Here is a 55,925-nt window from a genome sequence, read left to right on the forward strand (position 1 = left end):
GCTTCTTGTAAGTCACGGTCTAGACCTGCAAAGATTTCAGTCTCGATACCTGACTTAAGATCTTTGATATACAGGGCACTTTGCATCTCTTTGCCATTCTCGATGCGCTTTACAAACGCAAGCGATTTACCGTCTGGGCTTGGCGTTGGACGAATAGCACCACCTGAGCCGCGGATCACGGTTTCTTCTTCACCGGTTGCTAAATCCCAAGAGCGGATCTCAAAGACTGACTCAAGTGCGTTTTTGTTGTATTGCCAGCGTACGCCTGCCGTTGCGTCAACTGAGTAATAGATTTTTTTACCGTCTTTTGAGAAAGCCGGTTCTGCAACGTTCTTCTGTGACTTAGCACCATGTAGACGCTCTCGTACAATTACGCCTTTACCACCAGAAATGTGGTACATACGAATTGAACCACCAGGAATTGTACGGCCAGTTACTTGACCTTGCTTAACCGCAAGGTATTGACCATCTGGCGACCAAGCTGGGTTGTGAAGTAGGTTGTGAGATTCGGTCGATACTTTACGCATGTTCTCGCCGTTCACATCCATAACCCATAGGTTCTCAGCACCTTCTCGGTCAGAGATAAACGCAATTTTAGACCCATCTGGAGAGAATTTCGGTTGGAAGTTCCATGCTCTGTCATTGGTAATTGCTGTTGCTTTACCACCTGAGATAGGCATCACATAGATGTCGCCTAACATATCGAAGATAATGTTTTTGCCATCAGGACTAACGTCTAGGTTACTCCATGTCGTTTCGTTGGTGTCGATGGTGATGGTTTGTTTTTCACCTGGTGGGTTTAGTACATCCCACTTGTCTGACTTTTTAGCTTCAGTTTTTACAGCGGCCTTATCGGTTGCTTTACTATCAGCATTAGCAAGCGCAGGAGCACTTGCACCGAATACGGCTAAACTGACGGCCAGCGCCAGTGGTGTTTTAAGTAATGCCATAATGGTTCCCTTTGTTTTGTTATATGTGTGATATTCACACTTGTCATTAGCATGACGAATTTGCTTCAAAGTGTCGACTCTGCGCGATAAAACGCCTTAATTCAGCGTTTGGGAGCGAACGAATTGCAAATATGCCGATAAGCTGTCTTGCCACAAGACCATGGCTTGAGTCAGTTCTTCGTGGGCAGATTTATCTTCTAGTAAACGACGCTCGATGGTTTTTAGCATTTGCCCATAGCGATTAAAGCCTAATTGTAAGGCTGTGCTCGCTTGGCGATGTAGCATTTTTATGCATTGGTCGTTGTCTGTGTCTAACTGCTGCTGAATGCTAATTAATTTATTGCGCGCAGAAAGTACAAATTCATTGTAAATAGAAGACACTTCATCTTCATTAAAGTTTTTCTGTAAAGAGCTCGCCGCGGTTTCATCATATAGCACATCAGCCAGTTCAACACTGATGGTAGGCTCTTTTAGAGTCTGTGAATCACTGAGCGCTTGTCGTAGCTTCTCTTGTTTGATGGGCTTGGCAACAATGTCTTTGATCCCCAGCATCATATACTCTTTGATTTCATCCGGGCTTAAGCTTGCAGTAAACGCGAGGAAAGGCGTGCGCTGATTTTTATGTTCTATTTTCTTCAATGATTTCAGTACTTCTTGACCGGTCAAATCGGGTAGATTCATATCGAGCAACACAGCATCAAACTGGTGATGTTGAAGTAAATCGAGTGCTGACTGCCCTGTAGTTGCGAGCTTCACTTTGTGCTCATCTTCAGCCATAAACTCAATGGCAATTTTTTGGTTTAACTCTAAATCTTCGACTAATAAAATGTTAAGCCCAGTCACACAGTCTGTTTCATGGAGACGTTGCGGGACAAGGCTGAGTTCACCAATAGCAAGGTTTAAACTAAAACTAAACACACTACCTTTATTTAACTGACTGGCAATTTCGAGCTTTGAACCTAAACGTTCGAGTAAGCGTGCAGTAATCGCCAACCCCAAACCAGTACCGCCTTTTACTTTACCTGCGCTACTTTGCACATAAGGCTGAGTTAGTTTTTCAATATCGTCATCTTCAATGCCTGGACCTGAGTCGATCACGCTGAATGTAACGGTATGTGCCATAGCACTATCTTGCTCAAGGTGGACTTTAATTTTTACTGTTCCTGAGTCGGTAAACTTAATGGCATTGCCGACGAGGTTAATGATAATTTGTCGAAGCTTTTGTTGGTCACAGTAATAACAAGCCTGTTCAGGCAGGTCGTAGTCGAGCTCAAACTTCAATTGTTTTTGTTCTGCTAATGGCGTGAGCAGCAAGCAGAGATTATTTAACCAAGTCTTGAGCTCGATATCTTCTTCATAGAGTGACTCATCACTTTGCTCTAAACTGGCGTAATCGAGTACTTTATCAATGAGTAAATTAAGCGACTCTGCGGAGTTAATAATGGCTTCGCAATAAGCTTTATTTTTTGGGCTCTTAGTGCGGCTTAATACCAGTTGTGCGCTGCCTAGAATACCGTTAAGTGGGGTGCGGATTTCATGGCTTACCGTAGATAAAAATAAGCCACGTATTTCTAAATCTTTTTGTGCTTTTTCAGTCAGCGCATTTAAGTGTAATTCACGTCGCTCATTACAGAGCAGGGCCATACCAGTGGCATAGAAGATTGGAGAGAGCACGCCATTAATGAATACGGTGGTTGTGAACCAGGTGTCTTGCATAATGGTAAGGTGTGTGACCTCTCCCATCATAATTGAGCGGCCAATAAAAGCGATAAGCAGCAAACCAAGCACTATGGTATATACAATGGTGCCATTGGGGTAGCGTGGGCGGGCAAATCGCCAAAACATTGATAGCAGCAACACAATTTCAGCGATGTGTTGTAAGTCTGAAATCCAGATCCGCGCTCTTAAATTGTCGTCGACTATGCTGTAGTAGCCCAAAGCAACGAGTAAAACGCAAGTAAATGCTAAGAAACTCTTTAACTCCCAACCTTTGTGCTCTAAGAATTGGCTGATCGCTAATACATGAATAATGGATGCGGCAAATAAAAGCGCATTACCAATGCCTATGGTTTGCCAATGCTCTAAATAACCATGAAGTGAAAAGCTCATAGTTGCCAGAAAAAGTACCAGCGGATAGAGGATATAAGTGGCAGTGCCGGGTATGTTTTTATTGGTTCGCCAAGTTAAGTAACATAACAAGGTCATCATGGCCATCATAGCGCCACTAGTAAAATAGAGAGTTTTGGGATCAAACATACGCGTCGAACTTATTAAGTAATGACTCTAGCATAGAGGGAAGTTAGGAACAGGTAAAGAAAGAGGAAGCTAGGCTTCCTCTTTTGAGAATTGTTTTGTTAACGAATTTCGTCTGGGATATTTTGTTGCGCCCAAGACAACAATTCAATTCGGTTACGGCATTTAGTCTTTCTGAATGCACTGTAAAGATGTGTTTTAACTGTATGCGGGCTGATATTTAAATCTTCGGCGATTTCTTTGTTCTTCGCACCCTTACTCATCAGTGAAATGATGGCTTTTTCACGTTTGGTCAACTTAACCGGTTCAATATCGCCTTCAGTGAGTTTATGAAGTGCATCTTTATTGAATTGCAACATACGGTTAAGGGCATTACACATGATGTCACGACGATACCAAAGTTGGTTTTCCATTAGTAAACGGATCCCTTTCATCAGTACATCAGCGTTGTCAGTGGTGTAAAACACGCCGCGAATACCACTTAGCAATGCACGGTTTGCAAGCTCAGGGTTTTCGTCTAGATTAAATAGCACGATATCGCAATTTACTTTTAGCTTAACTAAATGTTCTTTTAGTTTGTTCCATGCATCGTTTTGTGCGGTTTCGATGAATAACAATCTGGTATCTTCTGGCACATCAGTAATGTCTGTGCCGGTAGTAACTTCTAAACCTTGGGTTTTGAGTAAAGGTTGAAGGACATTAATGCCAATTGTATTAATTGGCTCTTTATCTAAAAGTAAAAAGGCGGTACTGCTCATTTTAAATGGACGCTCTCATTCAAATTATTGCTTTAATGCTAACACGCGACTCAGACCTTTTGTATGAGTTTGCTAATAAAAATATAGAAAATTTTGCTATATATACAAGCATTTTTGTTAAATAATGCGACTAATTGGTATTTTCAATTTTAACCAATTGATAATGTTATTATTTTGTTAGCCGCATTAATAGCTTATTCATTTACATTTATTAACGCGGAATTTTTTAAATTAATTCTTTTTTCTTATTTGTGAACGGCGGCCAGCCCATTTCTAAACCTGCCAGTACGTGCAAGTGAACATGAAATACAGTTTGACCCCCATGCTCATTACAATTCATCACGACACGATAACCATCTTCTGCAAAGCCATGCTCTTTTGCCAACTTTGCTGCCACCACGTAAAGTTGACCAATTAAATGGGCGTTAGTTTCATTGACATCATTAATAGTCGCGATGGGCGTTTTAGGAATTACCAGCACATGAAAGGGGGCCTGCGGATTAATGTCTCGAAAAGCCAGTGTGTTTTCATCTTCATAGATGATGTCGGCAGGAATTTCTTTACTAATGATTTTGTCAAAAATGGTGGCTTCGGCCATGATCTATCCTAAAAGTATGTTGTTGCTATCTATCGGTTTATTAGACTGTTTTAGTATCTATACACTAATGACAAAGAATCTATGAACTGTCAAACTGCAAATGGTTAGATGATAAAAATTCAATGAGGGAGAGTGCGATGAGTCAAACTAAAGGCTTAATTTTAGCGGTTTTGTTGGGGAGTTTTAACTTTGCAGTGAAGGCTGCAACACTTAGTTTTCCTGAAGAACTGATCCCAATCACTGTCAATGGCAAGCAAGTTGAGCACTCTTTGTTTAGTAAGAAACTCGACTTTGATTTGCCAATAGGTACTCACAAGGTACAGATAAAATATAGTGACCTATATGAGCTAGACTATGATGAGCACCAAACCGTGTCATCAGCGCCTTTTTGGGTTGAAGTGGCTATTACTCAAGATGGCCAATATCAAATTGGTTTTGATAGAGCGAAAGATGCGGATGCTGCCGAGCGGTTTGCTAAAGCGCCGAGTGTATATGTGATCGCACCGAATAAATCTCAGCAAGTGGCTGTCAAAGTAAAACCAAAAGCAGTGACCGCTCCCGCAGTGGTCGCAGCAACTGTTCAAACTACAGCAACGCCAATGGCGATTACAACACAGATTGCACCTAAGAGTAGAAAACAGATTGAAGGGGTGACTCACCCAAGTGCAGAGCTCATGTTGCATTATTGGTGGCAACAGGCCGATGAAAAGCAGCGAGAGGCGTTTTTGAAAGCGGTTAAAGTGAATTAAACACGATTCAAGTGCATTTGTTAAATTGAGCTATAGCAAACAAAAAGGGCCGTAGTCAGGCCCTTTTGTTTATATATTTATACTCTGTTTATTTAAAAATCGCGTCCACAGTACCTTGCGCTAACGGGTGATAACCCGGACGTGCATTGTTATATACCTTTTGTGCCCAGTCGCGTTTGCCATGTTTTACAAGCGACTTATATAAAGGCACGATAAGCTTACGGCGGCCAATGCTAGTAAGGTGTTTATCTAATGCCGGATAAATGGCCTCATAACCGTTACCTACAGCTAACATATACCAAGCAAACGCACGCTCAGCGTTGGTTGAATAAGTTAGGTTAAATGCTTCATCTAACTTCGCCATCTTATCTAGGCTTAAATCTCGCGGCAGGTTGTTTAAGAAGTGTAACCACTCGTGCACTGTCCAATCGTTTGTTGGTAAGTCTGCCAAGTCTTTGTCACCTTTCAACCAAGCTGTAGTTGCTGCATCGACTTTTTTAAACGCATCGGAAGTCGGGTTTGGTGCATCTGCAGGTAAACCCGGCTCGTAGATCCACTCTTTAGCTTTTTCTAGAGACACGATACCTGGGTGCTTTTCTAGTAGGTGCGTGTTTAGGTATTCAACAAACTCAGCAGTTGTTAGAGATTTAAACGAATATTTTGCAAAGTAGCCTTTTACGAATTCGTCAAAGCGCGCACGACCGTACTTTTCTTCTAAGTAAATTAGGAATAACTGACCTTTGATATAAGGTACTTTACTGAACGCATCATCTGGATCGCGACCATTCAGCTTCAAATTAAGGCGTGTATCTGGTGCTGGAATATTTTTTAGCTGTGCACGAAGGCCTGCAGCGTCTAATGCTTGTTCCATTACGGCACGGTCGCGGCCAAACACTTCTTCCATGATGCGGTTTTCAACATAAGAAGTGAAGCCTTCATTTAGCCATAAGTCTTCCCACGTCGCGTTAGTGACTAGGTTACCTGACCAAGAATGCGCAAGTTCGTGGGCGATTAGATTAACTAGGCTTTTGTCACCAGCAACAACGGTTGGTGTGATAAATGACAGGCGAGGATTTTCCATGCCGCCAAACGGGAAGCTAGGTGGCAGCATCAGTAGGTCGTAACGACCCCATGCATATTCACCGTACATCACGTTGGTTTTGTCGATCATCGCCTGTGTGTCATTAAACTCTGCCACTGAGGCATCAAGAATTTGTGGCTCAGCAAAAATAGCTGTTTGGTGTGACATCTCTTTATATTCAAGGTTACCCGCACCAATCGCAATGAGGTAAGGTGGAATAGCCTGCGGCATATCAAACCAGTAGTCACCGTCTTTAACAAATGCTTCAGAGTTATCTGCACTCATAACCGCACGAACATCTTTTGGAGTCTGAATACGGGCTGTGTAGGTAGTACGCATTGCTGGTGTGTCTTGTACTGGGATCCAGCTACGCGCATGAATTGCTTGTGACTGACTGTACATAAACGGGTGTGTTTTACTGGCAGTTTGTACCGGTGTTAACCATTGAAGGCCAGAAGCTTGTGGTAAGCTGTTGTAGTAAATACGGGCTTTTTTAGCTTGTTCTTTAAAGCGAATGGTCAGCTTTGCGCCTTTTACGCCATTGCGTTGTGCGAGGGTGAAATCTGCTTTATGCCATTGGCCGTTTTTACCTTGGTACATCACTTTATCGATTTCAAGATCGCGTGTATCTAGAACTAGGGTGCGCGCTGATACGTTTTGCCAATCAAGGGTGTGCTCTACAAAGCCTTCCAGTTGCTTATCTGCAAAATCAACGTCTAGGTCTAAATGTAGGTGGGTACTCACTACATCTTTTAGGTTTGCATAGGTATGTTCGTCGAACGCTTGTGTTGCCAATGCGCTGTGAGAGAAGCCTGCTAGCATTAAGCTTGCGGCTAAAGCAGTTTTTTTCATTGTTTATCCTTGCACGGATTGAGTAAACGAGCGGCATTTATATCATGCTTAAGGATAAGATCACATAGGTGCGTACATGCATAGCATAGGGTAAACTAGCCCGATTACTATATTACTTGTTAGGTTGAACGTGCCATCAGTCCAATCGCTCCATACTTTTGCTTTACCTGCCCACTGTGCAGCGCTCATAACCATTACTCATCCAGATAACCTCACTGAGCTCGATTTTTCTAAGCCTTGCTATGTAATGGGTGAGGGTAGCAATACGGTGTTTATTGAAGACTTTGCTGGCACAGTTTTAAAAATTGCGAATAAAGGCATAACAGTTATAGAGCAGCAAGATGTTTGGCATGTACAAGCAGCCGCAGGTGAGAATTGGCATCAACTGGTTATTCATTTACTTGAACAAGGCGTATTTGGTTTTGAAAACCTCGCATTAATCCCGGGTACAGTGGGAGCAGCCCCTGTTCAAAATATTGGTGCTTATGGCGTTGAAGTTGGGCAGTTCATTAAATCGGTCAGAGGCTATGATATTGGCAAAGCGCAATTTGTAGAACTTGCGCAAGCTGAGTGTGGTTTTGCTTATCGAGAGTCTGTGTTCAAGCAGGCGTTGAAAGAGACGTTTATTATTACCGAAGTGCTGTTTGAGCTACCTAAACAGTGGCAGCCTGTACTTAGCTATGGACCTTTACAATCGCTTGATAAAAATACGGTCACTGCACAGCAGGTATTTAACAAAGTGATTGAAATACGACAAAGCAAACTCCCTGATCCGAAAGTGCTGGCCAATGCTGGTAGTTTTTTTAAAAACCCCATTGTGGGAAGCGGGCAGGTAGACGCTTTGTTAAAGCAGTATCCTGATATGCCAAATTATCCAGTAGATACTAAGCATACTAAATTAGCAGCTGGCTGGTTGATTGAACAAGCCGGGCTCAAGGGCTTTGAGTTAGGGGGGATTGCCGTATATCACAAACAAGCTTTAGTACTGGTTAATCAAGGTGCGGGCACAGCCTCAGAGCTTAAAGCCATGATCCAACATATTCAACAAAGCGTGTGGCAAAAGTTCAATATACAACTAGAGCATGAAGTGCGTGTGATTGCTGCAAATGGCAATGTACAACTACAAGGTGTGCAAGCATGAGTTATAAAGGACCACAAGGGAACAAGCTGGCTATTTTAAAAGCCCTTAATAAGGGAGAGTTTGTATCAGGGCAGCATTTAGGTGAAAGCTTAGACATTTCTCGCGCTGCGGTATCGAAACATATTAAGTCGTTACAAGAAATGGGCATCGATATCTTTAAGCTCAGTGGTAAAGGTTACAAACTCAACCATAGTGTCCCTTTACTTGATGAATCAGCAGTAAATCAATATTACCAAGCGCTGTCGGGGCAGCAAAAACAGCTTGAAGTGATACCTATCATTGATTCAACCAACTCAGAATTAATGCGCCGTGTGCAAAATAAATTGCCGATTAATTCAGGGCAAGTACTGGTCGCTGAAATGCAAGAAGCAGGGCGTGGCCGTCGTGGTCGTACTTGGCAATCTCCATTTGGTGCAAACCTGTATTACAGCTATTACTGGCGTTTAGATGATGGATTGCAAGCAGCGATGGGCGTGTCTATTGCGGTGGGCCTTGCAGTCTATGATGCGTTAAAAGCACTTTATGGGTTAGAAGTGGCGCTGAAGTGGCCTAACGATATTTATCTTAATCATAAAAAGTTAGCTGGTGTTTTAGTTGAGCTAGATGGTCAGGTTGAAGGGCCATGTCACTTAGTGATTGGTATTGGGATTAATTTACAAATGCCCGAAACAGCATCACAGCAAATCGATCAACCTTGGACAGACATAGCTTCCCACAGTCATGTTCTAGATAAAGATAAGCTGGTGGCACATTTAACTTATGCCCTTGATGAAAGGTTGGCGCAATATCAGGTGTCAGGTTTAACTGAGATGGTCTCACAGTGGAATGCACTAAACGCATTCGCCGGAGAAGTAGTGTGCCTATCTACAGGGCAAAGACAATGGCGCGGTATTTGTGAAGGTATCGATGCGCAAGGTGGGATTGTACTGCGCCAAGATGGTGAAGTGAAAAGCTATTACGGCGGGGAGATTTCATTGCGTAAGGAAGTAATAGAATGAGATTGTTAGTCGATGTGGGTAATACCGCATTAAAAGTTGCCAGTGAAGTAAATGGTCAGATCACCCTTATAGAAGAAGCCGATATTAATTGGCCTGCGGTTAAAGAAATCGCAATTGCGCAAGTTGGGCCCGATAAGCTACTTGAAAATATAAAGTCTAAATCAGAGCTGCTTGCCATTCCTTTATTACAAGCAAGGGTGACAGCGCAGCTAGGCACAGTTAAGTGTGCCTACCCACAATTTCAGAATCTTGGCATTGACCGTTGGTTGGGGGTAATTGCCTGCCATTACTTATATCCAAAAAAACATTGTGTAGTGGTGGATTCTGGCACGGCGAGTAAGGTTGATGTGGTTACTAAATCTGGAGAGCATCTAGGTGGATGGATTTTGCCCGGTTTAGATATGATGATCGAAAGCTTAGTAAGCAACACGCAAAAGGTATTTTCAGACTCAGAGAGTTTATTTTTGCCTGATCTTGGTAGAAATACCCCAAATGCAGTTAAGAATGGTGCCTTGATTGCTACCTTAGGTGCTGTTGAAGCGGGCATTGCACAATTAAAGAGTGATTTTGACGATATTCAGGTGATTTTTGCTGGTGGATATGGTGAGTTATTACAACTTCACTTTGAAAAGCCAAGTGTATATGTCGATGACCTGGTATTAAAAGGGCTGAGAAACTGGTGTGAATTCATACACAAATAGGTGTTTTTTGGCTTTTTTGTTGTAAATGTGAGCATTTAAACAAGAAACTTTGATTTTTTTTCAGATTCTTGTTGCATCGCCCCAAACCTTGCTCTAGAATCCTGCCCCGTACTAAAGCAGTGCCGACTTAGCTCAGTTGGTAGAGCAACTGACTTGTAATCAGTAGGTCATCCGTTCGACTCGGATAGTCGGCACCATTTATTTACCCTCACTATGAGGCGCTTTAGGCAAGAATTTTTGACGTGGAGGGGTTCCCGAGCGGCCAAAGGGATCAGACTGTAAATCTGACGGCTCTGCCTTCGCTGGTTCGAATCCAGCCCCCTCCACCACTTTATTCTTGACGGTTAGAGGTAGTTGAATAACAGGTTCCTAAAGCGGGCATCGTATAATGGCTATTACCTCAGCCTTCCAAGCTGATGATGCGGGTTCGATTCCCGCTGCCCGCTCCAGAGTTCTGGTGTGCTGATATAGCTCAGTCGGTAGAGCGCACCCTTGGTAAGGGTGAGGTCGGCAGTTCAAATCTGCCTATCAGCACCAGTACTAGAATCTTCCAAAATACTTCCTTTGACTTGTCATAAAAATACTTAATAATTGAAGAATAATTTTAATCTGCATTTTGCGGGTTATTTTTATATGTAATCTAGATACACATAAATCTTACTTATAGGTTCCGTCATGGCAAAAGAAAAGTTTGAACGTTCGAAACCGCACGTAAACGTAGGTACAATCGGCCACGTTGACCACGGTAAAACAACTCTAACTGCAGCAATCACTAACGTACTTGCAAAAGTATACGGTGGTGACGCAAAAGACTTCGCATCAATCGATAACGCTCCAGAAGAGCGTGAGCGTGGTATCACAATCTCAACTTCACACGTTGAGTATGACACACCAACTCGTCACTACGCACACGTAGACTGTCCAGGACACGCTGACTATGTTAAAAACATGATCACTGGTGCTGCACAGATGGACGGCGCGATCCTAGTAGTTGCAGCTACTGACGGTCCTATGCCTCAGACTCGTGAGCACATCCTACTTTCACGTCAGGTTGGTGTACCTTACATCGTTGTATTCATGAACAAATGTGACATGGTTGACGACGAAGAGCTACTAGAGCTAGTAGAGATGGAAGTTCGTGAACTTCTTTCTGAGTACGACTTCCCAGGTGACGACCTACCTCTAATCCAGGGTTCAGCGCTTAAAGCACTAGAAGGCGAGAAAGAGTGGGAAGACAAGATCGTTGAGCTTGCAGAAGCACTAGATTCTTACATCCCAGAGCCAGAGCGTGACATCGATAAGCCATTCATCATGCCTATCGAAGACGTATTCTCAATCCAGGGTCGTGGTACTGTTGTAACTGGCCGTGTTGAAGCTGGTATCATCAACGTGAACGACGAAGTTGAAATCGTAGGTATCAAAGAAACTACGAAGACAACTTGTACGGGTGTTGAAATGTTCCGTAAGCTTCTAGACGAAGGTCGTGCTGGTGAGAACATCGGTGCACTTCTACGTGGTACTAAGCGTGACGAAGTTGAGCGTGGTCAGGTTCTATGTAAGCCTGGTTCAATCAACCCACACACTAAGTTCACTTCAGAAGTATACGTACTATCTAAAGACGAAGGTGGCCGTCATACTCCATTCTTCAAAGGCTACCGTCCACAGTTCTACTTCCGTACAACTGACGTAACAGGTAACGTTGAGTTACCAGAAGGCGTAGAAATGGTAATGCCTGGTGACAACATCAAGATGACTGTTGAGCTAATCGTTCCAATCGCGATGGACGAAGGTCTACGTTTCGCGATCCGTGAAGGTGGCCGTACAGTTGGTGCTGGTGTTGTAGCTACAATCGTAGAATAATCTACAGATTGCAGTAACACTGTGAAAAAGGTCACTTCGGTGGCCTTTTTTAATACCTGAGATTTGGTAAAACCAATGAAGATGGCGTACTTTACCAGATAGGTGCTGGTGTTGTAGCAACTATCGTTGAGTAATATCGACTTTAGTTAATGGCACAAAGCATTAAAAAAACCCGAGCTTAGGCTCGGTTTTTTTGTTTTTAGGGGTATAAAACTAGGAAATTTTAGAAGCTGTGAAACTTGCTCCAGGCTAGTTCTAAATTGTAATTCATCCATGAAGCTGGGCTCCATCGCGCATCCATGCGCTCACCTCTTCCTGCTGCGAAGCTTCGCTTCGGTCAGTCATCGCCTTTGTGCAAAAGGAATGTGAGTGCTGCGCACTCTGTCATTAAACTTTTGCACTACTCTTGCGAAAAAGGAATGAAGCACCGCGTGGTTGCCATTAAACCTTTGTACATTTTAAGTATTAATTTAGGTACTATTGTTTTCCTGAACCGATTATGCAAACATATCATTTGCTAATGGTTTGTTAGCAAATTGATATTTAATTAAAAGGAAAATTAAAATGACAGCAATCTATAACTTCTTTGCAGCACTGTTTTTAAGTACAGCGCCTGTAAATGAACTGCCAAAAGAACCAGTAATTGAACCTCAAAGCAAGGTATGCATTCCTATGCCGATAGGCGATGAATGGGACTTTGAGTGTATTGACCCATATGGTATGGGTTAATTAACTTAGCCTTTTTATACCTCTATGTTTCAATTACTTTAACCCTAAATGGAAGTTTAGGGTTTTCTAAATAGTGACTAAATTTTCCATGAACAATAAGTTTAAAATAGTATTTTTTTCACTCCTTTTTGCGTTGCTTGGATCTGCTTTCATAAAACAAGACTTGATTACAGCGACATTGTTTTCCTCTATTGCAATCTTATTCTTGATAAGCGGCCCTGAGAAAGAAGAGAATACTTTATGGTTGACTATTTTTAGTATTTTAGCGGTGTCTTTAATTGGGTCGATCGTTTTCGCTATTCAGCACAGTTTAGAACATTACTGGTACTTACCATATGTGTTATCTAGTTTATTGCTTGTGTATTGGGGCGTAATAGGCAGTAAAGAAAGTAACGGTGTGGTGCTATTTTTGAAAAATACGCGACCTCTTCAAATAGTTGGTATTGCGTGTTTACTTCTTTACCTTATCGCTGGGCTCTTATCTATGAGTTTAAACAGCGCTGTTGATCATATGAATGGATTAGCGCTTGGGCTTGGGCTTTTAGCATCGAATAAGTGGGTCAAGGTAAGGTAAACCTCAGGCAAAGCTAGGAACAGTAGTTAAAAAAACCGAACTTCAGAAGTTCGGTTTTGCTTTTGAGTCAGTGCTAGAAAAAACTTTAAAATAAGCCTAATTCTCTGTGCACTCTGTCATTAACTTTTCGTGCTTACTTTCTCTGCGTATTCTTCAGCTTGGCGCCATACGCGCATGGTGTTGCCACCTAAGATTTTCTTAATTTGCGCTTCGTTATAGCCTCGGTCTAATAACCCCTGCACTAGATTAGGGTATGTCGATACGTCTTTTAAGCCGATAGGCAGTGAGTCACCCACGCCATCATAGTCAGAGCCAATACCAACATAATCAATACCAATGAGTTTGACTACATGGTCAATGTGATCAAGTACTTGCTCTAGTGTTGCGAACGGGAATGGGTTTTTAGCGCGATAAGCTGCGGCGAAATCAGTCGTTGCTTTACCACTGTCTTCGGCTTCTTTTTTAGCAGCGTTACGTTTGTCGTACCAACCACGCGATGCACTAGTCACAAAGCTTGAGCCAAAGTTAATTTGGATCACGCCGCCATTTTTCTTTAGAGCTAACAGCATGTCATCATCCATATTACGCTCAAATCCAGGCGTATATTTGCGTAATGAAGAGTGTGATGCAATGACAGGCACTTTTGATAATTCCATGACTTGATAGAACGCAGCATCAGAAATGTGTGATACATCAATCAGCATGCCGATACTATTCATCTCTTTTACTAGCTCTTTGCCGAATGGGCTTAAGCCTTTCCATTTGCGTCGCAAGTCATAAGACGAGTCTGAGATATGGTTGCTTTGAGAGTGTGCCAAAGTGATGTAGCGAACACCGCGGTCATAGAAGTGCTTTAGGTTCTTCATGTCACCTTCCATTGGTGAGCCATTTTCCATACCCATAGCAATCGACATTTTGCCTTTCTTAAAATGTTGATAAGCATCTTTATATGAATATGCCATCGCGAATTTGTCTGGTGCACGGAACACCAACGCTTCCATGCCATCAATTAATTGGTTCGCTAATTGGTAGCTTTTCCCCTTGCCTTCAAACTCTAAGCTGGCAGGAATATAAATCGACATAAAAGGTACATTTAAGCCGCCTTTCTTCGCTCGAGGGTAATCAAAGTCACCGCCTTCAGTTGCCTTACTGACATCATCCCACTTGTCGGCGATACGGTAAGGCACATCAATATGGGTATCGATTAGAATGCTTTGTTTGGCAATATGCTCGGCACGCTCTGATGCTGTGTATTGCTTCTCTGCTGCTGATAAGTGTGCACTGGCAACTGCTAAAGCGAGTGCGGCAAGAGTAAAAGTTGCTTTCATGGTTCAGTCTTTTATTGTTTTAAGTGCTTTGATTGTAACAACAATTTCTTCGTCCTGTATATTCTCCGCTTATCCTCTTTTCTGACCACTTGTCACATTTCGCAAATTGCCATGAGGTGTTTTCCATATAGTTATACCCAACAGAGGCACACAGCCTAAACACATTAAAAATTAAGGAAAACAACATGTCTACATTCAATGCTAAAACAATCCGCCGTACTTTAATTGCTGCTATTTTAGGTTCAGTATCAAGTGCTGCTATTGCAACAGAAAACACCCAAACACAACAAGAAGAAAAGGTAGAAGCTGCGGCCAAGCTGGAGCTTAAAGAAGGCTTTAATATCAGTGTGCAAAGCAACGAGATTGATGATGTTTTTGAAGGCAGTGGTCTTGGCATGAGCTACCAAGCTGACTTTGGAAATTTACTTAAGGAAGAGGAAAAAAGTTTAAACTTATATGGTCGTATACATTATCAAATAAACCGCAGTGATGAGGATACTCAGCTTGCTCAGGCTGATATCACACTGGGTTTGAACTATGCTCATTCTGACAAATTACATATTTATTTAGAGTCAGCGATGTTACAGCAAGAGGTATCTGGTCAACCGCAAAGCTTTTCTCGCAGTTATGATGTCACTCGCTTAGGCGTGCGTTACAACTTTAAAAAGAGTTTTGTACTTAATGGCACAGCAATTCATCGAAATGGTAAAGAGAACGAATTGGGATATCGTATCGCTTTAGAGTCTACCAAGAAAGATGCTTACTCAGTAGGTATGGGGTTTAGCAGTGTAGGTGACAATGACTCGCTGTTTATTTCAATTGTTTCAATGTTCTAAGTTGGTAATGGAAATCATTATGGGTACAATTCATCGCGTCGAAGCAAGGAGTATTGTACCCATGAAGAAGTATTGGCTGTGCCAGTTAGCTGTTTTCGTTGTAATTTTGGCATTAAATAGCAGTATTTTGGCGACCATAGGTTTTAGTGAATTGACGAGTCAGCAGATAAGCTCCCTTTCTATCAGGGCGCTGCTTACATCAGGCTTTTTTATCTTGTTTAGTCACTTTGTTATCAGAAATGGCAGTCAATGGCTTGCTCGCAAACGCGGTATGAAGAGACCTACATTGGCACTTTTATTGGTAATGAGTGTTTTAGCAGCAGCACTGTATCATCTTTCTTATGAGTTTGTGGTTCAGACAATTGCTCCTTCAGCTTTACCCAGTGAAGAAGTGTCGATGCAAGTGCAGGGTAGCAAAATTGAATTTCACGAAAACAAGAGAATCGAGTGGGTAGCCATTTTTATCAAATGCTCAATGTATTGGCTTTGGTCTGGCTGTTATTTAGCTGTGATTGCTAGAAGAGAGAAGCGTATGTTAAAAACGCAGTTAAAAGAGCAGCAACTTGCCAGCTTACAAAATCAGATAAACCCACATTTTCTATTTAACTCGCTCAATACGATTCGCGGCATGATCTACCAAGACCAAGATAAAGCTGCAGAAATCGTCACGCAGCTTTCAGAGTTGTTCAGGTATAACCTGACAACAGACTTACGGACACATGTCAGCGTTGAGGATGAGTGGCAAATTTGTGAAAACTACCTGGCTATTGAACAAGTGAGATTTGGTGAACGCCTCAAAGTACACTTTGATTGCCCACAGAATCTACTTAAAGCAACCTTGCCCAGCATGTCTCTACTTACGCTCGTTGAAAATGCGGTGAAGCATGGTATTGCCCATCTTCCTAACGGAGGGGAACTGAAAATTCATGTGTCAGAGCGTGAAGGCAAAGTGCAAGTACAAGTCATTAATCCTTTTGATGAAACTAGGGTTAAAAGTGGCACCCAGTTGGGGCTGGTAAACATTCAATCTCGATTAGAGCTTATGTTTGGGCAACAGGCAAAGCTGTTGATTTCACAAGAGCGTCAGGAATTTAAAGCCATCATGGAGGTGCCCCATGCAGCCTAAAGCAACAATTAAAGTACTCATCATTGACGATGAACCTTTGGCGCGTGCAGAGTTACTGCGTTTATTAAAAAAGCATAAGCAAATAGAAGTGCTGGGTGAAGCGCAAAATATTATCGAGGGAAAAGCCTTAGTCAATGACTTAGAACCAGATGCAATATTTTTAGATATTGAAATGCCGGGTGGCACAGGGCTTGAGCTCGCAGAGCAATTAAAAGGTGAAATTCCTATCGTCTTTTGTACAGCTTATAACGAGTTTGCCGTGGATGCTTTTTCGCTCAATGCCGTAGACTATTTACTAAAACCCGCAGCCCCTGCGCGGTTAGAAAAAGCCATTGAAAAGCTGACAAGTCTGCTATCAGAAATTGAAAGCACACAGCTTGAAGACGATTTTAAATTGATGGTGAAATTTGCTGACAAAATGAAAATCATCTTGTTGAGAGACATATTGCGTTTTGAAAGTGTCGGTAACCATGCGGCAATTTACACCGAATTTGGCAAGTCTTACATTCATAGTTCGCTGAGTAAAATAGAAGCAAAACTTGACCCTAGCGTGTACTTACGCGCAAGTCGCAGTGAAATAATTCGTTTGGATGCGGTGGTGCATCTAGAGGAGAGTATCAACTATGGGTTAACTGCGACCCTGAGTAATGGCTCAGAAGTCGATATATCTCGCCGCCAAGCTTCTGCGTTGAAAAAACAAATGAGCTTTGCAGCGTTTTAATACCAATCCTCTTAATTAAGCGGTCTATTTTGAGGCAAGAAAAACTAGTCGATAACGAGGCGGGAATTTTGCTATTTAGTTGTTCTAAATAAGAAGTTTTCAATGAAGTTAGCGTCAGTTTTAGTCCCTCAAAATGATTGAGTATTATTGAGGATTGGTATAATAAGTGTTTTATTGCTATCTGTAAGTGAGCTTAGATTGACACTGATTACGCGTAATCAGTGTCATAGCCTTGGGTATATTCTTCACTTTGCATGGCGTTGAATTGGGCTTTTGAGACGATATTGACCGACTCATGCAGTTCAGAGAACACAATAAGGGCTTCACCTGATTTGAGTTGGGCTTTCACTTGCGCCACTTTTGTTTCAGTGTTTACTTCAGCATCACCATAGTCGGTGCCTTCGCGATGTACATAATGTTCAATGAGATTATTTAGCGTATTTGGATCAAGTTGCTGATATGGAATGAGCATCTACTTCTGACCTTTAAGGAGCGATTGAAAATAATGGGGGACGGCTTTTTCAAGCCAAAACTCGGGTTTGAACGGGTTCTTACCGCCAATAAAGCCGACATGACCACCTTTTTTAGACACCGCCAAAGTGACTTTGTCGCTGACTTGTTCGGCTTTTGGCACTGCTTTGTGAGAGAGCATGGGGTCATCTTCGGCATGGATCAGCAAAGTGGGTGTCGCAATATGTTTTAAGAAAGGCTGAGCACTTGCTTGTGCATAATAATCTTCAGCGCCCTCAAAGCCATGTAGTGGTGCTGTTAATTGATCATCAAACTGCCACAAGTCGTTAATGTCGGCTAATTCTTGCTTGTTTAGCTTTATCGCTTCACCGATCTGCGGGTATTTTCTTGCGGATGACTTTTTTAAACGGTCCAACAAGTATTTTTGATATAAACCAAAGCAGCTTTTTCTGATCACCTGACACGAAGAAGAAAGATGATGGGGCGCTGAAACTACCGCAGCACCGCTGAGGTCACTTTGCTTACCTTGCTCACCTAAATATTTGGCAAGTACATTACCACCAAGAGAAAAGCCAACAGCAAACAAAGAGCTTGGGTTTAAACGTGCTCTTAATGTTTGAATTAAAAACTGTAAGTCACCGGTTTCTCCGCTGTGATAAGCACGCGGCAAACGGTTAGGTAAACGTGAGCAGTTTCTAAAGTGCATAAGTACAGTATCAAACCCTTGCTGAGTCAGGGCTTTGAGCATACCTTTGGCATAAAAGCTATCTAAGTTGCCTTCTAGGCCATGTAACACAATGGCAAGAGGCGAGTCTTTTTTTCCTGTTCGACTCCAGGCTAACTCTAAAAAATCACCGTCGGGCGTAGTAAGTTCTTCATACTCCACATTAACGCGCTGAAAAGGTCTAAAAAAACGGGGCAAGATAGTTTGTGCATGACGATTCGACATCCACCAAGCACTTTCAAACTGATAACTCATAATTCTTCTTATTTGCACTCTCGCAGGCAGTGTATCAGAGAGTCAAAACTCAATAAATAATTAAGCTTTTAGATTTAATGGCAACTAGCTATGAGGTTGTCTGATTCAGCATGAGATTTTTACAACCTCAAGCATGTTGGTCTGATGGATCTATATGTTTTAGGAGCAAGAGTGGGGGGCGTATGAGTATTTTTTTAATTTTAACTTCCCCATATTGAATACAGGGAGGTTTAATCTTAAAAGGTTATACTAAAGTAGTATACGCTGTTTTCTTAGTTTTTAGCTGAGATAATAATTTTATAAAGTGAAACTAAAATATTACCATTCCATAAATAAAAGATTTTCATCTTCTTTTATGTTTTGTTTTTCCTTTGATTTTGTTGTGTTTTTATTTTTGTTTTTTATTGTTCTTACTTTTAATTTGTTTTTTGTTTTCTGGTATTTTGTTATTTGCAACGCATCAATAATGACTTTTTTTTAGTATTGTTTTTATTGGTATTTGTTTTTTTTAAGCTTGGTTTGACAAGGTGTAAATGTTGCTCTTAATATCGCCGCATTAAATTTCAGGCTTTTTCTTAAGCCTGTTTATTAATTTTTTCATATTTTTAAGGAGATTTTTATGGAAAGAAAAATATTGGTTATATGTGGTCACCCAAACCTAAATGCATCACGTGTGAATTCGGCAATTTTAAAAGAAGTAAGTGAGCATGCTGTAACTGTACACAACCTAAGTGAGCATCATGAAAACTTCAACTTTGACGTTGAAAAAGAACAAAACTTACTTTTAAAACATGACCGTATTGTGTTCTTGTTTCCTCTATATTGGTATTCAACCCCAGCAATACTAAAAAAATGGTTTGATGATATTTTGCTTCCCGGCTTTGCTTATGCAAGAGGCGGAGATAAATTACTCAACAAAGAGTTTATGGTTGTTACTACTGTTGGCGCTATGGAGGAGGGCTATAGAGCCGGTGGTTTTAACCATTATACAATTGATGAACTGTTAAGGCCGATCCAGCAGTTAACTTATTATGTTAAAGCTAAGTATATTCCGCCATACCCTATCTATGAATCAGTTTTTATCTCGCCAGAAGATTTAAAACAAGCAGCGAAAAGTGCTACAAAATTTATTGTTTCTGATTATCAGGATCCGACTTTTAAGTATGAGCAAATGCTGCTTAAAGCTGAAGAAATGCAAATTGAGTTAATCAGTTAGGAAAATTTTAATAAGGCTTCTGTATGTACATCAGAGATAAAAAAACCTCATTTGCATTAGTCGCTGATAAAGCTGAGCTAGATTATTTTCATCAGGCCTCAGTGAAGGATTGTGCTTCGGCAACAGTCTATTCAGCTTACTGTAAGATGACCAACGATTGCCCTGCTTGGCTCCAAGCTGCTTTTTGGTTGAGAGACAAAATGAGTGCTTTGGCTAACGTTGAAAATATAAAGGGTTTTCATAATAAAAAACCCGACTCTCCACCGAAAGCTGGAGAAAAGCTAGATTTCTTTGATGTGGTAGAAATATCTGAGTATGAATTGATCCTCATGTCTAGTGATAGGCATTTAAGTGTATTAATTGCGATAAACATGCAGAGCAATGAAGGGACGAGCAAAAACTTAACAATTACAGCCAGTGTAAAAAATAAAAATTTTTTTGGTCATCTATATATGGTCCCAGTGAGGCCAGCTCATAGCTTTATTGTTAATAATATGCTCAAAAAAGTTAGTTTTAAATGATTTGTATAATTAAAGGAAATGATTATGAAAGATTTAGAATTGTCACCGAAAGTATTACATAAGGATCATGATGATGACATCCTTATTGACAGTGCCACACCTCTACTTCCTGCTTATATAACTATTGAGGAATTTGAAAGCTTGCCAGCTGAAAAAGAGAGTAGGGAAGTTTTTGATAAATATTATAACTTAGTTGGTAATGTTTACCTCTTGTCTTTTGTCCCTTATAAAATTTCTGAAAGTGAATTTAATGGTGGTGTTTTTTCAGGGTTTTATAATGAGGTTAAGGGTGAATTTATATTGTCAGCTCGATTTTTGCCTGTAACAGTTGTACGTATGCTCAATCGAGGTGAAAAGCCATTGAGCGAGTATTTGTTTGATAGGGAAAAAAGCCTAATCCTGCAGCGTTGGTTTAGTCAGCATCCAGATAACTATCTTGCGCCAGTCTTTAGTTATATTGCAAAAATAGATACTGAGAATTACTTTTTTTATCGAAAACCACATGAGCATGTTCCAGGGTTAATGTTGATCGAAATGGCTCGCCAAGCAATGTATCACTACGTATATAGTTGTAGTGGCTATGATCGTGGTGATGTGTCTATTTCAATGAATAACTTGGGGCTGTCATGTCAACAGTACGTGATTTCCTCTTATGAGTTAGAGTTGCTTGTTTGTCATCGTGAAAATCAATACAGAAATAAGCCGAAAACGGTTGATAAAATAGCGCGTTTTTATCAACGGGGTCATTTTGTTGGCTCTTTGACTCTTGCTGGTTCAGTGATTAATACACGCCTTTTTAAACGGTTAAGAAACTTATCATTCCCTCCAACTCACTGGTTTAAATTAGTTAATGAAAATACAAGCCAGGTTGTCGTTACGGACGTTACTGGTCGCTGTGCGTCTGTTGAACTGCAAAGTGTATCCACTGAAGGTGTGAGGCTGAATACTTCGCCATTTGACCACTACAGTCATGTAAATATATTGCTACCCAATGAGCCCAGTATAACCTTACCGCTTGCTGAGTATGGCAAACAATTTGATGATTTTATTGAACTAAAATTTGCAAAACTCACTAGTTCTCAGCGTAATGCATTGAGTGAATTCATAAAATGTAAAACGAAAATACAAGTTTATGAAACGCCAGCAGTAGCTCAAGATGGAAAAGCTGAACTTGCTCAGGCGAACGGGTAAGTATATGGCAAATGAGTATGACAGAGTTATTGAGCCGTTAGCACTGTCTAATACTATGATCTTAAAAAATCGGCTGTATTTTGCGCCAATGGGGATTGATGTAGCGGATAAAGATGGCACAGCCTCGCAAGAGTTTATCGACTTCTATTTAAACATTATTGCCGGCGGAGTGGGGATGGTTGTATTAGGAAATGCCTCAATACACCCTACAACTCGGTTACATGAGAAAGGTTTGTGTCTTCATAATGAAACACAAGCCAAGGCGTTGTCACCATTATTTATTGCAGGTAAAAAGCATGGCTGTAAAGTCGTCGTTCAGTTGCAACACTATGGCGCACAGGGAAGCATGTCTCTTACAGGTAAGCCGCTGCTATCACCAAGCGGCATCGCTTGTAAGCGTATGCAGGCAAAAGAGCATGACTATCAAGTCAGTACTATGTCACAAGAAGACATTAATTCAGTGAAACAGCAATTTGTGTTTGCCGCAGGACTTGCTAAACAAGCAGGAGCGGAGCTGGTGCAGCTGCAAGCTTCTAATGGATACTTATTAAGTAGCTTTTTATCACCATATACGAATCAGCGTACAGATAAATATGGGGGAAGTGAAGAGAGTCGTTTTCAACTACTCCTAGAGGTGATCCAAGAAATAAAAGCATCGCACCCTGAACTCGGTATATGCGTGCGATTAGGCATTGATGATGGTTTGGGTGAGGCTGGACAGCGACCAGAGTTGCTTTCGCCCTATATAAGAAAACTAGAAGCGTCAGGAATATATGCTCTGACTTTATCGGTCAGTATTGGCGAAACATTCTCAATGCTCGTTGATGCAACTGAAGAAGCAAAAATAAGGCTCGCTAGCGGTATAAGTGAGATCAGAAAGAATTGCACTATTCCACTTGGCTTTGCCGGTTTAATTGGCAGTTTAGAAGATGCAGTGAGAGTAAGGAATGAGCTTCAGGTGGATTTAGTAGGAATGACACGCGCATTGTTTGCAGATAATGAGTTGATTAATAAAAGTGTGTCAGGCCGAAAGAGTGATATCCACTTTTGCAAATTCGATGGACATTGCTTTCGGGATAAAAGTAACCCTCAAGCAGAGCGTGTTTACTGCTGTGTTAACCCTCAGTATTTACGCCCCTCAAATATAAATTACGAATAGGAAAATTTATGAGTTTTAAGGATAAAATTGTACTAATAACAGGTGGCACCCATGGTATAGGTTTGGCTATTGCTAAAGAGTTAACTGCTCAAGGTGCTCAAGTAATAGTAACCGGTCGTTCTGCGGCTAAAGCCGATCAGGCAATGACTGAATTAGGTCCCACAGCTACATTTATTCACTGCGATATTAGTAAAAAAGACAGCGTATCAAATTTATTTAAAAGAATTGTAGATGATTTTGGTGGTCTTGATTTGGCCGTTAATAATGCAGGAGTAACTTCTAAGCGTAACAATTTAGCAAATATAGATGTTGAAGATTGGCAAAATACAATTGATATCAACATCACAGGCACAATGCTTTGTTTAAAGCATCAGATCCCTCTTATTGCCCAAAAGCCTAAAGGCGCAGTTGTAAATGTGTCTTCATGTGCAGGGGTAACGCCTATACCAAATCAGGCTGCTTACAGTGTGTCTAAAGCAGCAGTAAATTGTTTAACGCAAGTTGCTGCGATTGAATTCGCTCAGGATTCAGAGCTTGGTTATGCGGTACGAATTAATGCCATTGCGCCTGGTCCCACACTAGGTGGTATGAATACACCTGAGCGTTTAGCAGCAAACCCGGTTGCGACAAAACAAAAACTGGCTGTGACAGCAATGAAGCGTATGGCCGAGCCCCAAGAAATTGTTGCTGCAACTCTGTTTTTATTAGGTGAGCAATCGTCCTATATTACTGGCAGTGTGTTAGATGTTGATGGGGGCTACAGTTGTGGAAAGTTCTCTTAAAAAGCAACTTTCTAATGTTGTTTTGATTACTGGATGTAGCAAGGGTATTGGGTACGAGTTAAGTCGTTATTATTTGCAGAATGGGTATACGGTTTGTGGCATCTCGAGAACAAAGCCTGATATTGAACACCCAAGCTTTTATTGGCAATACTGTGATTTAACACAGCATGAGGCTGTTCTCTGCGCGGTGTCAGAGCTATATGATCGTGTGAAAGGTGCCTCCTTAGAATTGTTATTCCTTAATGCTGGCACATTTGGAGATGCACCCAAAAAAGCACATACAGTAGATCTTGTGCAATTTAATAATGTATTTGCCATTAACGCCCTAGCAGTAAAGTCTACATTAGATGCGCTATTGCACATAGATTGGCGCCCTAAAATTGCTTTAGCTTCTGCCTCAATATCAAGTATTCGCCCTCGAGCCGGGATGCTAAGTTATGCCGTTTCCAAGGCCGCATTAAATTCAATAGTGAAAATCTATCAGCTAGAAAACCCTGATATCTTTTTCTTACCCCTAGGGCTTTGTAATGTCAAAACCAGCATATATCACGCTATCACTGACGGTGTATCTAGTGAGTTACCTGAGTTACTTGCTTTAAAGGAAAGAGCACAAGAGCCTGGTTATGTTATTTCAGCAAAGCAAAGAGCTGAAGACATGGCTAAGATCGTAGAGCGATTAGATGAATTGCAATTGGAAAAAGGCAATTTTTACGAAATTAGAACTTTGCTAAAAACTATGAATTTGGCTTCGGCCTAATAATATTAAAAGGAAAAATTAAGATGAGTGATTCTCTTGCTGTGAAAGGACATGCCCATTTGGGTAGTCATAAATATAATAAACTGGTTAAGTTTGGTGCAGTGTATGATCTGCTTGCAACCTCTTTATTAATGCTTCCCTTTCTTGTAGCGCCAATTCTTGGCGTCATTATGCAACTAGATAGTGCTATGGGCTTCAATAGTACTTTCAAGCCCCTTGATTCAACAAGTCTATTTCTTATCTGTTTGGGGGCTTGTTACGTCACCATTTGGGGGGTATTTCGTTTTCTAAATCCGAGTTATCAAGTAGGTCGTTTAGATGCAATTTTACGTTTTACGGTCGCTATCATTCAGATTATTTGTGTGGGTATGGGAGCAACACCTATCTTGCTTGGCATTACCGCAGTATTAATTACCCTAGGATTAGTTCAGTGGTTTATGGCTGAGAGTCTCAGCGATTAAAACATGGGTAACAGGTATTCTGTGAAATAAAGATATTGTTCGGATTACGCAGAAATCAGTCATAGTGAAACTGTCCTTACCATTTATTGTATGAGTGCTTGACAGGAAAATAGGCTTTTTAAAATTTAGCTTTCTATAAAGAGGTGCTGAATTTATCAAAATAATCAGTGCTTTATGTGATGGCTTTACGTATGAAAATATATTTTCCAAAGCTATAGCCAGAGCAAAAGTCAGCTCTGCTTCACTATTCCATGTCATTTTTCAACTCATACATACCTGAAAGCATCGGTTTAATGCCTTGTAAAATGCTTTTACTACATTTAAATAATTAACAGGAATTAAAATGAGCTCTTGGAGAGAGGGATTTATATCATTTCTACTTAAGCGATGGTGGTTGCCGTTGCTGTCTTTATTGGTCATCACGGGCTTTATGCTAACTCAATTGGTAACACTGAAGACTAATGCCACACCATATTTTTTGGGTGCGGAACATCCAAGCATGCAAGCCGATAGATATGTAAAAAAACACTTTACGAGTAGCGGCGAATCACTATTTATCTCAGTTATCAATAAGCAAAGCGATTTGTTTCAAGAAAAGCCGTTGAACGAAGTTTACCAAATACACCATCAACTTCTAAAGGTAACTTTAACAGAGCAATCAGATTTACAACGATTGAGCCAATTTGGGATTGATCAAAAAGCACAATCATTAATTGAGCGAATCAAACAAGGTGGTATCACTACGACGGACTTCGATTCAGTAAATAGCTTAATTAATCATTTAAATTCAGAGCACATAGATTATGACGGCAAGCTTTGGTTACAAGACTTTTTAATCAGAGTAAGACCGGTGAAAAAAATCAGAAGCATAGTCAGCGTCGAAAGTATTACAAGTTCAGACGATATGATCGACATTCATCCGATGATGTTTTCTGTGCCTAAAACAGAAGTGGAGCTAAAAGCATTAAAACATGAAGCACTATCTAACCCTATATTAATGGGAGCACTCTTTGAGCCAACTGGTCAAGCGACCAATATGCAAGTTGAGCTTCTGATCCCTGAAAGTGATGCACCAAATATGCAAAAGTTTTATTTAAGTGCGCTCAATGTGATTGAACAACTTCAAAGTGAAAATAGCTACCATTTGGGTGGACCTCCAGTTGTAACAAGTCAGCAAGCGTTGTCTATGAAACAAGATAGTGACCGCCTATTTCCTGCCGTAATCTTAGTGGTCATGGTGATATTGTTTTTAATGTTTAAAAGCCCAAGAGGTGTCATTCTACCACTGACAGTTGCAATATTAAGTGTTATTTGGACACTGGGTTTGATGGCATTTTTAGGGGTGAAGCAAAACATAGTTTCTACTATGTTACCTGTATTTCTTATTTCGATAGGGGTTGCCGATACTATACATGTGCTAACAGAGTTCAACCATGAGGCTAAATCAAAACCAAGAAAACAAGCCGTTTTTGATACTTTGAAATCGCTTTGGACGCCGATGCTAATTACAACTTTAACAACGGCTGTTGGTTTTTTATCTTTAATGAGTACAGATATAGTTTTTATTAAAGAGTTTGGTTTATTTGTAGCGATAGGTGTGATTTTTGCCTTAATAATTACGGTGCTTTTATTGCCCCCAGTTCTGTTAAAGCTCGCAAAAACAAAGTCGATTGACACGAATGTTAGTCAATTTGAGCAAGAAAGCAGATCGGAGCGTTGTATTTTAGTAGTAAACAGGCTTATTGCTGAGCGCAAAAAGTCTTTTTTACTTGTTATAACGATGTTGGTGGTTGGGTGTGGATTCTCACTTTCTCAATTAAGTATTGATAATAAAGCAATCAAATACTTTGATGAAGAGAGCCAAGTTCGAATTGATGATGAAATCATAAATCAGTATTTTGCTGGCTCGATGGTGTTTAGCTTAACACTAAAATCGAATCAACCAGATACCTTTAAACAGGCTGAGAATTTAAGAAAAATAGAACAGATTCAGCATCGTTTGGCCGAGCACGCTGACGTAGGCTTTTCTTATTCAGCAGTCGACTTTATAAAACTCTTAAATCAAAGGTTAAACGAAGACAACATAGATGAGTTTAAATTGCCAATTGATGAGGGGTACTTAGTCGGTCAATATTTCTTTTTATATGAAAGTAGTGATGGACGAGGCGTATTTGATACTGTTGATCCTACTTACCAAACGGCTCGCATCATTGTTTTTAATCATTCAGATCAGTCTACGGTTGTAGAAAAAACACTTAATGATGTTTTGTTGTTTGCACAGACTATCCTACCTGAAAATATTGAGATCGAAGCCAGTGGATTTGGTGAGTTATTAGTTTCAACTAAAAATGAAGTGATCTATGGACAAATTACGAGCCTAAGTATGTCTTTATTAGGTGTTGTGATATTACTGAGTATCATGTTTAAGTCTTTTAAATTCGGTGTGTTAGGCGCAGTTCCATTGAGTTTGACAGTTTATTTCAACTTTTCAATTATGCCTCTTATCGGAATGGATCTTGATATTGGAACAGCCTTGGTTGCTGCGATCGCGATAGGGGTAGGTGTGGACTACGCGATTCATTTTATTAGTCGGTTTTTACAGCATAAAAATATGGGCAGTAGTACAGAGAGCGCCATAGAAGCGGCTTTAAAAGCGGTATTCAGGCCTATCATATTCAACACATTTGTCTTGAGTTTAGGCTTTTCGGTATTGGGCTTTTCGACATTCGCAGCCTTAGCGAACTTAGGGTATCTGGTTGCGATGACAATGCTGCTTTCTGCCATTGCGACGTTATTTATCCTACCAACTTTAGTGCGCTTATTATCTGAAAAATACTTAACCATACCAAAAACAACACAACTTAATTTAGAAGGATTTTCAAAATGAAGTTCAATTATTCGATAGGAATATTTTTTATATTGAGCAGTCTTATTTCGTCACACACTGTCAATGCTCAAAATAATGACACAAAGGCATATGAAATTTTAGAGGCTGTAAAGTTTAGGGACGACGGGCAGACTCGACAATCTAGATTCAGTATGACACTAACGAGTAAGAGCGGTTTTAAGCGTTCTCGTGAAATCACATTATTGGAGCAAGATGAAGGCGCAGATTTAAAGTCACTGATCTATATCCATAAGCCAGCTGAGGTGCAAGGGACAGGAGTGATGTTACATGCTTACGATGAAACATCAGCAAAGCAAGACGATATCTGGCTATACATTCCAGCGATGAGAAAGACCAAAAGGTTGTCTGCGAAGAATAAGCGTGGCCGCTTTGTGAGTAGTGAACTGACATATGCTGATCTAGAGCGTCTTCAGTTACAAGACTTTACTTTTAAAGTTGAAGGTGAAGAACAGCTAGATGGCATTAAGGTTACGAAAATCTCAGGCCAAATTGCGAATGATGAGGCAAAGTTTAAAACGGGCTATAGCAAAAAAGTTCTTTGGGTTGATACCCAAAGGCATATCTTACTTAAAGAAGTTTACTATGACGAGCACGGGTTGTTATTAAAAACACGGGTTGCAAACTCAATTAAACAGATTGAAAGTTTTTGGACAATCACTCATTTGACAGTCAATAATCACCAAACGGGTGATAAGACGGAGTTGGTGCTTGATGATATTAAGTATAATAAGTCATTTTCCAACTCCCAATTTAGCTTAGTTAGTCTGAAGAGAGGTTTGTAGATGAACCTCTTCAAGCTATTTGCAGCTTCGGCGTTGCTATCTGGCAGCGCTTTTGCTGAGATTGAGCGAACGGAAATTTACTATCAAATTGCAGCTGGAACGGAAAAGTCGGGTGTCGCATCTGAAAAGTATTTTGCAAAGCTTGCTTGGGGAACAGCAGTACATGATAAATGTCTCGCTGAAGTTGAGTTGAGAGCTCAAAAGCTACTTCAACGTAGTAATACCAATCAAAAAGTTGCTGGGTACGTCAGTGATGAGGACCTTGATATACGTAATGCAACTGTAAATTGTATGTTTGATGACTGGGAGTTAGTCTTAGGCAAGCAGCAAGTTACTTGGGGGCAAAGCGATTATTTCAGAGTTTTAGATACGATTAACCCACTGGATACTCGAGAGCATTTACTTGCTTATATGGACGATTTAGAAGAGGCAAGATTGCCTCTAACCATGTTAAATTTGTCCAGAATTCTAGAAGACGGAGATTTTCAGTTTCTTATAATTCCCGATGTTCAAAGCACTCTTTTACCAATAAATGGGAGTGAGTTTGACAATCTATCCATATCTGGGATTGAAAATAACTTCAATCTACCAAATGACTTTACATTAAAGAACACAAGCTTAGCCTCTAGGTTAAGGGTTTTTTTGGGGGAATGGGATGTAGGGTTATATAGTTACTATGGATGGGACTTTGACCCTAAACCTGAGCAATTGAATGAGTCTAATGAGGCTCTTACCCTTTATCGAAAAAAGTTATTTGGCGTTTCACTTTCAAGACCTTTAGGTGTGTGGGTTTTCCGTTCGGATATTGCTTGGCAGCCCGACTCTCAAGTTTCATCTTCCCAAGGTACATTGGAAGTAGATAGATTGAGTATGCTGGCAGGTTTTGATTATGCTTTGGATACATTGAGTTTTAGTTTTCAATACGCAAACTTTCATCAATTGAATGCAGCTAAAAACCATGCGATTAATCGGCGTTATGAACAAGGTTCTGTGTCTGTTTCAAAGTACTTTTTGGCCGAGAGATTGTTTATTCAGAATGATTTGATCTTAGAGAAGCATAGGGGCAAATTGAGTCAGTTGAACAAATTTAATATCGCTTATAAGCTGCGTGAAAATATGGGCATTAGTGGTGGTTTGATAAATTACTTTGGTAGTAAAAATTCGGCTTTAGGGCAGTTCAAAAACAATAGCCGAATTTACTTTAAACTAGATTTTATTTTCTAGTTTGGTATTTGCCACAAATAAAAAGCACCCGACTAACTAGGTTAGTAAGGTGCTTTGTGCGTCGTGCTTAATTCGTCTCTATCGGGGAACAAATGCCTTTATTTAAAGTGGGTCAAAGGCAAGACCACAAAAAAATGTTATTCAGGAGCTTCTGACTCGTTAATCTTCTTCATGAAGTAATAAACGTAGTAAGCGCATAGCACAATCACTGTGCCCAAGATACCAAATGAAAGAAACAACACTGGGTCGCTAAAAAAATCTCTAAAGAATACGTTCATGGCCTTGGCCTCCTAATCACTCGATGAAGTAATCATAGGTGAGGGATGGTGGGCTTGATATGATCGAGATCAAGTTTGTTTTCTGGTCAGCTGGGCTTAGGTTCAGAGCTTGATCTTGATCATGCTTTTCGTCGCTAAAGGCACTGGAAAAGGCGTTTTTTATCTTGCTCAGATAAATAAAGAGCTAGGTTGTCAGCATCGCTGTTAACGCTGATTGAACTCGGTAGCGCGTCTAATAATAAGCTTTGCTGTAATTTTTCAAGGGCTAACTCATTTTCGAGCAATTGTTTGCGAATAACCGCATAGTCAGTGCGGTGCGAATGGTGTGTTTTAAGATTTTGTCGGGTTAAGCGATGCGGGTTCAATAATTGAGCATCACTGAGCGCAGCGGCATTGTTGAGCGCTGAAAACTGAGTCGGTGTTAGTTGTAGTTTTAGACTGTCGAGGAATAACAGTAATAAGCATACGTTTACGTTTTTTTGCTGCTCGTCTTGTAGCTCGAGCAGCAAAGGTTGCACGCCATTTTTACTATATATATCGCATGCAAATTGCCACAATGTGTCGGGCGTGAGTTTAGACATTAGGCGAGACTTGCCTCAAATTCAGCTTGTTTTTCTTCCATCTCTTCAAGCGCCATTAATAAGTCTTCTTCTATTTGGTTCACTTTTGGCGTTAACTCAGCTTGTTTGTTAAGCAGCTCGGTGAGCTTGGCTTTGTTTTCATCGCTATATAAATCGTTGTCGCCCAGCTGGTTTTCAACATCAGATAACTGCTCTGAAAACTTGTCTAGTTGCTTTTCAAGCTTATCGATTTCTTTCTTCAAAGGTTGAACTGACTTTCTGAACTCGGCTTCAAGGCGTTTCACTTCTTTACGGTTACTGCTTGAATGCGCTTTTACTTCGACTTGCTCTTTTTTGCTATCGGCTTTATTGGCATTCAGTAACCATTGATAGTACTCATCTAAATCATAGCCAAATTGCGATACGCTGCCGTTATCTACCAGATAAAATTCATCGGCGGTATTTTTTAGCATGTGTCTATCGTGCGATACCGTCACCATCGCGCCTTCAAAGCCCTGTAGCGCCATAACGAGGGCATGACGCATTTCTAGGTCTAAGTGGTTGGTTGGTTCATCCAGTAAAAGTAAGTTTGGCTTTTGGAATACCAGCATAGCTAGAACTAAACGGGCTTTTTCCCCTCCAGAAAACGGGGCAACCGGTTCTAGAGCGCGATCACCGTTAAAGGCAAAGCCACCTAAGAAGTCACGTAGAGACTGCTCCGGTGCATCGGGTGCAAGACGTTGTAAATGTGTCACAGCGCTCGCTTGTAAATCTAGTGATTCGAGCTGATGCTGCGCGAAGTAACCAATTTTTAATCCTTGATGCTGAAAGACTTCGCCAGATTGCGGCTGCAATTCGCCCGCAAGCAACTTGATAAGGGTTGATTTACCCGCACCATTGCGACCAAGTAGTGCAATGCGACTGCCTGGCACTAGGTTAAGCTTAATTTGATGCAAGATCGTGATGTCGCCATAGCCTGCTTGCGCGTTATCTAGCGTCATCAATGGGTTTGGAAGTGCACTAGGCTCGGCAAATTCAAAATCGAATGGCGAATCAGCATGTGCCGGGGCAAGCTTTTCCATACGCTCTAGGGCTTTAACACGGCTCTGTGCTTGTTTTGCTTTACTGGCTTTGGCTTTAAAGCGAGTTATGAACTTTTCTAAATGAGCAATTTGCTCTTGTTGCTTGTCGAACAAAGCTTGTTGCTGTGCCATGCGCTCTGCTTTTTGACGTTCAAACTGAGAGTAATGGCCTTTATAAACATTAATAAGGTTACGGTCGATATGCCAAATTTGGTCTACCACGGCATCTAAAAACTCGCGGTCGTGAGAGATCAGCACCAATGTACCGGTATATGCTCGTAAAAAGCGTTCTAACCAGTAAACTGCATCTAGGTCTAAGTGGTTGGTAGGCTCATCGAGTAGGAGTAAATCTGCGTCGCGAATGAGTGCTTGAGCGAGGTTTAAGCGCATACGCCACCCACCTGAAAAGGCACTCACTGGGTTATCGATTTGCTCGTTGCTGAATCCAAGACCGTGTAATAGTTCACCGGCTTTGGCCTCAATGCTGTAGCCTTTTAGGTGCTCAATTTGTTGGTGTATTTGCGCTTGTTTTGCGCCGTCATCGCTCGCTTCTGCATCACGCAGTGCAATGCGGCAGGCGTAATATTCAGGATGACCTTGCAGTACATAATCAAGAGCACTGATCTCAAGCGCTGGGGTTTCTTGTTTTACTGAGGCAATTGACCAATCTTTTGGAAATTGAAACTCACCCGAATCTAACTGTAGTTCGCCCTTTAACAATGCAAACAAAGATGATTTACCACAGCCGTTGGCGCCGACAAGGCCGACTTTGTGCTCTGGAAAAAGTGTTGCACTGGCGTTTTTAAGTAGGGTTTTGCCACCGCGAAGTAGCTCGATATCTGACAGTTGGATCATAGTGTTACAGCAACAATAAATAATGCGGCTATCATAGCATGAAGTGCTTTGTTGGGCTCAACTCTATCTTCCACTTGAAGGTCGGTATTATTTCTGCAAACAGAGTGAACGTGTTTCGTATAAATCGGGTATTGAGATAGAATAGGGCATAACTTAATCGCGGGTCGAGTAGAAGATGAAACAGAAGAAACGCTTTATCGCTGGGGCAGTATGTCCTGAGTGTAATAAGCAAGATGTCATGATGCTATATAAAGAGCATGATGTAGAAAAAGTAGAATGTGTTGAATGTGGTCATAAGATGACGCAACCAAAAGATGCGGTGCAAGCATCAACACGCCAATTTGAGCAAGTAATTGGTGTATTTAAGCCAGAGTAACACCGGCTTAAACGTATTTATTATTAATCAGGTACTCGGTTAGTAATGCGGCGGTAGTGGCTCTTGATGTTGAGGCATTAACCCACTGTCACCCCCTTCTTTAATTTTTTGCGCTAATAATTCTAACTGGCGCTGCATTTTTGCTAAATGCTTTTGATGGGTGCGAAGCTCATCGTTAAGTGTTTCGATGGTATCGTCCTGAAAAGCAATTTTTGCTTCTAACTCCATCACGCGGTTTTCTAATTCTGTCATTGTGTATCCAAATCGGTAAATATTTCTAGTAAACCACTTGAGCTCTCTGTGGTTAAACTGCGCTCGTTATCAGTAAAAGCAACATCAAATACCACCGCTGATTTAGGGCGGCTGCCTTCTCTTGGTTTTACTAAAAAGGTGTCTAGTTGCTGGCCGTCATTCACCCGCCAAAGCGATAATTCGCGATTCGGAGAGCCTGTGGCAATAAGTGATGCATCTTCATTGAAGCGAACGGCGCTAAAGATTTTCTGGCGAGCAATATACTGCAATTGTGATACGAGATCACCTGAAGTGAGTTGCCAGACACTGGCTTTTTTTAAACTGTCGGCGGTAAACGCATATTGACCACTGGCATCTAAGGCGACTTTAGTGACGCGACTGGGATGATTAAAACGGTGGAGTACTTGCCCAGTTTTAGTGTCCCAAAAATAGGCGGTGTAATCATTACCGCCGCTTAACGCGAAATGACCGTTAGGTGATAACGCAATACTATTGATTTTTTCTTGATGACCGAGGAACTCTAAGCGTCTACCGTTGACTAAGTCGAGATGGACAATGACATTATCACTGCGACCATACATTACATAGCGGCCTTGATTGCTAATTGAGATATCGCGGATCGTGGCAGTTTTTATTTGGTAATAGCCTTGGTTTTTACCGGTTTGAATATTCCAAACGGCAAATGTATCGTTGGCGGCAGTCACAGCAAAGCTGTTGTCATAGGCGATGGCGAGTGAATGCACTAGGTTTTCGGGATCTACAGAATGCTGCCATTGGTATTTTAAGCCATGACTTTGATTGTCCCATAGGCTAACGCCATGCTCGACCGATGAAATCAAAGAGTATCGACCGTCTGCAGAGATAGCGGCTGCAAACGAGCCTCGCACAGCATGCTCTACGGTATGTGACGCTTGTTTTGCTGAAGGAGTACACGCCAGCAGCAAGGTGCAGATTGCAGTAGTAAGAAAGAGTCGAATACTTTGCATAGTTTAGGCTTTTTCCCTTAACGCTCTGTTTCACAAAGGGTACACTTGCGCTCATGTCCATATAATGGCGCTTTTTATTGATAGTAGCGCATCAAAGCCGGAAAGTCGCGTTGTGAAGCTTGGATGACGATAGCCGCATGAGGATTGGCATCGAAGCATATGAATGATAATGTGGATACATAAATTTAACCTTTCAAGTAAATAGTAAAGGCCACAATAAGTGAGCCGGAGAAATAGAATGAAACAGACGATTAAACTGTCTTTAATTGCAGCGACGGTATTGGCGCTAACTGCGTGTAATCAAAAAGCAGAAGCTGAACAAAAACCAGCAGAAGTAAAACTAGAAACAGAACTACAACAACAAGCTTATGGTATTGGTGCGTCTGTTGGTAATTTCTTACAAAAAGACCTTGCTGATAAAAAAGAGATCGGTGTAGAGCTGGATCAAGAACTTCTAATGCGTGGTTTTAAAGATGCATTAGCGGGTGAAGCAAAATTAGATGAAGCGAAAATTCGTGAAGTATTAACTGCACTTGATACGACGGTTCGAGCTAAGCAAGCTGAAAGAGCAGAAGCGTTAGCAAAAGAAAGCAAAGAAAAAGGCATCCAATACTTAGCTGACAATGCTAAAAAAGAAGGTGTAACTGTGACTGAGTCTGGCCTTCAATATGAAGTGATTAGTGAAGGTGACGGTAAAAAGCCAGTTGCAACTGATGTAGTAAAAGTACATTACAAAGGTACTTTAATCGATGGTACTGAGTTCGATAGCTCATATTCACGTAACGAGCCTGCGACATTTGGTCTACAACAAGTAATTAAAGGCTGGACAGAAGGTCTTCAGTTAATGCACGAAGGTTCTAAGTTTAAATTCACGATTCCTTCAGAGCTTGCGTACGGTGAACGTGACCTTGGTAAGATCCCTGCAAACTCAACGCTAGTATTTGAAGTTGAGTTACTTGAGATCCAACAAGAGAAAAAAGCGGCTGCAGCTGAGTAAATAAGCGGGTTGGTGTTATACCAAAAAGCTTAAAAAAAAGGGTTCTACATGAACCCTTTTTTGTGTCTAAAGATTGTCTTAATTCTTTTCTAATCAGTATGATTTGCGTAAAAGTTTTCAATTAGCTCGTCTTCAAGCTCAAAACGTAACTCTAACACTTCACCTAATTTAGATAGGTCTGTATCAAAACTTCCTAAGCTTGCATCTTGAGACGCTTCCGCATACTTATCATTGAAATCCAGCGCAACATCTGTTGTTTCAGAGATGCGAGGGTAGAGTGCATTGGCCAGTGCAACACTCTTAGGACCTTTCTCTTTACAGGCCTGTACCATGTTGTCGTACACTTCAAAATGACCAGCGGATAAGTAATCCATCATGATCTGACAAAAACTTTGGATCTGCACTTGGTCAGGCAGTGCATGATCGTTTTGTTCGAATGGCGCGAAGCCTGCTAATTTACAAAACTGTAATAACAATTCCTGACGCTCAGTTAACCATGCATCGATAACGCTGTGACTACCACCCCATTTTTGTTGGGCTTCTTCAAATCTTGATAACATAGCGAACTCCTTTAGCGTGTTGTTTCCTCTATAAAAAGAAAATCTAGCTCAAAGGTCAACCATTTTTTTCATTATTTGTTCAGGTTTGCTTGTAAGTTATTGAAATTAATCGGTTAAGAATTTTTGTGGTTGTGGGCATAAAAAAACCACCCGAAGGTGGTTTATCAATTGGTTTAGCAGTTTTTATTTTTATTAAAATTAAAAGTTATTTTTATTATTAAAGGTGTTTTGTTGTTATTTTTTTAACGCGGGGGAAGTTATACCAAGCTTTTTTTGTTGTTGCAAATAGTTTAACAAGATGTTTTTTAATTTTTTTGCTTGTCTTTCCATAAGTGGTTGAAGCGTTAGTGGTTTAATCTAGATCATGACAAATCACTTTGCTTGGGCGTTTAGATAGAGCCTGCGCATAATTAGTGATACAATTTGCGCAATTTTTTAGGCTTTGGAATCGAGATACGCTATGAGCGAATTGAAAAACGATCGTTATTTACGTGCGTTAATGAAACAACCTGTTGATGTAACGCCAGTATGGATGATGCGTCAGGCTGGACGTTATTTACCAGAGTATCGCGCAACACGTGCGCAAGCTGGTGACTTTATGAGTTTGTGTAAGAACGCAGAATTGGCATGTGAAGTTACTTTACAACCACTTCGTCGTTACCCGTTAGACGCGGCAATTCTGTTCAGCGACATCTTAACTATTCCAGATGCAATGGGCTTAGGTCTGTACTTCGAAACAGGTGAAGGCCCTAAATTTGAACGCCCAATCAGCTCTTTAGCAGATGTTCAAAAGATCCCTAATATCGACCCTACTGACGAGCTTGGCTATGTAATGAATGCGGTAAGCACCATTCGTCGTGAGCTGAAAGGTGAAGTACCACTTATTGGTTTTTCTGGTTCTCCTTGGACGCTAGCTACTTATATGGTTGAAGGTGGTTCGAGCAAGACGTTTGGTAAGATTAAAAAGATGGCTTTTGCTGAGCCAAAAACACTTCACCTATTGCTAGATAAAGTCGCTGATTCAGTAATTGATTACCTAAACGCACAGGTTAAAGCAGGTGCACAATCGCTTATGATCTTTGACTCTTGGGGTGGTGTATTAAGCCCGCGTGATTATAAAGAGTTCTCACTGCAATACATGCACAAGATTGTTGATGGTCTAATTCGTGAAAACGATGGTCGTAAAGTGCCAGTGACGTTATTCACTAAGAATGGCGGCCAATGGATTGAAGCAATTGCAGCAACAGGCTGTGATGCGGTAGGTCTAGACTGGACGATTGATATTGGTGATGCTCGTCGTCGTGTTGGTGATAAAGTGGCGCTTCAGGGCAACATGGATCCAGCAATGCTACACGGTACACCTGAGCGTATTCGTGAAGAAGTACAAAACATTCTAGCAAGCTATGGTGAAGGCTCTGGTCACGTATTCAACCTAGGTCATGGTATTACACCAGACGTAGATCCTGAGAACGCAGGTGTATTCATCAACTCTGTACATGAGTTCAGTGGTCAATACCACAAGTAATAAGCTTTAAGAGTTTGTACAAAAAAGCCTTAGCTGAAAAGTTAAGGCTTTTTTATTTGTCTTTGTGTATCACATACCGAGCTAAATTCTACTGGACCAAGCTCACAATCAGCTGGTAAGCCGACTCTTTGTTTTCACATTCTTCAGCATGCAAAATTAATTGCTCACCGAGTAATAAGGTTTGCTTTTGTACTTGCAGACGCGCGCTGTCATCTTCAATAGCATCAATATCTACTACATGAGCAAGACCTATTGTTCTGCGAATTAATTCAGTGCCTGCGTAACCTAACGCGTCTTGAAGAATTTGCTCTACAAACTGTTGTGCATAACCTTGTGCTTGTAGTGCTAAATCACGGGTATGTTGCGCTGCTAATGTTAGCCAAATGCTTTCAAAATCATTTAAACACTGTTGTATTTGAGTCAATAGATAAGACTGTATTTGACGGCGCTTAGGAGTTTCTTTAATTCGAGTATTTTGCGCGCAGTAGTTAAGTAATAGGTTACCGATGAATGAGCCTAAGTCGAAACCAATTGGGCCGAAAAAGCCAAATTCTGGGTCGATTAATTTGGTACTGTTCTGATCGACAAAAATACTGCCTGTATGCACATCACCATGTAATAAACTTTGTGGCGCAGAGAAGAATAAACTCTTTAACTGTGCAACTTGGCGAAGTAATTGAGGGTTTTGTTGTAAACGTTGCACATCGGTTTCTAACTCAACTGGGTAGTTATTGCGTTCAGACACTCGATACGGGTCATCAAAGAACAAGTCTTCTGTGATCGAACATAGCTCAGGGTTTGTAAATTCTTGGACTAACGATTTTTTCTCCGCAGGCTTTAAATAGAAATCGGAGTAATAAAAACTGCTTGTTGCTAAATAAGTGGCCACATCAGCACCAAGTTTTGGATAGGATTTTGCTAGATTTAATTCGCTGCGCAAAATAGCCATATGACCCAAATCTTCAAGCACAGTAACTGCAAGGTCATCGTTGGTGTGCAGTACTTTAGCGGTATGTTGCTCGCACACTAACCCATGCTTTTTCAGAACGGATGCTTCAATACGCGCTCTATCTAGGGTTAACGGCCAAGATTCACCCACACAGCGGGCATAGGGTAAAGCTTGCTTAAGAATAATGCTGTTGCCATTTTGATCCGCAATGCGAAATACCAAATTTAAATTACCATCGCCAAACTCGTTACAAGTGAGTTGTGCGTTTGGTTCAAAAAACTCGCCAAGCTGCTCGATATAACTCAGGGCTTGTGCGTTATCAAAAGCAATATAGTCAGCCATACTCTTTATCACTGTGAAGAACATAATTGCGGCATTCTATATTTTTAAATGTTTAGATGTCTATACTTCTTTGTGTCTTTATGTAAAATCTAGCGGTTATCATTTTGGAGTGACTTACATGCAAAATTTGCTGGCGCGCAGCCTAAAATATCAAGATGGAAAACTATATGTTTTAGATCAGTACCTTCTGCCGCATGAGCAACATTGGCACCTGTGTAATAGTGTGTCTGAGATGCAAACATTAATTCTGTCGTTAAAAGTGCGCGGCGCGCCTTTAATTGGCTTGGCAGCCACTTTGTTGGTGGCACATTTGGCTGAGCAGGGCATGAGCCAAACTGATTTAGCCCAAGCGATCAATGAGTTAGAAGCCACCCGACCGACGGCTGTTAACTTAATGCACTGTATGAAACAGATGCGTGAAGCCCTCAAGCAAACAGCGTTTGTCGATGCGTTAGTCACAGCAGCTGAGCGTTTATTTAACGAAGATGTTGCGCTATGTGATGCAATGGCGAAACTGGGCGCTGAGCTTGTGAAACCCGGTGAGCAAATTTTAACCCATTGTAATACTGGAGCTTTGGCGACAGCAGGTGTTGGCACAGCACTTGGGGTGATCTATCACGCGCATCAACAACACGGTGATATTCATGTCTGGGTAGATGAAACCAGACCCTTATTACAAGGTGGTCGTCTAACCGCATTTGAGCTTGAAAGCTGGCAAATTCCATACACCTTAATTTGTGACAATATGGCAGCTAGCCTAATGGCGGCAGGCAAGGTAGATAAAATTTTTGTTGGTGCAGATCGTATTGCTGCAAACGGTGACTTTGCCAATAAAGTGGGGACTTACAACTTGGCGGTATTAGCGCATTGCCATGGTGTTGAGTTTTATGTCGTTGCGCCTACAACCACCCTAGATGTTGATTGCCCTGATGGTCAACATATCCCTATTGAACAACGTGCAGCGGCAGAGGTAACAGGGGTCAGTGGTAGCTTTGGAGATTGCCAGTGGGCGCCAAACAATGCGCAAGTATTTAACCCTGCATTTGATGTGACCCCAGCAAAGCTCGTAACAGGTTGGGTGCTCAATACTGGTGTATATGATCAAGCCCAAGTGGCAGCGGGTGCATTAAAAGCCTTGTAAGTTGAAATTTGATAATTGCGTTTTCTAACTAGCCTAAACTCGGTTTTCTTAGGTGTTTAATCTTTAGTATTGAGCACCTAAACCTTCCCAAGTAATTCATTCTGCCTGCCAAAAAGAAGATGTTTTTTAAATTTAAGGTGTTGTTATTTATGAATAAGTTTTAATAAGGTCTTATTGTTTCTTTTATATGAGTTTGATAAGCGACTTCTTTTACATTCCTGAGTACATTAGCTCTATCGCAACAACCGATACACTTTTGAATTGCTGCAGCAGATATAATAAAAATGCTTAATTAAGGAATGAGAGATGAAATTTAGCCCAATGATAATCGCGTTAATGTTATCAAGCTTACTAGAGTCATGTGCATTAGAAGAGCAAGCAAGTGCGAAAAGCAGTAGGGATAACGTAGAGCAAGGTTTAACCCCCTCAATGAATACTAAGTTCGTTAAAAGTGAAAGTAATAACTCGGCAGCCACAGAACTATTCTTAATGACAATTGAGCGTGTGCAATAGTAAAACCAATCCTCAAAATAGAACACTTAATTAAGAGGATTGGTAAAAACTAAGTTATGGTTTTGATGTCAGACTTAAGATCTCATTATCACTTTCACTCGGGCTGCTGAACAAAAGGTTACCTTTTTGAGCGCGAATTGAATACAGCCGGATCGGTTTGTCAATTTTTTCAGAGAGATCGACTAAAGGGCTTAATTCTGGTGAAGAGCCGAGTTTAAGTTTATAAACAAGACCTGTTTCCTTTGCGAGATAGATACCGGTTTCATCTGCGGCGAGCTGAACAGGATGATTTGTTTTGAAATCAGCATTTAACTCAGGAATTGACAGCTGTAACTTAGTTTCATGTTTTACTACATCATATATATAAAGTTGATTTTTTAGATCAGTAAAGACAATCGTTTGGTTATCTAACCAGTCAAACTGATATGGGTTAGATATAGAAATTGACGTTTTTTGCTTAAAGCGCATATCGTAAACAAAGAGTAAACGGGTGCCTGTTTCAGCATCTTGATTCAGTGCAACGACTCTATCTTTTCTTGCTTTTAAATATACGATCCTGCCTTTTAAGGGGAGATCTAATTTAGGTTCAAAGCTTGGTAAGTGGACGAGTTGATATTTTTGGTTTTGAAAGTCGCCAACAATTGCTTGCTTATGGTCAGGGTCGGAGCTCATCAAGTTAAATTGTGGATCATCAATAATTTGAACTTTCTTGTAGGCTTCATCAATGTATTTTACTATCTTGAAACTATCAGTTTGCCAATCAAATAACGTTAAGGCGTATGAATTGTCATCGATTAAGAGCAAGTTGTATTCAGAAATACTGGGTCTCGCGAATGCAGTTATTTTCTGAGTAAGAACATTAAATTGGTAGGCGTCCGTATCAAAAATTGATGACGTTGCTAAAATGTGATTAGGATTGATTACAAAGGCGTGATTGAGTCTAGGCAGCTTCAATTTCAAAGGTTCTAACAGTTCAAATGTATCTAGTTTAAATTGGTAAAGTGTATTTTCAGCAAGCGATACCCAAGATAAAAGCGACTGCTGTTCATCATAACTAACACCTCTGATTATATTATATAAATCGGCTATTTTTTGAGGAGCATGCCCGTTTGCACTGCTGATATATAACTTATGACCATTGCCTGTAAAGCGTTGGAAAACGATTTTATCAGGGTTTCTTATTACGCCGAGTAGTTTGTCCCCAGTTGCCACTTTACTGGGTGTTGTTATGCGATATTCTTGTTGATTTTCCAGAACATAGGAATATATAGCATCTGCATATGAGCCATCTTGATAGGCTCTTTTATTAAAAAATAAAATATCATCTAATGAAGAAACGCGGCTTCCAATAGGGAGGTCCGCTAGTTTCTTACAACTAATCAACTCTTCGATGGTGGGGTGAGTTGATTCAAAGTCGCTTATAGACCAAATGCCACAGTATGTCTGACCAAGCCTCCCTTCAAGCGGGTTGTCATTTTGCTTAGAAAAGTAGAGCCGTTGGCTATGATCAGACCAGCCCTGCAGCTTTATTTTTTCAAAGGGTAACTCAATGACTTTAATTTTTTCTTCTTCTAAGTTTAATACATGAACCTTGTTGCCTAGTCCTGCGCTGTAGCTTGATACATTCTGATGTGCCAAATATCTATGGTTTGGCGAAAGCATCTCGTTAATATGTGTTCCTTTATACCAAGACAAAGAGCGAGACGTGAATTCAATTGGCTCTGCATGCGTCAAGTCAGCTTTTGATTGTGGTTCAGAATTTGTGTGAGGTTGATACAAAAAGAATAAGATTAAACTCACAATAGTGATACTAAATAATACAAACAAATGTTTGCTATTATTCGATTTATTACTAGAGATTGTAAGCGGTTTGCTATTGGCCGGTGAATGTTTTATTGGGCCAGTTGTTGCACTATTTGCTGTTATATTTTCAACAGGCAAGAACAGTGAGTAGCCTTTTCGGTAGTGTGTTTTTATCGATAGGCCCGGTTCGAGTTCTGATTTTAAGGTCTTCCTAAGATCAGAAATGGCGCGATTAATCGCATTATCATCAACAAACCCTTTTTGCCAAACTTGCTCTGTAAGCTCTTGTCGCGTGATGATGCGTTCATTATTTAGAATAAAGTACTCGAGTAACTTAAATGATAGAGGATCAAGTTCTCTTTTTTGTGTGCCATCTGTAATGGATTGTGTTGCGAAGTCACAGATCCAAGCGCCAATCTTGTAACGTGCCATTGTCGAACTCAAGTTCATTTCCTTGCTATTTTGTTAATAGTGCTTTGTTGACAGGCGCAATTAAAAACCCAAACTTTATATATTTCAAGGGGAAGGTTTAATAATTGTAAACAAGCCTCGCGAAGAGGCTTGGTAGATTTTGAGGTTGCTTAATCTAAAATAGGAAATTGTGTGGCAATGTCGCTGTTGGTGCTTTGTGCAACCCAACCCGCTTCATTATTGAAAAAGCGAATGGCGGTAAACTCAGGGTCGCTGCCCATATCGAACCAATGCTGGGTGTTTGCTGGTACAGAAATTAAATCACCTTGCTGGCATAGCACTTGATAAACGCGCTCGTTTAAATGCAAACAAAATAGCCCCTGACCTTTCACAAAGAAGCGCACTTCATCTTCACTGTGAGTATGCTCGAATAAAAACTTTTGTCTTAATTCGGCGGCATTTGGGTTGCCTTTGGCTAACGAGATAACGTCTACGGTTTGGTAGCCACCATTTTGTTGTACACGGGCAATGTCATCCGCGTAGGCTGAAATAATATCTTCTTGTGTACTTTCGGCTGCAATTTCGGCATTTGCTTGCCATTGCTCGAATAACACGCCAGCTTTGTTTAGCTCGGATTGAATGGCTTTAAAGTTCGCGCTTTGGAAGATTGCTTGCGCAGGCTCATCATGACGGTAGATAGTTAAATTACTCATACAAATAACGCTTCATTAAATTGTGTAAAATCTTCGATAAATGGGTGTGTTTCGCTACGAGCTTGGTCATCGCGCCACAGCTGTAAGGTATGCATACCCGCCGCTTTGGCTGCATCTAACTCTGCTAACACATCACTTAAAAATACCACTTCATTGGCCGTAAAAGGGATCTGCGCCAAGATATTTTCATAAGATATTTGCTCTTTTTTACCACCGACTTTGGTGTCGTAATAGCCACTGAATAACGGGCGAATATCGCCAAAATCGGAGTATTCAAATAACAAGTGTTGTGCTTTTACTGAGCCCGATGAATACACATACAACTCACGGCCAGCGGCTTGTTGCTCAGTAAGAAACTGTTGTGCGTCTGGGTAGATGTGGCCGGTAAAGTCACCTTGTTGGTAACCTGTTTGCCAGATCAAACCTTGCAGTTGTTTAAGTGGCGTGATTTTTTTATCTTCGGCTATCCAACCAAGTAGGGCATCAATGACTGTGCTTAATGGCGCGTCAGGCTGCGCGATTTCGGCTTTTACCGCCTGTATTTGCTCTGCGACTTCTGGCTTGTCTTGGTTTTGCTCGACAAATTGCGCAAGATGCTGAGCGGCATACGGGAACAGAATGTCTTTCACAAATGAGATACGAGTAATGGTGCCTTCAATATCGGTGATGATGGCTTTGATCATAGAGCTGACTCCAATTTAATGCGTTCTAATTCACAGGCGAATAAAAACTCTAGCCCTTCAATATGGCGACGGGTTTCTGCCACACTGTTACCCATGGCATATAAACCATGACCACGGATCAACACGCCATGGACTACAGGCTCAGATTGATGGCGCTGTGCAACAAGCTCCGCCAGTCTGTCGATGTCTTGGTCATTGTCGAAAATGGCAATCTTTAATGTGCTTTCGTGACTGCTAATACCGCGTAACGATTTTTGCATCTCATAGCCTTGTATATACAAGGAGTCACCTTTAATAAAGCGTGATAGCACAGTGGCCGCTACTGAGTGAGTGTGCAATACGCATTCAGTATCAGGTTGAAGTTGATACAGTTTTAAATGTAGAGCTGTTTCAGCCGAAGGCTTACCATTACCGGAGGTGATCTCGCCTTGTTGATTAAGTTCTAAGAAATGCTCAGGTGCTAAGTGGCCTTTATCGTAACCACTGGCTGTCACAACAAAGCCTGTTTCTGTTTTAATTGAGAAGTTTCCACCTGTCGCGGGTACCCAGCCTTTTTGGCTTACCCAACGACCCGCTTCTATCAGTGCGCTTTTTGCGGCATTATTCTGCATAATAAAGAATCTCAAAAATAATTTTAGACGGCTATACATCTATTTTTGGCAATGATAGCATCGCTCGTGCGAAAGCACCATCAACAAAAAAGGGGCCCTTGTGCAAAGTAAATTACCTAATTTAGGCGTGAGTATATTCTCGCAAATGACTGGTTTGGCAAATCAGTATCGAGCACTTAATTTATCTCAGGGTTTTCCTGAATTTGATACACCTGCGTTGTTAAAAGAGCGGCTGGCACATTACAGCAAAAGCGGTTTTAACCAATACGCACCATCAAGTGGTGTCCCTGCTTTGCAACAGCAAATTGCGCAGTTGGTTGAACGCAAGTATGGCCTGACGGTGAATGCAGAGCACTCTGTTACAGTGACATCGGGTGCAACCGAAGCCTTATATGTTGCCATTCAGACATTAGTTAGCCCTGAAGACGAAGTGATTGTATTTGATCCTGCTTATGACTCTTATAAGCCAGCGATTGAGTTAGCGGGTGGTAAAACCGTGCATATCGCGCTAACCGCACCAGATTATAACGTTGATTGGCAGCAAGTGGCTGAGGCAGTTACAGATAAAACCAAAGCCATTATTATCAACACCCCACATAACCCAAGCACTAAGACGTTAAAGCAAGCTGACATTAAGGCGTTAAAACATTTACTTGAACAGCATGACTTATATTTGATCAGCGATGAAGTGTATGAACACATTTGCTTCGATGGACAAGCGCATTTAAGTGCATTACGTGATGAAAGCTTATTTGCCCGCAGTTTTGTGGTGTCGAGTTTTGGTAAAACATTCCACTGTACAGGTTGGAAAATGGGGTACTGTGTTGCGCCTGCGGCATTGATGACAGAATTTCGTAAAATCCACCAGTATGTCAACTTCTCGAGTTTCACGCCAGCACAGTTGGCTATCGCCGATGCGATGGCACAGCAGCCTGAGCACATTGACGAGTTAAGCGCGTTTTATCAGCAAAAGCGCGACCTGTTAATCGAAGCGCTCGCACAGAGTCGCTTTAAAATTTTGCCAAGCGAAGGCACTTATTTCTTATTGTTAGATTACAGTGATATTTCCGAGTTAGACGATATGGCGTTTTGCGAATACCTTGTCAAAGACGTGGGGGTTGCCGCGATCCCGTTGAGTGTATTCTATAACCAAACACCAAACGATAAAGTGATCCGTTTGTGTTTTGCCAAAGAAGACTCAACATTGATTGCTGCTGCGGAGAAGTTATGTCAGCTATAAACTCAGAAAATTTAAAAGTTGCCTTAGTGCAAAGCGATATTGCCTGGTTACAGCCGCAGCAAAATCTAGACAACCTAACGATGCAATTACAGCACATTGAGTCGGTTGATTTAATTCTCTTACCTGAAACCTTTGCTACAGGGTTTGCGATTAATTTAGATGTTGCAGAAGCTGAGCAAGGGCTTGTTTTTAACTGGATGCAAACTCAAGCGGCTGCACACAATGCGGTGGTTGCGGGCTCTGTACTGGTTGAACAAATGGGTAAGAAAGCCAATCGTTTTTACTGGTGTTGGCCAGATGGTCGCTTTGAGTTCTACGATAAGCGCCATTTATTTTGCTTAGGCAAAGAAGGTGACTATGTGCGTGCAGGCGATTCTCGTAAAGTTTTCACCATTAAAGGTTTTAGATTGTTGTCGCAGATTTGTTATGACTTACGCTTCCCGGTGTTTCAGCGTAATCGTAACGACTATGATGTGATGGTTAATGTTGCTAACTGGCCAGCGGCGCGCCGTCGTATTTGGGATACTTTGCTACAAGCTCGAGCCATTGAAAACCAATGTTACGTGTTAGCCAGTAACCGGGTGGGTGATGATGGTAATGGCGTTGCGCATAATGGTGGAACGGCTGCCTATGATTTTGTAGGTGAAGCTTTGGCTTTGGGTGAAGATAACAAGCCTGGAGTTGTGATCACTGAGCTCAACAAAGAGAAACTTGAGCAATTTAGAAAAAGCTTTCCTGCTCATTTAGATGCGGATGATTTCTCGATTAATTTTTAGATATTAACCAGCTAATTAACCAAAGCTCTGGTTAATCAAATAAAAATGGGCGCGTGAATACGTGCCCATTTTTGTTACACTTTCTTTTCTACTTCAAAGCGTATTATTGAGGATTGGTATTAAAGTTTTTCTAAGATAGATTCCGCTTTTGATACTTCAAATTCACCTGCCGCTTCTACTGCAAGCTCAGTCACTACGCCATTTTCAATGATCATGGCATAACGCTGTGAGCGCACACCGCCAAAACTGCCTGTTTCTTTATCTAGACCAATGGCTTTAGTGAATGCCGCATCGCCATCACCTAGCATCATTAATTCGCTGGCATTATGTGCTTCACCCCAAGCTTTCATTACAAATGCATCGTTAACTGACACACAGGCAATAATATCAACGCCTTTTGCTTTGATTTGATCAGCAAGCACAACATAACCAGGTAGATGAGCGGCAGAGCAAGTTGGTGTGAAAGCGCCTGGTACAGCAAATAACACAACTTTTTTATCTGCAAAAAATTCAGACACTTGGTGATTTTTCATGCCGTCAGTAGTCAGTTCGGTTAGCACAACATTCGGTAGGGCTTGGCCTTGTTCGATCATGATATCTTCTCTCAATGTAATTAGTTTACAGAGTGTAGCTTTAAAATTGATAGATAAACACCGAGAAAGAGTAAGGTTTATCTAGTGTTTAATTAATGTAAATAAAGTGTTTATTTTTACTTTTCTTGATGGTAGGTTATTCCCTGCTCATTGTTGAGCGAAATTAAAATATTAATAAGGACAATTAAAATGAAAAAACTAATCGCTTTGATGGCGCTTGTTGCAGGCCTATTCTCAGTTAACTCTTACGCTAACTCTGTATCATGCTATGTAGATACAATGAAGTACGATAACTATACCCAAAACCGTTGTTGGGGTGCTGAGTCAAACCCGCAGTTCTCACCTAAAGTTGCGTTTAAGGTGAATACTTCAAAAGAAGTTGCTCGAGTAGATTGGACGTTCAGTGGTATTTATGATCGTTCAAGTGCAAGTAAGTGTACAGGTACGACATGTGTTGTTGATGTATACAAAATCGAAGAAGGTTACATGAAGGCATGTGTAGATAAGATCTACTATAAAGATTACACATGGGCTGATGTAAACTGGTGTGCTGATGCTGAATACATGTATTCACGTTCAGGTGTGTGGAACTAATACGTTTCTCAGATGATGTAAAAGCAAGTGCCATAGTTATGGCACTTGTATTGGGACTACAACTTATTTAATGCATTCACCATAGCTTCTGCGACAGCCTTAGACGACTGAAAATTAGTACCAGTTATCACTCTGCCATCGATTTCAACATAAGACTGATTGCGTTTACCATATTTGAATGAGCCACCTCTTTGCTTTATGAGCGTTTCGATTTCAAATGGAAACTCTTGATAATAAGCGGCATCGGTTTTTTCAAAAGCAATAGGGTAACCACTGATGGTTTTACCAGACACTAAATACTCACCGTTACTCAGTTTTAAATTCACAATACCTGCAGTACCATGACACACCGATGACACTATGCCCTGGTTTTGTTCGTATACCTGCATTGAAATCCTTTGTAGTGCTTTATTTTCTGCGACCTGATACATGGCATTGCCGCCACCAACATAATGTACGGCTAAATACTGACTGGCATCGATTTGCTCTGGTTTTGCCGTGTTAGCCAGTGCATACATAAAGTCTCGGTCGTAGATATATGTGCGATGCATAGGATCTGAGGTGTTGATGTACGCAAGTGGTAACTGACCACCTTTCGGGGTTACGAAGTCTACTTGATAACCAGCCTTGATAAACACATCGTAGGCATGAACTAGCTCTGAAAAGCTGGTGCCTGTTGTCAGCTTTGAATTACCATGAAAATCGGCACTTGAGGCAATAAACAGAACGCGCTTGCCTGCAGCAAGTTTTAGTTGCTTTTTGTTTGCCTCAGTTTCAATTTGGGTAGCCGTTTTATTGACGATTAGCCATTTGTCATCAAACCGTTTTAATAAGAACTGATCAATATACTGTTTTACTGGCTTGTCAGTGGTGATTTTGGCTCTAGCGACCGCCGTATTACCGTCTACTTTTAGCGATAATAAATGACCAGTTCTAGACTTTGATTTTTCACTAAACCAACTCGCGTATTCAGACGCTGATACTTGCCAAAAAGGTTTTTTACTGTGGTTAAGTAATAGCTGTGCCTGCGGGTGAAAAGCCGATTTTATTAATGTTGGATCCGCGTTACTTGTACCGTCAAGATAGTTTTGAATAACCTGTTTTACCGCTGAGTTGTCTGCTAGGCGATTATTAGCCCAACCAATAGTTGGGCTTAAAAAGGTGGTGATTAAAATAAGATATAGCCATTTCATCTTTGTGCTCCATAAGTAATGTCTGCACAAAGTTAAATTATATTTATATATAACAATAAGCTAGGTTATATTCTAAGAGTCCAACCTTATATTTCAGTAGTTCGATATTGGTTTGGGGTCATACCTGTTTGTTGCTTGAAGGTACTATAAAACGTAGATGACGCGCTGAAACCACATCGCTCTGCCACTTCTTCTATAGGCATATTAGGATAAGCCTTCAAATTTTCTTTTGCTTTGGTTATACGTTGTGTATTAATGAACTGCTTAAAGTTCATTTGGTAGTGATCGTTGAGTAATTGAGAGAGCTGTGTGTGAGTGATGCCCATACGCTTTGCAAGTCGCGGCAGAGTTAGTTGCGGGTCTAAATAAACCATCTCAGTCGCAATTAAATTATTCAGTAAGCTTGAGAAGCAGGTCGTTTGTTCAGTGCTGAGCTTATTATTTTGATACTTGCTTTGCGCGGCCGAGGCCTTCTCCTGCCATTTAGATTTAAGTGCCAATAGCAGGGTAAGATATAACACCAGTGAAAAGCTTAATGCTCCCATAATATAAGAAGTATAAGAGGCAGTGAAATAGACCGTCCAAATTAGCCAGCTACCCGCTAAGACGACAACAGGCTGCTGTGTTAATAATTGCTTTGACAGCGCTAATTTGTCGGTATTTCTTCGAGTGTACATAACAGAAGCTATGACCAAACTAATCAACCATAAATAACTCGAACCGCGGTAGATCCAATATTGCCATAGTTCTAAATAATCTTGATAAGGGAAGAGTATGCCAATGATCACTGTTGCAATAATAAAGCAACTCAGTGTGACTGTGAGCCGCTTCATAGTTAAGTTATTGAGGGTCGATTGTGCAACATAAGCAAGGATACAAGGGCCAATTAGCAGGCAAGCAGTCAACCCCAGCTGTAAAATGCTCTTATCTAATGTAGGTGTGAAGTAAAACGCCACCGACTTACCAATTCTGACACTCAATAAAATCAGCAATATAGCTAACCAATTATCGGTGTCTTGTTTATCTTTCTTCAATAGTAGAAACAGGGCTAACAGTAGGCCATTAAATGCCCCCAGTGATGAGAAGAAAAATAACAGGTGTGAAGAAACGCTCATACTATTTGGTTGTGTTTTTCTTTACTATCCCAAATCGTTCTAGTAAGTGCAATTTAAAGTATGTAAGCGTTTCTTTAGAGTCGTATAAAAACTAACGGCTTTGACGAGAAAGCTTAGGTTCAATGATGAGTAGCACTAAGCCAGCAATAGCGCTCAGTAAGCCGAAGAATTGCATTAGTACATTGCCTAGTCGGGTTTGCTCTCTTTCTGAAGTAACAACCTGTCTATACAATCTTCTGTTATCGCCATCTGAAGTTGTAAATTGCCTCCCTTGATAGGTATAGGTGAGTATAATCTCAATAGATTCTCTTTGATGCATTTCTCGTTTTTTAATTTCTCTTTGCTCATGAGAGTCGGTAAATTGCGGCCAAATAGCGAAAATATCCTCAGGCTCGCCTGCTAATACAACGCCTTCAGAGCGATATTCATATAAGCGTTCTGGTAATAGTACTTTTTGAACACCGACAAAAAAGACAGCGACACCTAGGGCAATTAAAAGCATGGCGCTATAAAGTAATCTGCGCTGCTTATGCTCAGAGGTAACTTGTTGTGAAATGTACCAGCTATCTAGGTCGGGGATCTGCCTTAGCGACGCCATATTACCTTTGTCCTTCAAGCCCGACATAAATGCATCGACATCCATTGATAGCGCACTGAGCAATTGCCTAAAAACCTCATTAGAGGGAGTAGATTTATCATTCTCAAGTTTTGATAAATAACTTTGCTCTACCTGCATACGTTCAGCAAACTGCGGTTGGCTTAATTCCATATCTGTACGCAGCTGTTTGATATATTGTCCGAGTGTCATAACCGATTCCTGTTGTTGTGGTAATTGACGCCTTATTCTTGGTAATTCACCCATAAATACCAACATGAATATTTAGGAATGTTTATGAATATTAAGCTTTTTTATTATAATTCTATGTTTGCAGCGCGTTTTTGACATGTTTTGCAATGGCCATACTCGCGGTGAGTCCGGGTGACTCAATACCAAATAAATTTATAAGACCCGTTATACCATGTTGCTGCTCGGTTTGAATGACGAAATCTTGCAGGCCGCTTACAGTGAGTTTAGGGCGAATGCCTGCATAATCACTATGTAGCTTGGTTTCGTCCAAGTTGGGCCAGTAGCGTTTTATCGCCGATACAAATTTGGCTTTTTGTGTTTCGTCAGTTTGATAATTCAGGTTATCAATAAATTTGGTATCAGGGCCAAACTTGAGTTGATTAGCCATATCTAGGGTCGCGTGGATCCCTAGGCCATGTTGTTCAGGTATGGGATAGATAAGGTGCTTGAATGGGTGTTTGCCTTGATAGGTAAAGTATTGGCCACGGCAGTAATGCAGCTCAGGAATTAAAGTGTTATTGACCCCTTCAATGTGCCGCGCAACATCTTGTGCAAATAGCCCCGCAGTATTAATAAGGCTCGTACAATGCAACTGCATTTCTTCGCCATCACAGTACAAAGAAACCACAAACCCAGTTTCATCAGGTACGGCTTTCACAAAGCGTGTGTTTGCAACATATAGACTCTGATTTTGCTCAATCTGTGTGATGAAAGAGTTCATCAACTGATGACTATCAATAATGCCTGTAGAAGGCGAGTAGAGTGCTTCGCTGAAGTGAAGGTCTGGCGCATAGTGGTGCTTTGCTTGTTTAGAAAGCCAGACTAAATCATCAACGCCATTGTTAAGTGCTTGTAGGCGTATGGCTTCGAGCTTCTCTGCTTCATCATGGTTTTGTGCAATTAATACTTTACCTATAGGTTTGACGGGCACATGAAATGCTTGGCAGTGTTTATAAAGGTGTACTTTACCTTGAACACAGAGCGACGCTTTTAAACTTTCGGTGGGGTAATAAATACCAGCGTGGATGACTTCGCTATTACGGCTCGATGTATGCTCGCCAAAGTGGGTGTTTTGCTCAATCACTAATACATTTTGTGATTGACTGAGTTCAGCTCCGATTGCTAAACCAATGACCCCCGCGCCAATTACTAAGGTTTCTACTTTATCCAAAACATCATGCTCTTAACTTAATGTGCTGTGAGTTTAACAAGCAGTTAGGCATGCTGTCAGCGATTAGTGCTCTTCATTTTTCATTAGCAATATCGTCAGATAAATCTTAGTCGGTAATGAGCAAATTAAGCCAATTGCAATGCAAGCTGCGCCTATAATGAAGCCTAGTGGGCCCATATGCGCGAGCCATTCTTTACTGATAATAAAGTGGCCTGTCACGATGAGGATTAAACCAATCACGATGAAGACTTTTAGCAGTTTTATTTGTTCTTTAGCGGTCACAACTGGGCTCCAAATACATGTTCCACTAAGGAGATAATTAGAGCCTAACTTGTAAAAACCTAGTGCGCGATAAACTACTCTGTTTATTATTGTGCTAAATCAAATAAAGATTATTAAACAAGTCATGTGTTGCTGAAATGGCTAAATGACGCTTTAAATAACCTGAGCTTTGGTTAAGAGGTTTACTAACGTATTGATATTGAATTTATAAGTTCTTTTTCAAGTCTGCAGCCGGAGACTTTTAGCGATAACACCGCTCACGCGTCCTGCTATCGCCAAGGTACCTACATCCATATAGGCAAGGCGAATTTACTCGTCAATAGCTGGCCTATTGCAAGTAAATTCAACGCAGTTAACGTTGAAAGTAGCCGCTGAAGATAGATTTATTATCCAGAGCTCAGGTTAAATAGGCAATTTGTTTGCTCGCTCAATAACTGCCGCTGTCATACGTGATATACAGCACAACTCGCCTTTTGCATTGGTGATTTTAACTTCCCATACTGAGGTACGCTTACCCAAATGCAGCGCTTTCGCTATAGCCGTTAAGGTACCGTTACGCGACGCCTTGAGATGATTAGCGTTGATCTCTTGGCCGACACAATAAAATTGTTCAAAATCGACGGCAAAATTAGCGGCGTAACTGGCAACGGTTTCTGCAAGAGCGACATTTGCACCGCCATGCACCATACCGATTGGATTATGATGACCGGCTGTTGCAGGCATGGTGGCAACTAGGTAGTCATCACCAATTTCAGAAATTTCGATCCCTAAGGTTTTCATTAGGGAGCCTTTGCCATGTAAACCTGCATCCAGTTTTTGGCATAGCTCAAGTGTGATTGGGTGATACCAAATGGCCATCTTAACTTACCTGCTTATCGAGAGTTGGTTAACCAAAAGAGATAGGACGGCGACCTGTATCGCTGTCTTTTTTGTTCTTACGGCTACGACTACGTTTGCGTTTAGTGGGGGCTTCTTCTATTGGCGGTGTAGGCTCTGCCTTTACTGCAGGTGTAACACCCTCAGCCAAGGTTAGTAAAAAATCTTCACCATTAAAATGTAGGCTGTCACCTGAGTACATTTTTTTTCGCTTAACTGTGCATAGTTCCATGTTAACGCCTACGTAGCCATCGGCGATCAATTGTTTTGCTTGCCCGCCTGTTTCGGCTAAGTCTAGCACTTTTAGTAGGTTACATAGCTCTATAGGTTCTTCTTCTAGTTCAATTTCAATGTATTCAGGTTCGTATTCGGACATATTGCTAACCTTAAAAGTCGTCTTTGCGACAGTATAACGCCTAGCTGGGGTGAATGACGAAACTTTTTCGCGAGCCATTCGGTCTTAAGTTTTATTGCGCTTGTCATTTTTCTGAAGCAAATAACAGGTAACTTGCGCATCGCTTTTAAACAGTTAGGAGTACGGTGAGCATGGGTGTAAGAAGTCAGCTAAGACGTGAATTAATGAACCTAGATGCTAATGGGCTAATGACCGCAGAGGATGTAAGGGTGCATTTGATGAAGTCTAAAGCGCTCGTGCGTCAAACCGGCCTAAGTTTGGTGGCACGATTTAATGCCCATCACAATAAAGTGTTGGCAGGGTTACCAAGTCATGAAAAGGGTCTGGAGCATCAACAGCATAAATTGTTTAAAGAAGTCTTATATCCGCGTAACTCAGTTCAGACTTGGCTTTCAAAGGTACATTAACCTAAGTAATTGTTATGGCGGTTAAGTCGCAGCAATTGACAGCATAGAGGCATGTTATGTAGGCTGGCCTAAAAAATAGGCATGGAGCCAGTCCATTGAATTTTAAACACCTTTCTACTTCTATTATTGGTTTGTTGATGCTTTCGGCCTGCCAACAGCCGGTTGTGCATATTTATCATGAAGGTTTATCTGATACACAGCGATTTCAATTAAAGCAACAATTTGAGCAGCAGCAAATTAACTATGAATTTACTGAGTTAGCTACACCTGATAAATACAACACGCCACACTTACTGTATTTTCCGGGCGATGTAACAGAAGCTTATATTCAGAATGTTGAACGTATAGTCAAAGGTCTGGGCTTCGATAGGTTTGACAGCCAAGTATTTAGTCATACTGGCCACTATTACACAAAAGGTAATCTAGGTCTCTATTTTCCGAATGCTTACTCGGAGCGGGTATTGCCTGAATTATTATTTGCCCATAACTGTGGTGATCAAGACTTTCAAATTAATATTAAAACTAACGGGCAATGGACAGCGATGAACAGTCCAGTTGATATAAAAGGCCTAAAGTTAGAGTGGGAGTTTAGCGAGCCATTTTTGACGCTCAGAAGACACTTTGATGATGGCACATATCAACAGCAGGCCTATCAAGCTAAACAACATCAAGTGAGAACATTGCAGGGCTACAAACCTGCGGTGACCTATGAAGTATTAGGACACCGCACCTATTCGTTTAGTTTATTCAATTGTGACCTGCAGGCGATATTTGCTGACTAATGTTTTGCCAATAATTTATTGGCATCAGCTAAGCGCAGCAGGCCTTGTTTTATGGCCGGTAGATTGGGCTTAAAAGGCACATGGCTGGCCATCATGTCATTTAACACCGGGAATTCGTGTAAGCTTTGTGCATAAATTTCTTGGGCTTTTTGCGTCAATAAGAAAGCAATAAATTGCTCAGCATGTACTTTATTCGGAGCGTGTTTTGCTATGGCGGCCGTAGTGGTAGAAACAGGCGTGAGGCCGTCTTCAGTTTGTAAGAAGTGAATACTGAGCTTTTTCGCCAGCATTTGGTCACGCTTGTTATCGGCGCGCTTCATCATGTGCCAATAATAGTGGTTGGCGAAGGCCAGTTTGCAATGCCCCTGAGCCAGGGCGCGTAATTGATCGCGATCTCCACCACTTGGTCGTTTAGCTAACAATTTATTACCGAGCTTTAACCAGTCACTGTCTTTTTTATTGTCGGTTGTCAGCAGTGCTGCGGCTAAGGTTGCATTGTAGTTATGTTGCCAATCTCGAATACATAACGCACTTTGATAGTCAGTTTGCTTTAACTGTGCAAATGAATTTGGGATCGGTTGCGATGTTTGTTCTGACAGGCTGAATAATGCACGGGTACGCATTGAGATACTGATCCAGTAACCGTTTTCATCATACAGCGCACTAGAAACATTCTGCCATGTTTGTCTGTTTTCTATGGGTTGTAATAAATCCTTATGATTGTGAAGTTGTGCTAGATCTGAGCTCAAAATCACATCGGCTTGAGACGCTTCACCATCCTGTTTTAAACGAGCAAGCAATCGTTTTGATTTCCCATTGACTAGGTTCACCTTGATGCCGGATTCGGCTTCAAATTGGGTTAATACAGGCTTGATCAATTCATACTTTCTAAATGAATAAATATTAATTTGCGGTGATTGAGCGTATACAGCGGTTGTTTGTCCCATAAAAAGGGATAAAATTAAAAGAAAGCTTTTATTCATTGCAAATAAGAATTATTATCGGTTCTATATAGGATACAGTGCTTTTTTATACGATGTCTATAGCGACCCGATTTATTTCTTTCCTTCGTTCACCGCTTCAGTCTGGGACAATTTATTGTGGACTCTTTATCTCTTTAATGGCCTATGTTGGTGCTGTCGTAAACGAGTATTACCATAAACAAGAAGCGCAAAGCGCTGATTTACAGCTTGTTCAATACGAGTATCAACTTAACTCTAAGCTGGATCAATTAGGGCACCTTATTTATGCCATAGATGCGTTTTTACCAGCGACATCGACGCAATCTCTG

At 41.0% G+C, this 55,925-nt stretch carries 59 protein-coding genes and 4 tRNA genes (2 of these 63 cut by a window edge); 35 read left to right on the forward strand and 28 right to left on the reverse strand.

Translation table 11 applies throughout. The annotated features are described in order from the left end of the window. The 4 genes from ACXAC4_RS00260 to ACXAC4_RS00275 all read right to left on the reverse strand — a co-directional run. Positions 1-950 carry the start of an amidohydrolase family protein gene (locus ACXAC4_RS00260; RefSeq protein WP_475158242.1) on the reverse strand. It extends 2,404 nt beyond the left edge of the window, so only the first 950 of its 3,354 coding nucleotides appear in the window; the start codon lies at positions 948-950; its stop codon lies off the left edge, out of view. 96 nt (positions 951-1,046) lie between these two features. Continuing rightward, complete coding sequence (locus ACXAC4_RS00265; RefSeq protein WP_475158243.1) at positions 1,047-3,206, reverse strand: ATP-binding protein; 2,160 nt, start codon at positions 3,204-3,206, stop codon at positions 1,047-1,049. A gap of 98 nt (positions 3,207-3,304) precedes the next feature. Continuing rightward, complete coding sequence (locus ACXAC4_RS00270; RefSeq protein WP_390448771.1) at positions 3,305-3,961, reverse strand: helix-turn-helix transcriptional regulator; 657 nt, start codon at positions 3,959-3,961, stop codon at positions 3,305-3,307. 226 nt (positions 3,962-4,187) lie between these two features. Then, positions 4,188-4,559 (reverse strand): histidine triad nucleotide-binding protein, encoded by a 372-nt coding sequence (locus ACXAC4_RS00275; RefSeq protein ID WP_349285196.1) that lies wholly within the window; start codon positions 4,557-4,559, stop codon positions 4,188-4,190. Positions 4,560-4,696: 137 nt separating this feature from the next. Here ACXAC4_RS00275 and ACXAC4_RS00280 point away from each other — a divergent pair, with 137 nt between their 5' ends. Continuing rightward, a complete protein-coding gene (locus ACXAC4_RS00280) occupies positions 4,697-5,308 on the forward strand; it encodes a DUF2057 family protein (RefSeq protein ID WP_475158246.1) in 612 nt (203 codons plus the stop codon). A gap of 88 nt (positions 5,309-5,396) precedes the next feature. Here ACXAC4_RS00280 and ACXAC4_RS00285 read toward each other — a convergent pair whose 3' ends face one another. Then, positions 5,397-7,241, reverse strand: coding sequence for a M1 family metallopeptidase (locus tag ACXAC4_RS00285; protein ID WP_475158248.1), 1,845 nt, complete (start codon positions 7,239-7,241; stop codon positions 5,397-5,399). A gap of 130 nt (positions 7,242-7,371) precedes the next feature. Here ACXAC4_RS00285 and murB point away from each other — a divergent pair, with 130 nt between their 5' ends. The 10 genes from murB to ACXAC4_RS00335 all read left to right on the forward strand — a co-directional run bounded on the left by murB (position 7,372) and on the right by ACXAC4_RS00335 (position 13,244). After that, positions 7,372-8,382 carry a UDP-N-acetylmuramate dehydrogenase gene (murB, locus tag ACXAC4_RS00290; protein ID WP_475158251.1) on the forward strand — a complete coding sequence of 337 codons (1,011 nt, stop codon included), beginning with the start codon at positions 7,372-7,374 and terminating at the stop codon, positions 8,380-8,382. Continuing rightward, positions 8,379-9,380 (forward strand): bifunctional biotin--[acetyl-CoA-carboxylase] ligase/biotin operon repressor BirA, encoded by a 1,002-nt coding sequence (gene birA, locus ACXAC4_RS00295; protein WP_475158254.1) that lies wholly within the window; start codon positions 8,379-8,381, stop codon positions 9,378-9,380. The genes murB and birA overlap by 4 nt, the downstream gene beginning before the upstream one ends. After that, on the forward strand, positions 9,377-10,081 hold the full coding sequence (locus ACXAC4_RS00300; RefSeq protein WP_475158256.1) for a type III pantothenate kinase: 705 nt from the start codon (positions 9,377-9,379) through the stop codon (positions 10,079-10,081). Before birA ends, ACXAC4_RS00300 begins: the two co-directional genes overlap by 4 nt. Before the next feature lie 121 nt (positions 10,082-10,202). Further along, a tRNA-Thr gene (locus tag ACXAC4_RS00305) sits at positions 10,203-10,278 on the forward strand. A 47-nt stretch (positions 10,279-10,325) separates the two neighbouring features. Next, positions 10,326-10,410, forward strand: a tRNA-Tyr gene (locus ACXAC4_RS00310). A gap of 45 nt (positions 10,411-10,455) precedes the next feature. After that, positions 10,456-10,530: transfer RNA gene (locus ACXAC4_RS00315), tRNA-Gly, on the forward strand. 12 nt (positions 10,531-10,542) lie between these two features. Beyond that, positions 10,543-10,618, forward strand: a tRNA-Thr gene (locus ACXAC4_RS00320). Positions 10,619-10,756: 138 nt separating this feature from the next. Further along, positions 10,757-11,941: an elongation factor Tu gene (gene tuf, locus ACXAC4_RS00325; protein WP_058028464.1), complete on the forward strand. Its 1,185-nt coding sequence runs from the start codon at positions 10,757-10,759 to the stop codon at positions 11,939-11,941. 564 nt (positions 11,942-12,505) lie between these two features. Beyond that, positions 12,506-12,670, forward strand: a complete 165-nt coding sequence (locus tag ACXAC4_RS00330) for a hypothetical protein (RefSeq protein ID WP_475158258.1) — start codon at positions 12,506-12,508, stop codon at positions 12,668-12,670. A gap of 88 nt (positions 12,671-12,758) precedes the next feature. Then, positions 12,759-13,244 (forward strand): hypothetical protein, encoded by a 486-nt coding sequence (locus tag ACXAC4_RS00335; protein WP_475158259.1) that lies wholly within the window; start codon positions 12,759-12,761, stop codon positions 13,242-13,244. A gap of 119 nt (positions 13,245-13,363) precedes the next feature. Here ACXAC4_RS00335 and ACXAC4_RS00340 read toward each other — a convergent pair whose 3' ends face one another. Further along, on the reverse strand, positions 13,364-14,572 hold the full coding sequence (locus ACXAC4_RS00340; RefSeq protein WP_475158260.1) for a dipeptidase: 1,209 nt from the start codon (positions 14,570-14,572) through the stop codon (positions 13,364-13,366). A gap of 185 nt (positions 14,573-14,757) precedes the next feature. On the opposite strand from ACXAC4_RS00340, the gene ACXAC4_RS00345 reads away from it, so the two are divergent. From ACXAC4_RS00345 to ACXAC4_RS00355, 3 genes are read left to right on the forward strand one after another with little or no spacing between them, the layout of a single operon-like run. Further along, positions 14,758-15,408: a hypothetical protein gene (locus tag ACXAC4_RS00345; RefSeq protein ID WP_475158261.1), complete on the forward strand. Its 651-nt coding sequence runs from the start codon at positions 14,758-14,760 to the stop codon at positions 15,406-15,408. Between the two features lie 19 nt (positions 15,409-15,427). Continuing rightward, on the forward strand, positions 15,428-16,534 hold the full coding sequence (locus tag ACXAC4_RS00350; protein WP_475158263.1) for a sensor histidine kinase: 1,107 nt from the start codon (positions 15,428-15,430) through the stop codon (positions 16,532-16,534). Then, positions 16,524-17,255, forward strand: a complete 732-nt coding sequence (locus ACXAC4_RS00355; protein WP_475158264.1) for a LytR/AlgR family response regulator transcription factor — start codon at positions 16,524-16,526, stop codon at positions 17,253-17,255. The genes ACXAC4_RS00350 and ACXAC4_RS00355 overlap by 11 nt, the downstream gene beginning before the upstream one ends. Positions 17,256-17,463: 208 nt before the next feature. Here the strand turns inward: ACXAC4_RS00355 and ACXAC4_RS00360 are convergent, their stop codons facing one another. Beyond that, the gene (locus ACXAC4_RS00360) at positions 17,464-17,727 is read right to left on the reverse strand and encodes a YheU family protein (protein WP_475158266.1); all 264 of its coding nucleotides are present in this window, start codon (positions 17,725-17,727) and stop codon (positions 17,464-17,466) included. Beyond that, a complete protein-coding gene (locus ACXAC4_RS00365) occupies positions 17,728-18,705 on the reverse strand; it encodes a hydrolase (protein WP_475158268.1) in 978 nt (325 codons plus the stop codon). Positions 18,706-19,324: 619 nt separating this feature from the next. Here ACXAC4_RS00365 and ACXAC4_RS00370 point away from each other — a divergent pair. The 10 genes from ACXAC4_RS00370 (at position 19,325) to ACXAC4_RS00415 (ending at position 29,706) form a co-directional block, all read left to right on the forward strand. Beyond that, entirely contained in the window at positions 19,325-19,921 is a 597-nt protein-coding gene (locus ACXAC4_RS00370; RefSeq protein ID WP_475158269.1) for an NAD(P)H-dependent oxidoreductase, read from the forward strand. Positions 19,922-19,944: 23 nt separating this feature from the next. Beyond that, positions 19,945-20,442 (forward strand): DUF2867 domain-containing protein, encoded by a 498-nt coding sequence (locus ACXAC4_RS00375; RefSeq protein ID WP_475158271.1) that lies wholly within the window; start codon positions 19,945-19,947, stop codon positions 20,440-20,442. A 24-nt stretch (positions 20,443-20,466) separates the two neighbouring features. After that, entirely contained in the window at positions 20,467-21,633 is a 1,167-nt protein-coding gene (locus ACXAC4_RS00380; RefSeq protein WP_475158272.1) for an AfsA-related hotdog domain-containing protein, read from the forward strand. Next, on the forward strand, positions 21,599-22,792 hold the full coding sequence (locus ACXAC4_RS00385; RefSeq protein WP_475158273.1) for an NADH:flavin oxidoreductase: 1,194 nt from the start codon (positions 21,599-21,601) through the stop codon (positions 22,790-22,792). Before ACXAC4_RS00380 ends, ACXAC4_RS00385 begins: the two co-directional genes overlap by 35 nt. 8 nt (positions 22,793-22,800) lie before the next feature. Beyond that, complete coding sequence (locus tag ACXAC4_RS00390) at positions 22,801-23,574, forward strand: SDR family NAD(P)-dependent oxidoreductase (protein ID WP_475158275.1); 774 nt, start codon at positions 22,801-22,803, stop codon at positions 23,572-23,574. Continuing rightward, positions 23,558-24,331, forward strand: coding sequence for an SDR family NAD(P)-dependent oxidoreductase (locus ACXAC4_RS00395; RefSeq protein WP_475158276.1), 774 nt, complete (start codon positions 23,558-23,560; stop codon positions 24,329-24,331). Before ACXAC4_RS00390 ends, ACXAC4_RS00395 begins: the two co-directional genes overlap by 17 nt. A gap of 23 nt (positions 24,332-24,354) precedes the next feature. Next, positions 24,355-24,792 (forward strand): hypothetical protein, encoded by a 438-nt coding sequence (locus tag ACXAC4_RS00400; RefSeq protein WP_130256542.1) that lies wholly within the window; start codon positions 24,355-24,357, stop codon positions 24,790-24,792. 343 nt (positions 24,793-25,135) lie between these two features. Continuing rightward, the gene (locus ACXAC4_RS00405; RefSeq protein ID WP_475158279.1) at positions 25,136-27,679 is read left to right on the forward strand and encodes an efflux RND transporter permease subunit; all 2,544 of its coding nucleotides are present in this window, start codon (positions 25,136-25,138) and stop codon (positions 27,677-27,679) included. Continuing rightward, the gene (locus tag ACXAC4_RS00410; protein ID WP_475158280.1) at positions 27,676-28,482 is read left to right on the forward strand and encodes an outer membrane lipoprotein-sorting protein; all 807 of its coding nucleotides are present in this window, start codon (positions 27,676-27,678) and stop codon (positions 28,480-28,482) included. The genes ACXAC4_RS00405 and ACXAC4_RS00410 overlap by 4 nt, the downstream gene beginning before the upstream one ends. After that, a complete protein-coding gene (locus ACXAC4_RS00415; protein WP_475158282.1) occupies positions 28,483-29,706 on the forward strand; it encodes a DUF1302 family protein in 1,224 nt (407 codons plus the stop codon). A gap of 137 nt (positions 29,707-29,843) precedes the next feature. Here the strand turns inward: ACXAC4_RS00415 and ACXAC4_RS00420 are convergent, their stop codons facing one another. The 3 genes from ACXAC4_RS00420 to ACXAC4_RS00430 all read right to left on the reverse strand — a co-directional run bounded on the left by ACXAC4_RS00420 (position 29,844) and on the right by ACXAC4_RS00430 (position 32,481). Then, the gene (locus ACXAC4_RS00420; protein ID WP_083496476.1) at positions 29,844-29,984 is read right to left on the reverse strand and encodes a DUF3149 domain-containing protein; all 141 of its coding nucleotides are present in this window, start codon (positions 29,982-29,984) and stop codon (positions 29,844-29,846) included. A 134-nt stretch (positions 29,985-30,118) separates the two neighbouring features. Then, positions 30,119-30,565: a TIGR02444 family protein gene (locus tag ACXAC4_RS00425; protein WP_475158284.1), complete on the reverse strand. Its 447-nt coding sequence runs from the start codon at positions 30,563-30,565 to the stop codon at positions 30,119-30,121. Continuing rightward, entirely contained in the window at positions 30,565-32,481 is a 1,917-nt protein-coding gene (locus ACXAC4_RS00430; RefSeq protein WP_475158286.1) for an ATP-binding cassette domain-containing protein, read from the reverse strand. The genes ACXAC4_RS00425 and ACXAC4_RS00430 overlap by 1 nt, the downstream gene beginning before the upstream one ends. 175 nt (positions 32,482-32,656) lie before the next feature. Here ACXAC4_RS00430 and ACXAC4_RS00435 point away from each other — a divergent pair, with 175 nt between their 5' ends. Beyond that, positions 32,657-32,857, forward strand: coding sequence for a YheV family putative zinc ribbon protein (locus tag ACXAC4_RS00435; protein ID WP_058028474.1), 201 nt, complete (start codon positions 32,657-32,659; stop codon positions 32,855-32,857). Between the two features lie 39 nt (positions 32,858-32,896). Here ACXAC4_RS00435 and ACXAC4_RS00440 read toward each other — a convergent pair whose 3' ends face one another. Together ACXAC4_RS00440 and ACXAC4_RS00445 are read right to left on the reverse strand one after the other, a co-directional pair. Continuing rightward, the gene (locus ACXAC4_RS00440) at positions 32,897-33,109 is read right to left on the reverse strand and encodes a SlyX family protein (RefSeq protein WP_475158287.1); all 213 of its coding nucleotides are present in this window, start codon (positions 33,107-33,109) and stop codon (positions 32,897-32,899) included. After that, complete coding sequence (locus ACXAC4_RS00445) at positions 33,106-34,095, reverse strand: WD40 repeat domain-containing protein (protein WP_475158289.1); 990 nt, start codon at positions 34,093-34,095, stop codon at positions 33,106-33,108. The genes ACXAC4_RS00440 and ACXAC4_RS00445 overlap by 4 nt, the downstream gene beginning before the upstream one ends. Positions 34,096-34,333: 238 nt before the next feature. Between ACXAC4_RS00445 and fkpA the strand changes: the two genes are divergently transcribed. Next, the gene (gene fkpA, locus ACXAC4_RS00450; RefSeq protein WP_475158290.1) at positions 34,334-35,092 is read left to right on the forward strand and encodes an FKBP-type peptidyl-prolyl cis-trans isomerase; all 759 of its coding nucleotides are present in this window, start codon (positions 34,334-34,336) and stop codon (positions 35,090-35,092) included. A gap of 89 nt (positions 35,093-35,181) precedes the next feature. On the opposite strand, the gene rsd is transcribed toward fkpA, so the two are convergent. Continuing rightward, positions 35,182-35,652: a sigma D regulator gene (rsd, locus tag ACXAC4_RS00455; RefSeq protein WP_475158292.1), complete on the reverse strand. Its 471-nt coding sequence runs from the start codon at positions 35,650-35,652 to the stop codon at positions 35,182-35,184. 460 nt (positions 35,653-36,112) lie between these two features. On the opposite strand from rsd, the gene hemE reads away from it, so the two are divergent. Continuing rightward, a complete protein-coding gene (hemE, locus tag ACXAC4_RS00460; RefSeq protein ID WP_058028479.1) occupies positions 36,113-37,177 on the forward strand; it encodes a uroporphyrinogen decarboxylase in 1,065 nt (354 codons plus the stop codon). 88 nt (positions 37,178-37,265) lie between these two features. Here the strand turns inward: hemE and mtnK are convergent, their stop codons facing one another. Beyond that, positions 37,266-38,468 (reverse strand): S-methyl-5-thioribose kinase, encoded by a 1,203-nt coding sequence (gene mtnK / locus ACXAC4_RS00465; protein ID WP_475158294.1) that lies wholly within the window; start codon positions 38,466-38,468, stop codon positions 37,266-37,268. Between the two features lie 118 nt (positions 38,469-38,586). Here mtnK and mtnA point away from each other — a divergent pair, with 118 nt between their 5' ends. Both mtnA and ACXAC4_RS00475 read left to right on the forward strand, forming a co-directional pair. Next, a complete protein-coding gene (mtnA, locus tag ACXAC4_RS00470) occupies positions 38,587-39,609 on the forward strand; it encodes an S-methyl-5-thioribose-1-phosphate isomerase (protein ID WP_475158297.1) in 1,023 nt (340 codons plus the stop codon). Between the two features lie 306 nt (positions 39,610-39,915). Next, a complete protein-coding gene (locus ACXAC4_RS00475) occupies positions 39,916-40,122 on the forward strand; it encodes a hypothetical protein (protein WP_475158299.1) in 207 nt (68 codons plus the stop codon). A 54-nt stretch (positions 40,123-40,176) separates the two neighbouring features. On the opposite strand, the gene ACXAC4_RS00480 is transcribed toward ACXAC4_RS00475, so the two are convergent. From ACXAC4_RS00480 to ACXAC4_RS00495, 4 genes are all read right to left on the reverse strand, one after another. Further along, positions 40,177-42,369, reverse strand: a complete 2,193-nt coding sequence (locus tag ACXAC4_RS00480; protein ID WP_475158302.1) for a winged helix-turn-helix domain-containing protein — start codon at positions 42,367-42,369, stop codon at positions 40,177-40,179. A gap of 137 nt (positions 42,370-42,506) precedes the next feature. After that, positions 42,507-43,049, reverse strand: a complete 543-nt coding sequence (locus ACXAC4_RS00485; RefSeq protein WP_475158304.1) for a 1,2-dihydroxy-3-keto-5-methylthiopentene dioxygenase — start codon at positions 43,047-43,049, stop codon at positions 42,507-42,509. Further along, positions 43,046-43,732 carry an acireductone synthase gene (gene mtnC / locus ACXAC4_RS00490; protein WP_475158306.1) on the reverse strand — a complete coding sequence of 229 codons (687 nt, stop codon included), beginning with the start codon at positions 43,730-43,732 and terminating at the stop codon, positions 43,046-43,048. Before mtnC ends, ACXAC4_RS00485 begins: the two co-directional genes overlap by 4 nt. Further along, the gene (locus ACXAC4_RS00495) at positions 43,729-44,343 is read right to left on the reverse strand and encodes a methylthioribulose 1-phosphate dehydratase (protein ID WP_475158308.1); all 615 of its coding nucleotides are present in this window, start codon (positions 44,341-44,343) and stop codon (positions 43,729-43,731) included. The genes mtnC and ACXAC4_RS00495 overlap by 4 nt, the downstream gene beginning before the upstream one ends. 145 nt (positions 44,344-44,488) lie before the next feature. Here ACXAC4_RS00495 and ACXAC4_RS00500 point away from each other — a divergent pair, with 145 nt between their 5' ends. Both ACXAC4_RS00500 and ACXAC4_RS00505 read left to right on the forward strand, forming a co-directional pair. Continuing rightward, positions 44,489-45,583 (forward strand): methionine aminotransferase, encoded by a 1,095-nt coding sequence (locus ACXAC4_RS00500; protein WP_475164002.1) that lies wholly within the window; start codon positions 44,489-44,491, stop codon positions 45,581-45,583. Continuing rightward, on the forward strand, positions 45,571-46,359 hold the full coding sequence (locus tag ACXAC4_RS00505) for an amidohydrolase (protein WP_475158309.1): 789 nt from the start codon (positions 45,571-45,573) through the stop codon (positions 46,357-46,359). The genes ACXAC4_RS00500 and ACXAC4_RS00505 overlap by 13 nt, the downstream gene beginning before the upstream one ends. A 119-nt stretch (positions 46,360-46,478) precedes the next feature. Here ACXAC4_RS00505 and ACXAC4_RS00510 read toward each other — a convergent pair whose 3' ends face one another. Then, complete coding sequence (locus tag ACXAC4_RS00510) at positions 46,479-46,952, reverse strand: redoxin family protein (protein ID WP_475158311.1); 474 nt, start codon at positions 46,950-46,952, stop codon at positions 46,479-46,481. Between the two features lie 189 nt (positions 46,953-47,141). On the opposite strand from ACXAC4_RS00510, the gene ACXAC4_RS00515 reads away from it, so the two are divergent. After that, positions 47,142-47,546 (forward strand): hypothetical protein, encoded by a 405-nt coding sequence (locus tag ACXAC4_RS00515; protein WP_475158312.1) that lies wholly within the window; start codon positions 47,142-47,144, stop codon positions 47,544-47,546. Between the two features lie 56 nt (positions 47,547-47,602). On the opposite strand, the gene ACXAC4_RS00520 is transcribed toward ACXAC4_RS00515, so the two are convergent. The 7 genes from ACXAC4_RS00520 to ACXAC4_RS00550 form a co-directional block, all read right to left on the reverse strand. Continuing rightward, on the reverse strand, positions 47,603-48,739 hold the full coding sequence (locus tag ACXAC4_RS00520) for a nuclear transport factor 2 family protein (protein ID WP_475158313.1): 1,137 nt from the start codon (positions 48,737-48,739) through the stop codon (positions 47,603-47,605). 86 nt (positions 48,740-48,825) lie between these two features. Continuing rightward, entirely contained in the window at positions 48,826-49,854 is a 1,029-nt protein-coding gene (locus ACXAC4_RS00525) for a helix-turn-helix domain-containing protein (protein WP_475158315.1), read from the reverse strand. Between the two features lie 91 nt (positions 49,855-49,945). Then, complete coding sequence (locus ACXAC4_RS00530) at positions 49,946-50,662, reverse strand: helix-turn-helix domain-containing protein (protein WP_475158317.1); 717 nt, start codon at positions 50,660-50,662, stop codon at positions 49,946-49,948. 112 nt (positions 50,663-50,774) lie between these two features. After that, on the reverse strand, positions 50,775-51,872 hold the full coding sequence (locus ACXAC4_RS00535; protein WP_475158318.1) for an NAD(P)/FAD-dependent oxidoreductase: 1,098 nt from the start codon (positions 51,870-51,872) through the stop codon (positions 50,775-50,777). Positions 51,873-51,935: 63 nt separating this feature from the next. Next, complete coding sequence (locus ACXAC4_RS00540; protein ID WP_138631970.1) at positions 51,936-52,154, reverse strand: hypothetical protein; 219 nt, start codon at positions 52,152-52,154, stop codon at positions 51,936-51,938. Positions 52,155-52,556: 402 nt separating this feature from the next. Beyond that, positions 52,557-53,012 carry a PaaI family thioesterase gene (locus ACXAC4_RS00545; protein WP_475158321.1) on the reverse strand — a complete coding sequence of 152 codons (456 nt, stop codon included), beginning with the start codon at positions 53,010-53,012 and terminating at the stop codon, positions 52,557-52,559. 28 nt (positions 53,013-53,040) lie between these two features. Then, entirely contained in the window at positions 53,041-53,406 is a 366-nt protein-coding gene (locus ACXAC4_RS00550; protein WP_475158322.1) for an RNA-binding S4 domain-containing protein, read from the reverse strand. Positions 53,407-53,576: 170 nt separating this feature from the next. Between ACXAC4_RS00550 and ACXAC4_RS00555 the strand changes: the two genes are divergently transcribed. Beyond that, positions 53,577-53,852, forward strand: a complete 276-nt coding sequence (locus tag ACXAC4_RS00555) for a hypothetical protein (protein WP_349285237.1) — start codon at positions 53,577-53,579, stop codon at positions 53,850-53,852. Between the two features lie 95 nt (positions 53,853-53,947). After that, the gene (locus tag ACXAC4_RS00560; RefSeq protein WP_475158325.1) at positions 53,948-54,634 is read left to right on the forward strand and encodes a hypothetical protein; all 687 of its coding nucleotides are present in this window, start codon (positions 53,948-53,950) and stop codon (positions 54,632-54,634) included. On the opposite strand, the gene ACXAC4_RS00565 is transcribed toward ACXAC4_RS00560, so the two are convergent. Beyond that, positions 54,631-55,581 (reverse strand): extracellular solute-binding protein, encoded by a 951-nt coding sequence (locus ACXAC4_RS00565; RefSeq protein ID WP_475158326.1) that lies wholly within the window; start codon positions 55,579-55,581, stop codon positions 54,631-54,633. The genes ACXAC4_RS00560 and ACXAC4_RS00565 overlap by 4 nt on opposite strands. A 74-nt stretch (positions 55,582-55,655) precedes the next feature. On the opposite strand from ACXAC4_RS00565, the gene ACXAC4_RS00570 reads away from it, so the two are divergent. Further along, positions 55,656-55,925 carry the start of a putative bifunctional diguanylate cyclase/phosphodiesterase gene (locus ACXAC4_RS00570; RefSeq protein WP_475158328.1) on the forward strand. It continues 2,460 nt past the right edge of the window, so only the first 270 of its 2,730 coding nucleotides appear in the window; it begins with the start codon at positions 55,656-55,658; the stop codon falls past the right edge of the window.

The sequence above is a fragment of the Pseudoalteromonas sp. AWM4_233 genome (assembly GCF_056158285.1).

Excerpts from the sequence above, each read along its gene's own strand:
- ACXAC4_RS00435 (WP_058028474.1), top strand. The coding sequence starts at position 32,657 with ATGAAACAGAAGAAACGCTTTATCGCTGGGGCAGTATGTCCTGAGTGT.
- ACXAC4_RS00345 (WP_475158261.1), top strand. The coding sequence starts at position 14,758 with ATGTCTACATTCAATGCTAAAACAATCCGCCGTACTTTAATTGCTGCT.
- ACXAC4_RS00380 (WP_475158272.1), top strand. The coding sequence starts at position 20,467 with ATGAAAGATTTAGAATTGTCACCGAAAGTATTACATAAGGATCATGAT.
- ACXAC4_RS00350 (WP_475158263.1), top strand. The coding sequence starts at position 15,428 with ATGGGTACAATTCATCGCGTCGAAGCAAGGAGTATTGTACCCATGAAG.
- ACXAC4_RS00555 (WP_349285237.1), top strand. The coding sequence starts at position 53,577 with ATGGGTGTAAGAAGTCAGCTAAGACGTGAATTAATGAACCTAGATGCT.
- ACXAC4_RS00550 (WP_475158322.1), bottom strand. The coding sequence starts at position 53,406 with ATGTCCGAATACGAACCTGAATACATTGAAATTGAACTAGAAGAAGAA.
- ACXAC4_RS00300 (WP_475158256.1), top strand. The coding sequence starts at position 9,377 with ATGAGATTGTTAGTCGATGTGGGTAATACCGCATTAAAAGTTGCCAGT.
- birA (WP_475158254.1), top strand. The coding sequence starts at position 8,379 with ATGAGTTATAAAGGACCACAAGGGAACAAGCTGGCTATTTTAAAAGCC.
- ACXAC4_RS00515 (WP_475158312.1), top strand. The coding sequence starts at position 47,142 with ATGAAAAAACTAATCGCTTTGATGGCGCTTGTTGCAGGCCTATTCTCA.
- ACXAC4_RS00415 (WP_475158282.1), top strand. The coding sequence starts at position 28,483 with ATGAACCTCTTCAAGCTATTTGCAGCTTCGGCGTTGCTATCTGGCAGC.
- ACXAC4_RS00410 (WP_475158280.1), top strand. The coding sequence starts at position 27,676 with ATGAAGTTCAATTATTCGATAGGAATATTTTTTATATTGAGCAGTCTT.
- ACXAC4_RS00425 (WP_475158284.1), bottom strand. The coding sequence starts at position 30,565 with ATGTCTAAACTCACGCCCGACACATTGTGGCAATTTGCATGCGATATA.
- ACXAC4_RS00265 (WP_475158243.1), bottom strand. The coding sequence starts at position 3,206 with ATGTTTGATCCCAAAACTCTCTATTTTACTAGTGGCGCTATGATGGCC.
- ACXAC4_RS00510 (WP_475158311.1), bottom strand. The coding sequence starts at position 46,952 with ATGATCGAACAAGGCCAAGCCCTACCGAATGTTGTGCTAACCGAACTG.
- ACXAC4_RS00440 (WP_475158287.1), bottom strand. The coding sequence starts at position 33,109 with ATGACAGAATTAGAAAACCGCGTGATGGAGTTAGAAGCAAAAATTGCT.
- ACXAC4_RS00545 (WP_475158321.1), bottom strand. The coding sequence starts at position 53,012 with ATGGCCATTTGGTATCACCCAATCACACTTGAGCTATGCCAAAAACTG.
- ACXAC4_RS00525 (WP_475158315.1), bottom strand. The coding sequence starts at position 49,854 with ATGAGCGTTTCTTCACACCTGTTATTTTTCTTCTCATCACTGGGGGCA.
- ACXAC4_RS00405 (WP_475158279.1), top strand. The coding sequence starts at position 25,136 with ATGAGCTCTTGGAGAGAGGGATTTATATCATTTCTACTTAAGCGATGG.
- fkpA (WP_475158290.1), top strand. The coding sequence starts at position 34,334 with ATGAAACAGACGATTAAACTGTCTTTAATTGCAGCGACGGTATTGGCG.
- hemE (WP_058028479.1), top strand. The coding sequence starts at position 36,113 with ATGAGCGAATTGAAAAACGATCGTTATTTACGTGCGTTAATGAAACAA.
- ACXAC4_RS00340 (WP_475158260.1), bottom strand. The coding sequence starts at position 14,572 with ATGAAAGCAACTTTTACTCTTGCCGCACTCGCTTTAGCAGTTGCCAGT.
- ACXAC4_RS00390 (WP_475158275.1), top strand. The coding sequence starts at position 22,801 with ATGAGTTTTAAGGATAAAATTGTACTAATAACAGGTGGCACCCATGGT.
- ACXAC4_RS00495 (WP_475158308.1), bottom strand. The coding sequence starts at position 44,343 with ATGCAGAATAATGCCGCAAAAAGCGCACTGATAGAAGCGGGTCGTTGG.
- ACXAC4_RS00360 (WP_475158266.1), bottom strand. The coding sequence starts at position 17,727 with ATGCTCATTCCATATCAGCAACTTGATCCAAATACGCTAAATAATCTC.
- ACXAC4_RS00385 (WP_475158273.1), top strand. The coding sequence starts at position 21,599 with ATGGAAAAGCTGAACTTGCTCAGGCGAACGGGTAAGTATATGGCAAAT.
- ACXAC4_RS00280 (WP_475158246.1), top strand. The coding sequence starts at position 4,697 with ATGAGTCAAACTAAAGGCTTAATTTTAGCGGTTTTGTTGGGGAGTTTT.
- ACXAC4_RS00275 (WP_349285196.1), bottom strand. The coding sequence starts at position 4,559 with ATGGCCGAAGCCACCATTTTTGACAAAATCATTAGTAAAGAAATTCCT.
- ACXAC4_RS00365 (WP_475158268.1), bottom strand. The coding sequence starts at position 18,705 with ATGAGTTATCAGTTTGAAAGTGCTTGGTGGATGTCGAATCGTCATGCA.
- ACXAC4_RS00355 (WP_475158264.1), top strand. The coding sequence starts at position 16,524 with ATGCAGCCTAAAGCAACAATTAAAGTACTCATCATTGACGATGAACCT.
- ACXAC4_RS00430 (WP_475158286.1), bottom strand. The coding sequence starts at position 32,481 with ATGATCCAACTGTCAGATATCGAGCTACTTCGCGGTGGCAAAACCCTA.
- ACXAC4_RS00270 (WP_390448771.1), bottom strand. The coding sequence starts at position 3,961 with ATGAGCAGTACCGCCTTTTTACTTTTAGATAAAGAGCCAATTAATACA.
- mtnA (WP_475158297.1), top strand. The coding sequence starts at position 38,587 with ATGCAAAATTTGCTGGCGCGCAGCCTAAAATATCAAGATGGAAAACTA.
- ACXAC4_RS00505 (WP_475158309.1), top strand. The coding sequence starts at position 45,571 with ATGTCAGCTATAAACTCAGAAAATTTAAAAGTTGCCTTAGTGCAAAGC.
- rsd (WP_475158292.1), bottom strand. The coding sequence starts at position 35,652 with ATGTTATCAAGATTTGAAGAAGCCCAACAAAAATGGGGTGGTAGTCAC.
- ACXAC4_RS00285 (WP_475158248.1), bottom strand. The coding sequence starts at position 7,241 with ATGAAAAAAACTGCTTTAGCCGCAAGCTTAATGCTAGCAGGCTTCTCT.
- ACXAC4_RS00500 (WP_475164002.1), top strand. The coding sequence starts at position 44,489 with ATGACTGGTTTGGCAAATCAGTATCGAGCACTTAATTTATCTCAGGGT.
- ACXAC4_RS00565 (WP_475158326.1), bottom strand. The coding sequence starts at position 55,581 with ATGGGACAAACAACCGCTGTATACGCTCAATCACCGCAAATTAATATT.
- ACXAC4_RS00475 (WP_475158299.1), top strand. The coding sequence starts at position 39,916 with ATGAAATTTAGCCCAATGATAATCGCGTTAATGTTATCAAGCTTACTA.
- mtnK (WP_475158294.1), bottom strand. The coding sequence starts at position 38,468 with ATGGCTGACTATATTGCTTTTGATAACGCACAAGCCCTGAGTTATATC.
- ACXAC4_RS00330 (WP_475158258.1), top strand. The coding sequence starts at position 12,506 with ATGACAGCAATCTATAACTTCTTTGCAGCACTGTTTTTAAGTACAGCG.
- ACXAC4_RS00520 (WP_475158313.1), bottom strand. The coding sequence starts at position 48,739 with ATGAAATGGCTATATCTTATTTTAATCACCACCTTTTTAAGCCCAACT.
- mtnC (WP_475158306.1), bottom strand. The coding sequence starts at position 43,732 with ATGATCAAAGCCATCATCACCGATATTGAAGGCACCATTACTCGTATC.
- ACXAC4_RS00445 (WP_475158289.1), bottom strand. The coding sequence starts at position 34,095 with ATGCAAAGTATTCGACTCTTTCTTACTACTGCAATCTGCACCTTGCTG.
- ACXAC4_RS00370 (WP_475158269.1), top strand. The coding sequence starts at position 19,325 with ATGGAAAGAAAAATATTGGTTATATGTGGTCACCCAAACCTAAATGCA.
- ACXAC4_RS00400 (WP_130256542.1), top strand. The coding sequence starts at position 24,355 with ATGAGTGATTCTCTTGCTGTGAAAGGACATGCCCATTTGGGTAGTCAT.
- ACXAC4_RS00335 (WP_475158259.1), top strand. The coding sequence starts at position 12,759 with ATGAACAATAAGTTTAAAATAGTATTTTTTTCACTCCTTTTTGCGTTG.
- ACXAC4_RS00530 (WP_475158317.1), bottom strand. The coding sequence starts at position 50,662 with ATGACACTCGGACAATATATCAAACAGCTGCGTACAGATATGGAATTA.
- ACXAC4_RS00485 (WP_475158304.1), bottom strand. The coding sequence starts at position 43,049 with ATGAGTAATTTAACTATCTACCGTCATGATGAGCCTGCGCAAGCAATC.
- ACXAC4_RS00375 (WP_475158271.1), top strand. The coding sequence starts at position 19,945 with ATGTACATCAGAGATAAAAAAACCTCATTTGCATTAGTCGCTGATAAA.
- tuf (WP_058028464.1), top strand. The coding sequence starts at position 10,757 with ATGGCAAAAGAAAAGTTTGAACGTTCGAAACCGCACGTAAACGTAGGT.
- ACXAC4_RS00420 (WP_083496476.1), bottom strand. The coding sequence starts at position 29,984 with ATGAACGTATTCTTTAGAGATTTTTTTAGCGACCCAGTGTTGTTTCTT.